Consider the following 55,686-nt stretch of genomic DNA (forward strand, 5'->3'; position numbering starts at 1 on the left):
GGTCAGGTGCTCCCGGACGAAGTAGGGCACCGCCACCTGCACGAGCACGATCGCCAGCAACGTCACCGCCATGGCCGCGACCGACCGCCGCAGCAGCATGCCGATCAGCACGCCGGCCATGAAGCCGAGCGTCGCGTAGCCGACCGGGACGACACCGCGCGCGGAGAACAGCTCCTGCCCGAGGGGCCCGACGTTGGCGTCGTCGAGCGGCGCCGTCCACCACGTCACGACCGCGCTGATCACGGCGGCCGTGACCGCGGCGGCTCCGCCGATCCCGATCAGTTTGGTGAGGATCCAGCGGCGCCGGGACACGGTCTGGTTCCAGACCAGCCGGTGGGTGCCCGTCTCGAGCTCGCGGGCCACCAGCGGGGCGCCCCAGAAGACGCCGACGAGCGCCGGCATCAGCAGCAGGGCACCGGTGCCCACGGCGTACAGGGTGGCGTTGAGGGTCGTCCCCGCCTGGACCGAGAAGTTCTCGGCGAGGTCCGCGCAGTCGGTGGTGCAGTCGGCCAGGCCGCTGCTCTGGTAGAGGTCGAACAGGTGGGGGCCGGTCACCGCGAGCGCCGCCGCGATGGCGAGGGCGAAGGCCGCCGCCACCCAGGCCTGGACGCGGAACTGCCGCCAGGTCAGCCAGATCATCGCTTCTCCAGCACACGGTCGCGGCCGTCGGCGCCGGCCTGGGACATGTAGGCGAGGACGATGTCCTCCAGATCGAGCCGGTCCGACGCCCAGGACGGGTCGTCGACCGGAGCGGTGCTCCGCACCACCAGAGTGGACTGCACGTCGGTGTGGCTGGCCAGCACGACGTCACGGCCGGGGCCGAGCGTGCCCGGGTCGCGGCGCGGCCCGGTCAGCCGGTGGTGGGTGCCGAGCAACTCGTCGACGTCGCCGTGGACGCGCACGCGGGAGGCCACGAGCACGATCAGGTAGTCACAGACACGTTCGAGGTCGGCGACCACGTGCGAGGACATGACGACGGTGGTGCCGTTCTCCGCGGCGTACGACATCAAGCCCTGCAGGAACTCACGGCGGGCGAGCGGATCGAGCGCGGCCACCGGCTCGTCCAGCAACAGCAGCTCCGGCCGTTTCGCGATGGCGAGCGTGAGGGCCAGTTGCGCCCGCTGGCCGCCGGAGAGTTTGCCGGCCCGCTGCGACGGGTCGAGCCCGAGCTCGGTCACGCGCCCCTGCGCGAGCGCGGCGTCCCAGCCGGGGTTGAGGTGGGCACCGAACCGCAGATGGTCGGCGACGCTCAGGTGGGCGTAGACCGGGGTGTCCTGCGCGACGAAGCCGAGGCGCCCCGAGCCGGTGTGCGGGGGCCGGCCGAGCACCTCGATGCGGCCCTCGGTCGGCGTGAGCAGACCGCAGGCGAGCTGCAGCAGTGTCGACTTGCCGGCCCCGTTCGGGCCGACCAGGCCGACCACGTGACCGGCCGGGATCTCCAGGGTGCAGTCGCTGAGCGCGGCCCGCCGCCCGTACCGCTTGGTCAGTCCGGTGGTGGTGACGGCGCTAGTCATCCCCGCCTCCCCGCTCGTTCTTCCGAAAACTCCCGAAAGGTGTTGATGAGCAGCGCCTCGACGTCTTCGTCGTCGAGGCCGGCGGCCCGGGCCCGGCCAAGCCAGGCGGTCAGCTCGCGGCGCAGCGGCTCGTGCGCGGCGATGGCCTCGTCGCCGCCGGCGAGGGTGCGGGTGACGAAGGTGCCCAGGCCGGGACGGGGCTGCACGAGACCTTCGTACTCCAGCTCGCGGTAGGCCTTGAGCACCGTGTTGGGGTTGATCGCCACGCGGGCCACCACGTCCTTGACGGTGGGCAGCCGGTCCCCTTCCTTGAGCATCCCGAGCCGCAATGCGTGCCGAACCTGCTGAATGAGCTGCAGGTAGGGCGCGACGCCCGAGCGCGCGTCCAAGTGAAACTCGATCATCCGTAATCCCTCTATTCAACTAGTTGACTAGCACAATAGCAGTGGGATGCGGGAAGGAGAAAGATGGAGGTCATGACATTGACGAGCCGGCTCGCCTCCACGGCCGACCTGGAAAAGCTGAAACCGCTGATCGCGGCCGCTATCGCCGAGCTTCAGAAGGGCTTCCTCACGCCGGAACAGATCGACAGCAGCACGGCGATCATGGGCCTGGACACTCAGCTCATCGAAGACAAGACGTACTTCGTCATCGAGGACGAGGGAGAGATCGCCGGCTGCGGCGGGTGGAGCCGGCGGGCCACGCTGTACGGCGGTGACCACTCCACGGGACGCGACGCCGGCCTGCTCGATCCGGCGAAGGACCCGGCCAAGGTACGGGCGATGTACACGCACCCGGCGCACACGCGGCGTGGGGTCGGCCGGCTGATCCTGTCGCTCTGCGAGCAGGCCGCGGCGGCGGAGGGCTTCACGGCGCTGGAACTGATGGGCACCCTGTCCGGGCGGCCGCTCTACGAGGCGTACGGCTTCGAAGCGGTCGAGCAGGTCGAGGACGCCCGTGGAGGCGCCCCCGTCCCGCTCGTCCGCATGCGGAAGAAGATCACCAGTTGACGGCGATGTACTTCGACTCGAGGTATTCGAGCAGGCCCTCGTGGCCGCCCTCACGGCCGATGCCGCTCTGCTTGACGCCGCCGAACGGCGCCGCCGGATCGCTGACCAGGCCCCGGTTGAGCCCGACCATGCCCGCCTCGATGGCCTCGCTGACCCGCAGGCCCCGGGCCAGGTCGGTCGTGTAGACGTACGCCACCAGGCCGAACTCGGTGTCGTTGGCCAGCCGGACGGCCTCGGCCTCGTCGGTGAAGGTCACGATCGGCGCCACCGGCCCGAAGATCTCCTCGCGCAGAATGGGCGCGTCCGGCGCCACCCCGGTCAGCACGGTCGGCGGGTAGTAGTAGCCGGGGCCCTCGGGCCGGCGGCCGCCGGTGGCCGCCGTCGCGCCGCCCTCGAGGGCCTGCTGGACCAGGCTGTCGACCTTGCCGACGGTGTCCTCGTTGACCAGCGGGCCGACCTGGGTGTTCTCGTCGGTGCCGGGGCCGACGCGCAGCGCCGACATGCGCTCGGCGAGCCTCTGGCTGAAGGCGTCCGCCACCGAGGACTCGACGTAGAAGCGGTTGGCGGCCGTGCACGCCTCGCCGCCGTTGCGCATCTTGGCGATCATCGCGCCGTCGATCGCCGCGTCGAGGTCGGCGTCGGCGAAGACCAGGAACGGCGCGTTGCCGCCCAGCTCCATCGACGTGTTGACGACGTTGTCGGCCGCCTGGGCGAGCAAAATGCGGCCGACCTCGGTCGAGCCGGTGAACGACAGCTTCCGCACCCGCGGGTCCTTGAGCATCGCGCCGACGACCTTGCCCGAGCTGCGCGAGGGCAGCACGTTCACCACGCCCGACGGCACGCCCGCCTCGGCCAGGATGGCGGCCATGGCGAGCGCGGTCAGCGGGGTGTCGCTGGCCGGCTTGAGGACGACCGTGCAGCCCGCGGCGAGCGCCGGTCCGATCTTGCGGGTGGCCATGGCGGCCGGGAAGTTCCACGGGGTGACCAGCACGCACACGCCGACCGGCTGCCGGGTGACCAGGATCCGGTTGGCACCCGAGGGCGCGGTGGCGAAGTCGCCGGCGCCCCGCACGGCCTCCTCGGCGAACCAGCGGAAGAACTCGGCCGCGTACGTCACCTCGCCCTTGGCGTCGACCAGGGCCTTACCGTTCTCGAGGCTGATCAGCTTGGCCAGCTCGCCGGCCCGCTCGGTCATCAGCTCCCAGGCTTTGCGCAGCGCCTCCCCCCGTACCCGCGGAGCCGTGGCCGCCCACGCCGGCCCGGCCTCGGCCGCCGCGTCCACCGCGGCGATCGCGTCCGCCTCCGACCCGTCCGCGACGGTGGCGATGACATCGCCGGTCGCCGGGTCCCGTACGTCGAAACGGTCCCCGGTCGAGGAGGGGACCCACTTACCGCCGATGAAGAGTTCAGTTTCCACGGTCCTAGTCTCGTCCTCCTGGGTAATCCAGGCCAATGCTAGAGACGACCGAGCGCACCTTCTTCGGCCAGCCGCGGCCGCTGGCCAATCTATTCGGGGTCGAGCTGTGGGAGCGGTTCTCCTTCTACGGCATGCAGGGCATCCTGCTGATCTACCTCTACTACGAGGCCGGCCGGGGCGGTCTCGGCATCGACCAGGCCACGGCCACGTCGATCGTCGGGGCGTACGGCGGGTCGGTCTACCTGGCCACGGTGATCGGCGCCTGGTCGGCGGACCGCCTGTTCGGCCCGGAGAAGGTGCTGTTCGGCAGCGCGATCCTCGTCATGTGCGGGCACATCGGGCTGGCCGTGGTCCCGGGCCTCGCGGGGGTGGCCGTGGGCCTGATCCTCATCGCCCTGGGCAGCGGCGGCGTGAAGGCCACGGCGACGTCGATCGTGGGCACCCTGTACGCGCCCGGCGACGAGCGGCGCGACGCCGGATTCTCGCTGTTCTACCTGGGCATCAACCTCGGCGCGCTGGTCGGGCCGCTGCTGACCGGGGTGCTCCAGCAGGAGGCGGGCTTCCATTGGGGCTTCGCGCTGGCGGCGGTCGGCATGGCGCTGGGCCTGACCCAGTACGCGCTCACCCGCAAGAACCTGCCGCCGGACGCGAGCCGGGTGGCCAATCCCCTCCCGGCCGGCCGGCGGCCGCTGGTGGCCGGCGTGGCCGTGGCCGTGGTCGCCGTCGTCGCCGTGCTCACCTTCACCGGCCTCATCCCGGCCGAGCATCTGTCGGACATCGTGGTGGTGCTGTCGATCCTGGCCGCCGTCGCCTACTTCGCGGTGATCCTCAGCAGCCGCAAGATCGACCAGGTCGAACGCCGCCGCGTCTACGCCTTCATCCCCATGTTCATCGCGTCGGCCGCTTTCTGGTCGCTCTACCAGCAGCAGTTCACCGTGGTCACGATCTACTCGGACCAACGGCTCGACCGGGACATCTTCGGCTGGACGATGCCGGTCAGCTGGGTGCAGTCGATCAACCCGGTCTTCATCATCATCCTGTCCGGCGTCTTCGCCGCCCTCTGGACCCGCCTCGGCGACCGCCAGCCGTCCACCCCGGTGAAGTTCGCCGCCGGCACCGCCATCATGGGCGTCGCGTTCCTGCTGTTCCTGCCCTTCGCCGGCAGCGCCAGCGTCCCGCTGCTCGGCCTCACCGGCATCCTGCTGGTCTTCACCATCGCCGAGCTGCTGCTCTCCCCCGTCGGCCTCTCCCTGTCGACCAAGCTGGCCCCGCGCGCTTTCCAGACCCAGATGGTCGCCCTGTTCTTCCTGTCGGTCGCCCTGGGCACGGCCCTGTCCGGCACGCTGGCCGGCTACTACAGCGAGGACCACGAGGTCGCGTACTTCGGCATCCTGGGCTTGATCGCCATCGCCCTGGGCGGCATCCTCTGGGCCCTGAGCCCCTGGATCCGCCGCCTGATGGGAGGGGTCCGCTAGCCTGCGACCTGGTTGCCCCGACGGGCCAGCACGGTCGGGACGATCACCGACATCAGGGCGATGACCAGCCCGACCGCGGTCAGCACATCGGCACGGGTCCAGGGCTAGCTAGCCGTGGCCTCGGTCCGCGTCGAGCCCGCGGGCGGTGTCACGCCGGCGGTTCGATGACCTTGGCGAGGGCGTTGATGGCGACGGCGGCGCGGATGAACTGGTTTTCGGCCAGGTCGCCGATCGTGTCGATGCCGAAGGCCAGGGAAAGGCCCTGCGCCTCCTCGTCGCTGACGCCGGACAGGGCGGAGACCGGGGCCGCCACCAGGTCTTTCAGGTCGAGGGAACGGTACGGCTCGTCGAGAAGGCCGTCGAGGTTCGCAGTCACTGCCACGCCCCGCAGCATCGCACGCGGGCCGGACCGGGCACCGTCCCGTTTCGGATGGCGCGAACCAATGCCGCCGGATTGGATCGGGTGCCGGCGCCGGCCGGCTCCTACCGTCGGGGGAATGACTGTGGGATTCCTCGGGCTGGGCGTGATGGGCGGGCCGATGGCGGCCAACCTCGCCGAGGCCGGCACCGATCTGATCGTCTGGAGCCGTACGCCCTCGCGGGAGACCCCGCCCGGCGCCGTCCGGGCCGCCACCCCGGCCGAGGTCTTCGAACGGGCCCAAATCGTGATCATGATGCTGTCGGGCGCCGAGGCGATCGACAGTGTCCTCGACCCCGCGCTGCTCGACGGCCACCTGATCGTCCACATGGGCACGACGGCGCCCGAATACTCGGCCGGGCTGCGGGATCGCGTCGAGAAGGCCGGCGCCCGCTACGTCGAGGCCCCCGTCTCCGGCTCGCGCGGGCCGGCCGAGGCGGGCACGCTCGTCGCCATGCTGGCGGGCCAGGCGGAGGAGCTTGATGTCGTACGGCCGTTGATCGCACCCATGTGCGGTGACACCTTCGACTGCGGCCCGGTGCCGGGCGCGCTGCTCATGAAGCTGGCCGTCAACACGTACCTCATCAGCATGGTCACCGGCCTGGCCGAGGCGTTCCACTTCGCCGAGGGCCACGGCCTCGACCCGGTCACCCTGCGCCGGGTGCTCGACGCCGGCCCGATGGCCAGCCCGGTGTCCCGGGTGAAGGCGGCCAAGCTGGTCGACGGCGACTTCACCGTGCAGGCGTCCATCCGCGACGTGCTCATGAACAACGAGCTGATCGTCGGCGCCGCCCGCACCGCGATGCCGCTGCTGACCCGATGCCGGGCCCTCTACACCGAGGCGAGAGACCAGGGGTACGGCGACGCGGACATGGCCGCCGTGGTGCACGCGATCGCTACCCGGACGCGAGCCGCCTGACCGCCTCGACGGCCGGCTCGTCCCCGGAGGTCACCTCGACGACGACCCGGTTGAGCGAAGGCTCCTGAAGAACGGCCGCGAGGAACGCGGCGACATCGTCACGCCGCGTGTCGCCGTACGGAATGGCCGGTCCGGCCGTGACCCTCCCCTCGCCGGCGTTGTCGACGAGGGTGCCCGGCCGCACGATCACCCAGTCGAGCCCGGTCCGGGTGAGGAAGACATCGGCGGCCTTCTTGACCCGCATGTAATGCTCGAACCCCTCGGTGGGCTGGCGGCCGCGCCCGGCATCAGGGAAGACGGAGACGAGAAGGAACCGCCGGACACCGGCCAGGCCGGCGGCTTCGGCGGCCTTCTCCAGCCCCTTGCCGTCGATCAGGGTGGTCTGATCGCTGCCGGTGCCGTGCGCTCCGGCGGTGAAGACGACGGCGTCGTGCCGCTGGAACCGCAGAGCAAGATCGTCGACGGGGTCGTGCACGAGGTCGCCGAGCAGGGGCGTCGCGCCAGAGGCTTCCACCGTCGCGGCCTGGCCGGGCGCGCGGTGCATGCCGGTCACGTCGTGGCCCTGTCCGGTCAGCAGCTTGGACAGGCGACGGCCGACGCCGCCGGCCGCCCCGATCACGAAGACGCGCACGCACTCACCGCCCCGAAGCCCTGTAGCTCGCACCCCACCAGCCAGAGCCCGCCCTCCCAGGGGGAGCCCCCGTCGGTCAGTATGGCCAAATTCCAACGATCTTGCGGCGGCCGCTGTGGATAACCCCGCAACCGAGCACGCCCACAACCCGTCCTGTGGACAACCGCTTCGGCCAAATACAGTCGGGGGCAGTTGGGCACCGCAAGCCGAGCCCAGCGGAACCGAGCGATTGAACGCGGCCGAACCGAGCCGAGCCGAGCGGGCGGCTGGACGCGGTCAAACCGAGCCGAGCACGGCGGCGCCGGCCCGCGACACGGGCTTCCGGGAGGCCTCGCGCCAAAGCCAAGCGAGGGAACGCGGTCAAACCGAGCCGAGCGGGACGACCCAGCGACTGGACGCGCCGAGCCGAGCCGAGCCGAGCGATCGGTCGGAACCGCGCGGTTGGGCGAGGTCGTGCAGTCGGGCAAGGCCGTGCGCTTGGCAAGGTTGTGCGGTCGGGCGAGGTTGTGCGGCAGGGCGAGGCCGCGCGGTTGAGGGAGGCCGCGCGGTTGAGGGAGGCCGCGCGGTTGAGGGAGGCCGCGCGGTTGAGGGAGGCCGCGCGGTTGAGGGAGGCCGCGCGGTTGAGGGAAGTCGCGCGGAGTGCGGCGGCCGTGTCGGCGAGCGCACGTGTGCCCGGGCGGATGCTGCGCCGTGCGGGGGCCGGCCGGTCGCGCGGGATCAGAGCTGTGAGCGTTCGGCGGGCGATGCTCGAGGTGCTTCGGGTCGTATCCTGCTGCGCGGTCGCTGGGGAATGGGGAGACGTTGATGAGTGGGGCGTTCTACTCGCACGCGAGGCTGTACGACCTGATGTTTCCGAGTGGTGGGCCCGCTGTGGACTTCTACCGGGACTACGCGGGGCGGCAGGGTGGGCGGGTGCTGGAACTGGGCTGCGGCACCGGGAACAAGCTGATCCCCATCGCCGCCGACGGGTGGCCGTGTGTGGGGCTGGACTTCTCGGCGGAGATGCTGGCTGAGGCTCGGCGTAAGGCGGGCCAGCGCGGCGTGACAGTGGATTGGACGCGGGGTGACATGCGGGACTTCGATCTGGGGCGCGCCTTCGACTTCGTGTTCATCGCGGCCAACTCGCTGCTGCACCTGCACGAGCCGGAGGATCTGGTCGGCTGCTTCCGGGCGGTTCGCAGGCATCTGGCGCCGGGCGGGCTGTTCGTCTTCGATGTGTTCAATCCGAACGTTCGTCTGCTCGCCGCGGCCGATGGGGTGCGGCGCGGGCGGGAGTCGTTGTCGTTCGTGGATGCCGGCCGGGGTGAGGTCCACGTCGAGGTGGTGGAGACCTACGACGCGGCCGCGCAGGTCACCCGGGGTACGTGGTTTCTCTCGTCCGGATCCGAGGCCGATTTCGTCGTGGCGCCGCTCGAGATCAGGAGCATCTTTCCGCAGGAGTTGCCGCTGCTGCTGTCGCTCGGTGGTCTTCGGCTCGTCGAGCGCTTCGGCGACTGGTCCGGCCGGGCGTTCACGGCGGGCGCGCCGCTTCAGCTCTGCGTCTGTGAGGCCGCTTGAGGCCCCTAAGATGGCCACTCATGACGGTGACGGACGAGTGGCGGGCGGCCCTCGTGGACGGCTTCTCGGTTCTGCTGGGGCGGCCGGTGGACGACGACGCGGCGGAGTACGCCGTGTACTACGTCTGTGACGATCTGGCCGATGACCTGTTCGCCAAGGGCTTCGACGCCGGGGTGCTGACCGAGGTCGTACGGCCGCCGTTCTCCTCCGTCCCGGTGTTGGGGAAGCTGTTGGCGGAGTGGGATCTGATCGCCCCGTTCTGGAGCCTCGACCTGGGCCGGTCGAGGTTCCGGGCCGCTGTCGAGGGGGACGGGGCCGACGCCGGTGTGCCCGAACTCGACGCTGGGGTGACCGGCGCCGAACTGGGGCGGATTCTGGGCGAGCGTGGGCTTGAGCCGCGCGACATTCGTGACGCGTATCCGGAAGTGGAGTTCCGGGTGGACACCGACGGGTCGCTGGCCGGTGCGCTCGCGGCCGCCACCGGGGCGATGCGCGGGCCGGAGCACCTCTTCACCCTCAGCCCGGACTGGGGTGTCGATCCGGTGTGGGACGGGCGGCTGGCCGCGGTGCGGCATCCGGGGCTGCGCGATCATCTGCGGCATCTGTGCCGTACGAAGGACAGCGCCCGCGCCCACGGTGCCCATTTCTCGAGTGCGGGGATCGCCGTCTGGCGGGTCGGCGAAGGGCAGTCGGTGACGCGGGTCGAGGCGGGAAGCGGTTAGGCGCGGCGCAGGGAGTCGATCAGGGTCGTGGCCAGCGGCCACTCGCCGTAGCCGGCGTCGGTGTTGATGTGGCCGACGTCGCCGAGATCGAGGAAGCGGCTGCCCCAGGCTTCGGCGAAACCGGCGGCGGCGCCGGCCGGGTCGTACGGGTCGTTGGTGCTGGCCACCACGATCGAGGGAAACGGCAGCGGGGTCAGCGGTGGCTCGCGGAACGAGCCGGCCGTCGCCGGGAAGGCCGGGCCGGCCGGGTCGGGGATGGCCACCAGCAGGGCGCCGGCCACCGGCGGGAGGTCGGGGCGGGCGGCCCAGTGGGCGACGGCGAGCGTGCCCAGGCTGTGCGCCACCAGCACCGGGCGGTCGGCGACGGCCACGGCGCGGTCGAGGGCGGCGATCCAGTCGTCCCGCTCGGGGTGGCTCCAGGAGGCGGGCTGGATGCGCAGGAACGCCGGGTCGGCGTCGAGCAGGGTCTGCCAGTGGCCGGGGCCGGAGCCGTCGATGCCGGGGACGGTGACGGCGGCGGCTGTCCGCGGGGAGTCGATCACGTCAGGCGACCTTACTCACTAGACTTCGCGGGTGGCGAAGTATTTCGACGTACATCCGGACAATCCTCAGGCTCGTGCCATCCGCCAGGTGGTGGACATCATCAAGGGTGACGGGCTGATCGCGTACCCGACGGACTCCTGTTTCGCGCTCGGCTGCCGGATGGGCAACAAGGACGGTCTCGACCGGATCCGGGAGATCCGGCACCTGGACGACCGCCATCATTTCACGCTGATGTGCCGCGACTTCGCTCAGCTGGGCCAGTTCGTACAGATCAACAACGCGTCGTTCCGCCTGGTGAAGGCGTCCACCCCGGGCCCGTACACGTTCATCCTGCCGGCCACCAAGGAGGTGCCGCGCCGCCTGCTGCACCCGAAGAAGAAGACGGTCGGGGCCCGCATCCCCGACCACGTGGTGGCGCAGGCGATCCTGGAGGAGCTCGGCGAGCCGCTGGTCTCGAGCACGCTGCTGCTGCCGGGCGAGGACGAGCCGATGACCATGGGCTGGGAGATCAAGGAGACGCTCGACCACCAGCTCGACGCGGTGGTCGACGCGGGTGAGGGCAGCACCGAGCCGACCACTGTGGTCGACCTGTCCGGCGGCGAGCCGGAGATCCTGCGCGTGGGCGCGGGCGACCCGGGACGCTTCGAGTGATGCGTACGGACCTGGACGATCTTCTCCGCGACGGCTCCTGGCGGCTCGACGAGCCCGCCGAGGCGGAATTCAGGCTGACGCCCGCCACGACGGCCGGGCGTGGCGCGCTGGTGGAGCGGATCCTCGGACGGCCCGAGCCCGATCCGGAGCTGTGGGAGTCCGTACTGATCGAGGCCCTGCTGGACCATCCGGTCGCGGACGGGCTGAGGACGCTGCGGCTACGGCTGACCGACTTCCACCATTCGGCGCGCCGGACCGCGATCGCCATCGCCGGCCGGCCCCGGCCGGCGCTGACGGAGTTGTCGTTCGGGCACGGCTTCAGGTTCCTGTTCGAGAACGCCACCACCTCCACCGGCCGGGCCCTCGATGCGCTGCAGTTCCACGACGTCGGACTGGTCGGGGACGCCGGGCACGCGATGTGGCGGGCGCTGCCGTCGCTGCGGACGCTCACCGTCGAGGGCGCCTTCGTCTTCCACGGGGTGGAGTCCGAGACGGTGACCGACGTCCGGTTGCGGGGTGTCGTCAGTTCGGACGGCTCGATCCTGCCCGGACCGCTGCCGGCGTTGACCACACTGACCCTGGAGATCGGGACGGACGTGTTCGGCACCGAGTGTGCGGTGGAGCAGTTGGAGGAGTTGACCCCCGTGGACTACCCGTCCCTGCGGATCCTCGACCTGCGCAAGGCCCAGTTCGACACCCCGGACGTGCTGGAGGCACTGTCCGGGATGCCGATCCGGGCTCAGCTCGAGCGGGTGCTCATCGAATGAGGTGCCGGGGCACGGCCTGGGCCAGGGCCGCATATCCGGCCGGGTTCAGGTGGAGATGATCCCCGGTGTCGTACGCCGGTAGCAGCGTCTCGGGCGCGGACGGGTCGCGGGCCGCGGCGTCGAAGTCGGCCACCCCGTCGAAGATGCGGTGGACGGCCTCGTTGACCGTGCGGCGGGAACGCCGGCGCAGACCGGCCGGATCGTCGTAGCCGGTGTTCCCGCCGAACGGCGTCAGGGTGGCGCCGTAGGCGGTGAGACCGGCGGCGTGCGCGCGCAGCACGATCTGGTCGTACGCCACGAGCAGGTCGTCGACCACCTGCTTCTGCGCCTGCTCGGTGGCCTCGGCCGTACCGATGTCGTTCACGCCCTCGAACAGCAGCATCCGGTCGACGCCGCCGACCGCGAGCACGTCGCGGTCCAGCCGGGCCAGGACGTTCGGGCCGAGGCCGTCGTTGAGCACCCGGTTGCCACCGGCGGCCTGGTTCAGCACGGCGACCTTCGACCCGCGCGCGAACAGCTGGTCGGGCCAGCGGTCGTTGCCGTTGGTGGTCGACCCGCGGCCGTCGGTCAGCGAGTCGCCGACGATGGCGAGCGCGGCCGTGGCCTCGGTCGCCTGCACCTCGACCGCGCTGATCAGATACCAGTGGTCGGCCGGGACGGCGCCGGGCAGGTCCGGTTCCGCGTTGTGCTCGCCCTTGAGCAGGTACGACGTCGTACGCGAACCCGGGTGTCCCGTGACGGCGTCACCGGTCAGCCCGGTGGCGAGGTACGCCGAGATCGTCAGGTTGGCCGCCGCCGGGACCGGGAGGGAGACCGGGTCGGAGACGATCTGCGCGCCCACCGGGACCACCACCGACGGCCGGCCGCCGAAGGTGAGCGGCCGAACGCTGCCGGGCTCGACCGCCGGGACGCCGGCCCGGCCGCCGAGCGGCAGCCCCACCGAGACGGCGGTGATCGGCAGCGGGCCGGTGCCGAACGCGTTCGAGAACCGCACCCGCAGCCGGCGGCCCCCGATCGTCACGTGGACGGTCTGCCGCAGGGTCGTGTCGGCCAGCGCCGCGAACGGCGCCGGCGGCAGGTTGTGCGGCTCGGTCAGCTGCGGCATCGCCGTCCACGTGTGCCGCCAGGACTCGCGCCGCGACGGGCGCCCCGCCTCGGCCCGGCCGGGCAGCGCGGCGGCCGCCGGCACCACCGCGCCCCCGAGGGCGAGAATCGTTCGCCTGCGCATCTTCAGAACCTCCGGCTCTCGGGCGGGCCCAGGTACGACTGCTGCAGCCCACCGGTGTCGATGACGACGCGCTGCAGGACGACCGTCGGGTCGACGGCGTGGAAGGTGACCGTGTGCTTGCCGGCCCGCAGTCCGTCGAAGACGGTCGTGGTGATGTTGATGTTGTCGGACGTGTTGCGGGCCCACTGGCGGTTCATCGTGGTGTCGTTGGCGCCGGTCGCCGTGGTGATGTTGACGATCTGCACCGGCCCGCCGTCGACCGACATGCCGTAGCGGACCCCGTCCGGGGTGTAGACGCTGTTGCGCGGCGACAGGTACGCCGAGATCCGCGCCGGGCGGTCACCGGTCAGGGTCACCGTGTACGAGAGGGTGGCGTTCTCCGACCGTGGCGTGAGGCCGTTGCCGGTGCGGCCGATGTCCGGCAGCAGCTGCCAGTCGCCGGTGCGGCGGGAGTAGTGGTCGGCCTCGATCGCCACGGCCCCGCCGGCCTCGAGGAACCCGGCCGGGGCGACCCGCGGCTTCTCCACCTTGACGTCGACCACGACGCTCGTACCGGCGCCGCTGACCGTGACCGGCACCGTCGTCACTCCGGCGGGCGCCCGTTTCCAGTCGACACGGACGGCGACGCGTACCTCGTCGCTCACCCGGCCCGTCGCGGGCGTGAGCTTCACCCACGGTGAGGCGGACCGGACCTCGTACGGGAAAGGCGCCGTGCCCTTGTTGTAGATCTCCAGATGTCCCGAGGCGCCGGAGGCCCAGGGGCTCAGCGACGACGGCAGCACCGGCAGGACGCCCAGCGACGCCTCGGCGGGAAGATCAATGCGCTTGAGGTACGGATAGATCTCGTCAGGCAGGGCCACATTGTTCAGTTCCGGCTGCTGCCACGGGGCGTTGGGGCCGTAGCGGGCCACGTTCCCGTACCCGATCTTGGGTTGGGTCTGCCAGCCCTTCCACTTCCCGCCGGCCAGGACCTCGTTGTAGTACCGGCTCATCGCCTGGTCCTCGGCGAACAGCGCCTCCGCGCGGTCGGCCAGCGCGTTCGTCGCCGCCCGGCCCTGCGCGGCGTACTCGATGTTGGTGAATTCGGCGCGGCGCAGGTCGTACACGATCGCCGTGTCTTTGATCTGGTAGTAGACCAGCTGGTAGAAGGCGTCCTGCCAGGCTTGCGGGACCCGGTTCCCGAGCCTTGTCGCCCGCGCGGCCAGGTCGAGCCATTCCTCGGTCACCCGGTCCATCTCGGCGTACGCCGTACGGCTGAACGGGCTGGCCTCGTCGTTGTAGGTCACCTCGCCGGTCGCCGGATTCGTCGAGATGCGGCGGTTGAGCAGCTCCGGCTTCCGGCGGGACTGCAAGTGCCCGTACTCCTCGAGCAGCCCGGCCACCGCCGGCGCGAGAGAAGGCCCGAAGTTCTGCGCCGCGAAGCGGCGATGCCACTGGCCCAGCGCGCCCACCGGCAGCGCGTCCGGATTCCAGGCGTAGTCCAGGAAGAACTGGGCCGGCAGCTCCTCGTTCTTGAGGTCACCGACGTTGACCATCCACAGGCGGTCGACCCCCGAGGTGTACGCCCGGTTCAGTTGCTCCCAGGTGTTCGTGATGTTGACGGTGTCCGCCCACTTGTAGTTGCGGCCGTCCCCCACGTAGTCGAAGTGGTAGTACAGCCCGTAGCCGCCGCTGCGCTTCTCGGTCGTCGGCAACCGGCGCATGTTGCCCCAGTTGTCGTCGCAGAACACCACGGTGACGTCGTCCGGCGGGCGGTAGCCGTTGTCCCAGTATCGCTGCACCTCCTTGTAGAGGGTCTGCACCTGCGGCCGGTCGATCAGTCCGGTCTCCCGCAGGATCTGCCGCTGACTGTCGATGATCGACGACATCAGGTCGATGCCGTCCCCGTCCGGCAACGAGACGTCACCGTTGCCGCGCATGCCGAGCGTGATGACACCCTCGATGTTCTGGTCCCGCATGCGCTCGGCGCCGTCCCGCCAGTACGCCTTGATCGCGTCCGGGTTGCGGCGGAAGCTCCACTCCCCCGTGCCGGCAGGATGCCGGTTCCACTCCTCGATACCGCGCATCATCGGCGCCTCGTGCGAGGTGCCCATGACGACGCCGTAGAAGCTGGCGGTGGCGTGGTTGGCCGGGTCGTCCTCGGCGAAGGCGCGGCCCCACACGGCCGGCCAGAGGTAGTTGGCCCGGGTCCGCAGCATGGTCTCGAAGACCTTTTCGTAGTACGCGGCGTTGAGGCCACCCGGATAGCCGGGAGCCTTACCGGGGCCGAAGAAGCCGGGCGCCCAGGTGCCGGTGGCCGGATTCTCGTCGTTGATGAAGAAGCCCCGGTACTTGACCTTGGGGGTGCCCTGGGAGTGGCGCCCGGGAAGGACATAGAGGGCGTCGGAGTGCGCGGCGGGGACGTCATCCCAGAAGTACCAGGGCGAGACGCCGATGTTGCGGGAGACGTCGTAGGCGCCGTAGATGGTGCCGCGCTGGTCACTGCCGGCGATCACGAAGGCGCGTCGGACACCGGGCAGCGGGTCGGTGACCACCTGCTCGATCGTGGTCTCCCACTTGCCGCGGATGGAGCTGACGTCGAGCTTGCCGCGGGCCACGATCTGATCGATCAGCGGGCTCTTGCCGATCGTGCCGACGATGACAGGATCGCCCGCGCGCCCCGCCCAGGCCGACCCCACCCTTCCCAAGGGGGAACCCCCGTCGGTCATTCTCCCGGTTTTGCCCTTGATCGTGTCGGCGCCCTGTGGACAACCGCTTTCTGTGGACAGCGCGCCACAAGCCCCACCAGCCGTGTCATCGTGCACGACGGCGGGCCGCACCCCGCTGACCTTCGCGATGTCGGATCGCAGGTCGTCGACGACCCGGATCACCCCGGCGTAGTCGGCGTTGCTCACCACGATCGGCGCCGCCGCACCCTTGGCGACCAGCGGGAAGCGCCCCGGCCCGGGCCGAGCGGCGATGTACCCGGCGGTATTGGGCAGCCCGGCGCTGGCGGCGGGAGAACCGGCGCCGGCGGCGGGAGAACCGGAGGCGGCGGCGGGAGAACCGGAGGCGGCGGCGGGCGAGCCAGAGGCGGCAGCAGAGGCGGCCGCGAAGGTCGAGGTGGCGCCGGAGGTCAGGGTGGAAGCGAGCCCCAGCCCGGAGGACGAGGTCGCGGAGGACGACACGGAGGCGCTGGCGGGGGTGGAGACGAGCGTCGCGCTCAGGGCGATCGCTACAACCGCGGCGGTTCTCATTTGAACAACCGGAGCGGTACGGCGTCGGCCATCGCGGCCATGCCCGCGTCGTTGGGATGCAGGCCGTCGCCGCTGTCGTAGGCCGGGTTCAGGTGCAGGCGGTCGGCCGGGTCGGCCATCGCCCGGTCGAAGTCGATGACGCCGTCGTATTCGGCGCCGGAGCGGATCCAGCGGTTCAGGACGTCGCGTTTGCGTTCGTTGGCCTCCGAGTAGAAGCCCAGCGTGTCGCCCTTGAACGGGAGGATGGTCGCTCCTATCGCGGTGATCCCGGCCGCGTGGGCGCGGGCGATCAGCTGCCGGTGGCCGGCGATCAGGTCGTCCGCCGTCACCACCTCCGACGCCGGGGCGACCGTGCCGGGGTGGCCCAGGTCGTTCACCCCGAGCAGCACGATCAGGTGGCGGGTGCCGGGCTGCGCCACCACGTCGCGGTCGAAGCGCCGCAGGCCGCTGTGGCCGAAGTAGTTGGCGAACGACTCGGCGTCGCTTCCGGCGGGCGGGTTCGGGTCGTGCAGCAGGCGGTTGCCGGAGATGCCGACGTTCGCCACGCCTCTCTCCAGGCCGGCCGCGCGCAGCCGGGCCGCCAGCAGGTCGGGCCAGCGGTGGTTCAGGTTGTTCTGGGTGTTGGCGCCGTTCGTGATGGAGTCGCCGAGGGTGACGATCGCCGAGCCGCGGTCGCGGACGGCCACGCCGGACAGGAAGAGATATTGACCGATGGTCTGTACGGGGTTGACCGTGCGCGCCGCGGTCACGTCCCCGTCGGCGATCACGTTGTCCTGGAAGGCGAACGCGGCCAGCGTGGTCACCGGGGTGCGGGCCGGCAGGAACAGGCTCACCGCCAGGTCGGCGCCGGGCGCCACGCGCAGGCGGACCGGGTCGCTGAGCAGCGGCGCGCCGGCCGGCACGATCGCCTCGGCCCGGTTGCCGAAGGTGACGCGCCGGTCGGTGCCGGGGACGATCGCCGTGCTGGCCCCGGTGCCGGCGCGCAGGGCGACCCGGACGGCGCCGACGCGCAGCGGGGTGGTGCCGAACTCGTTGGTGATCCGGATCCGGAGTTCGTCGCCGCCGGCGCTGAGGTGCACCACGTGGCGGACGGTCTGCGCGGCCAGCACGAGCGGCGGCGTGGGCGGGATGGTGGTGGGCGCGGCGGCCCACGAGGCGACCCAGTCGAGGTCGTCCTCACCGTGTGCGGGGGAAGCGGTGGCCGCGGTGGGTACGGCCAGGCCGGACGCGGCGGCGGTGACGGCCGCGCCGGAGGTCAGGGCGAGGAGTTCGCGTCGGGTGGGCATGGGACTCCTTCAAGGCTGTGGGGACGGCAGCGAAGGGTGACTCTGAAAGTTTCGGAAACAAGTCGGACTAACCCTCGTAACGTAAAGGCGTTCATCTATGTCGTCAAGAGATCCGAAGCCGATCATGGGCTGCTTGACGCGTCGAAGCGTTTCCGGGAACCGTCGGAACTTTCGGTGCGGGCAGACGCCGGCGGCGACGCGAGAGAAAGCTCGCGCCGCCGCCGGAGAGGGAAAGGTCAGGCCGTCGTACAGGCCAGGTTGTTCACGCTCGGTGGCGCGGTCCCCGAGCCGATCAGCCCGAACGTCGTGTGGCTGTTCGCCGCCACCGTGCCGTTCCAGTTGGCGTTCTTGACCGTCACCAGCGAGCCGCTGCTGGTGGCCGTGCCGCTCCAGGCCTGGGTCAGGCCCTGCGAGCCCGGCCAGGTCCAGGTGACCGTCCATTTGCCGATGGCCGCGGTGCCCGCGTGCACCATCACCTCGGCCTGGAAGCCGCCGTTCCACGTGCCCGTGACGTTGAACATCGCGGAGCAGGCGCCGTTGCCCGGGTTCGGCGACGTGTCGGGCGTGGTGGGCGTGACCGGCGGGGTCGTCGGCGGGGTCGGCGAGCCCGGGGTGGTGCCGCTGCCCCGGATGCCGGTGACCTCACCGTTGCCGCCGTCGAAGACCACGTCGGAGCAGCCGTAGAACGTCTCGTTGCTGTCCGAGCGCTGCCACACCGAGTAGATGATGTGGCGCCCGCTCTTGCCGGACGGCAGGTTGGCGTTCCAGTAGTAGTAGCCGTCGTCGCTGCCCGGCCCGCCGTTGTCCGGCGGGTTGGTCACCGTGTCGAACGGCGTGGACTCCAGGTCGCTCCAGGCCAGCGGCCGGGTCGGGCTCCAGCTGTCCTTGGTGATGTAGAGCCGGAACGTGCCCGGGTGCTTGGCCCAGTTGTTGTACTTGACGCCGAGGGTCCGCCCCGAGGTCAGGTGCGTCACCGGCCAGTCGTCACGGGCCAGGTTGAAACCGGTGAAGTTGTACGGTCCCCCGGTGCCACCGGAGCAGAGCTGGCCGTCGGGGATGAAGCCCGACATCCGGCCCGCCCCGTCCGAGCGGAGCACCGCGAACCAGTTGTACAGCGACGTCGTCCCGCTCTGGGCCACCGCCGCCGCGCAGGCCGCGTTCGTCGGCTCGATGGCGCCGGTGGTCGGGTTACGGCCGTCCTTGTAGCACAGCCACGTCCGGCTGCCCGGCACCATGATCGCACCGTGTGCCTCGGCCGCGCCCGGCAGTCCGATCAAGGCCGCGCCCGCGGCGAGGACGGCGCTCACGGCGTACACAAGAAAGCGTTTTTTCATCGCGAACCCCTCAGCCGTTGGGGAAGAGCCGGGCGAAGTCGGCGTAGCCGGTGGCGACGTCGACCTGAGCCCAGAACCGGTGGTAGTTGAACGTCGGCGCCGGGCCGCCGTTCAGGTACGCCTCGACCTTCGGGTAGTCGGGGTCGTTCTTGTAGAAGGAGCGGATGTCCAGGAAGGACACGCCCGGCTTGATGGCGTCGCCGTTGGGCATCTTGCCGCTCCAGCCCGGCGGGATGTAGATGCCCTGGCCGGTGGACGCGTTGTAGGTGTCGTCCATCCGCTCGTAGTCGGCGCGGGTCTCGGTGACCGACACGCCCTTGGCGTCCTTCTTGGTCCAGATCGCGTCGAGCAGGTTCTTGGCCGCGGTCTTGGCCGCCGCGTTGCCCGACTTCGCCGCGTAGTAGGTCAGCAGCTTGGCCAGCGAGCCGGCCACGCCGAGGTCCTGACCCTTGCTGGTCACCGTGACGTGCAGGTTGGTGTTGGCCGCGGGCGACGACGGGTTCCAGGTGGCCGGGGCGCCCGACCAGGCCATGTCGGACGGGATGGAGAATTCGGTGGCGCTGATGGTGCTGTTGGCCAGGGCCCACGGCACCCACTTGTCCAGCACCGACTTCGCCTTGGCGTCATTGGTCGTGTAGTAGTACTCGGCCAGCCGCTCCAGCGACCAGGTCTGCATGCCGAACCAGCGGTTCGACGGCGGGTCCTCGTAGACCGGGGCCTCGACGTAGGCGAGACCGTAGAAGGTCGGCGTGCCGGCCGGGCGGGCCTGGTAGCTGCCGTTCCAGCTGTTGGTCGCGCCGCCGGCGATCGCGCCCTCCGACGACTGGAGCCACTGGTAGAACTCGAGCTGCCGGTTGAGGCTGGCCTGCCAGTCCGCCTTGGCGGTCGGCGACTTCGGGGCGAGGGCGCTGACGTTGGACAGGACGTAGGCGGCCATCGGGTTCTGATATCCGAAGTGGCTGGTGCTCGAGCCGATCCGCCACGCCCAGCCGGCGTTGGTGTCGGTCGCGCCGCCCCAGGCGTAGTACCAGGACATCAGGTTGCTGGAGGCGTTCTTGCCGGTGCCCGCGGCGCACGAGGTCGACGCGCAGCCCGGCTGCTTGAAGTACTTGTCGTAGAAGGAGTAGCGCAGGTAGTCGCCCATCTTGGCCGCGTTGGTCACGGCGCTGGAGATCTGCGACTGCTTGCCCTGCTCGGTGGCCCAGGTGTACGCCCAGTACGCCGCCTGCACCGCGCGCGAGTCCGCGTCCGGCGCGTTGGTGTACTTCCACTGCTTGGCGTAGCTGGAGTCCTTGGTGAACAGGTCGAGGTACCCGTTCGGGCCGCCGTGCTTGAAGGTGTCGCAGGACGGCTGGGGCACGGTCTCGAACGTGGACTCCTGCGGGCCGCGCTGGAACGTGTTGATGAAGACGTTCTTCGTCGTGCCGTCGCCGCAGTGGCCGAAGCCGTAAACGTTGTCGACGTCCATCAGCCAGTGCATGCCGTAGATGTCGGAGGTGCCGTAGGCGCTCTTCAGCTCGGCCGCCAGCGGGTCGGAGCCGACCGAGACGCTCGAGTCGAGCTGCGACGGGTACTGCGACGGCAGCGGGTGCTCGGCCGCGTAGGTGGCCGGCTTGGACGGGTCGTACTTGTCGTTGGTCGGCTGGTCGGCGTGCGACGGGATGATGTACTTCTCCATCGTCGCCCAGGCGCTGTTGAACGGCGCCCAGTCGCCCGACGCGTGCCCGTGCTCGGCCTCGAGCCACAGCCAGTAGCTGAACGCCTCGGACGTCGTCTCGTGACCGTGGTCGGGCGCCTCGTCGATCAGCGTCTCGATCGAGTGGTACGGCAGCCCGTCCGGGCTGAAGTAGCCGTTGGCCGGGTTCTTGATGTCGTTGTAGAGCTGGGTGAAGCGGGCGTCGGCCGAGCCCTGCTGGGCCACTGTCGCGTTCACCGTGGCCGCGGTGTGCCCGCTCGCGGTGGCCGAGAAGGTGGCGGTCGCGCCGAGGGCGGCCGCGCTGGTCGCGGCGACCGTGACGGTCTGGCCGGTGTTCCAGTTGGCCGGGGTGAAGGTGAGCGAGGCCGGCGTGGCCGACACGGTGGTGGCCCCGGCGGTGCGGGCGACCGCGACGGTCACGTCCGCCGTGGGCGCCTTGGACAGGGCCAGCTTGAAGGTGGCGCTGTCACCGGGCGACACGGTCAGCGAAGTGGCGTCGGCCACGATCGCCGGGGTGGTGGCGGCGTCGACGAAGACGGGCACGTCGGCGGTGTTGCTCTTGACCCCGTTGGCGTCGTACGCGATGGCCTGCAGGTGGTACGCCGCGGTCTGGGCCGGGACGCCGGACCAGGTGTAGGTGTACGGAGCCGCCGTGTCGGTGTTGATGAGCAGCCCGTCGTGGTAGAACTCGACCTTGCTGACCGTCCCGCCGCCGGCCACGGTGGGCGTGGCCGTGATCGGGATCGACGCCGGCGCGGTGTACCGGGTGTTCGCGGCCGGGCTGGTGATCTCCACGGTCGGCGCGGCGACGGCGCCGTTGCAGGGCGCGCCGTTGAGGGTGAACGCGGTGGGCACCGGGTTGGCCGAGCCGAACGTGCCGTTGAAGCCCGTGCTGACCGTGGCGTTGGTGCCGAGGCCGCCGTTCCAGGCCGCGTTGGTGACGGTGACGTGCCGGCCGCTCTGCGCGTAGACGCCGCTCCAGCCCTGGACGGCCTTCTGAGCCGCGTCGGGGAAGTCGTACTCGAGCTTCCAGCTGGTCAGCGGGTCACCGGTGTTGGTGATGGCGATGTCGCCGGTGAACCCGCCGGGCCACTGGCTCTGCACCTTGTAGACGACGGTGCAGCCGGGTGCGGCGAGGGCGGGAGCGCCGGCTGTGAGGGCCACGCCGGCGCCGAGGACGGCGGCGCCGGTGAGGGCCAGCCCGCGGCGCAGGCGTCTTCTGACTCTTTGTCGAGCTCGCACGAGGGGGAGTTCCTTTCTGCTCAGGAGCAGGTGATGGGAGAGGGGACGGGGTTATTGGTTCCGGCGACGCTGCCGAGGAAGCCGAAGGTGGTGCCGGCGCCGGCGGCGAGGGCGCCGTTGTAGGTCGCGTTCCGGACGGTCACCGTCGTGCCGCTCTGGGTGGCGGTCGCGTTCCAGGCGTTGGTCAGGGTCTGGCCCGCGGTGAAGGTCCAGCCGACGTTCCAGCCGGTGAGGGCGGCGGTTCCGGTGTTCTTGACGGTGACCTCGGCCTGGAAGCCCCCTTGCCATTGACCGGTGATTTTGTACGTGGCCGAGCAGCCCCCCGGAGCAGGCGTGGACGGGAGCGGAGTAGTCGGGGGCGCAGTGGTCGGTGGCGGGCTCGTCGGGCTGGTGGTAGTCGGCGGCGGCGTTGTGGTCGTGCCCGTTTTATCGCCATAAAGGATGCCGCGGCCGTTGGTGCCGAGGTAGACGCGCCCGTACACGTTGGGGTCGGCCGCGAGGGCGTCACCGGCGTTGCCGTACTGATGGGCGTCGTCGTTGATCCGCGCCCAGCTCGCCCCGGTGTCGTCCGAGCGGAAGACCCCGGTCACCCCGTCGACCGTGCCGACCAGGTAGACCGCGGGCCGGGACTGTCCGGGCGCCGCCTTGCCGAACGCCACGTTGATGCCCGAGGTCACCGACGGGACCTTCGTGAACGTCGCCCCGGAGTCGGTGGAGCGCAGCAGCCCCGTACTGCCGGCGAACCAGACCTCGCCGCCCGCACCTGGTACCGCCTTGAAGTGCAGCCGTCCGTCGGCCGGGAGGGAGGCGGCCGACGCGGTGAAGGTCGCGCCGCCGTCCCTGCTCGTGTAGAACGTGCCGGCGGCGTACCCGTAGAAGATCTTGGGGTTGACCCGGTCGCTCTCGACGATCGCGCCCGCCGGCAGCCCGGCCGAGGCGGTCCACGAGCTGCCCCGGGTCGTGCTGACATGCACGCCGGCGCCCTGCGGGGACCAGACCATCGACGTCGCGTCGGCGCCGACCGCGATCGTGCCGCCGCCGGTGACGCCGGACGGTTCCTGGCCCTGGTACCAGTTCTTGCCGCCGTCGCTGGAGATGCCGATGTGCGGCGCCGCGTCCGCGTTGCCGACCCGGGCGAACACGGCCGGGGTGAGCTCGGCGAAGTCGAGGCTGGTGTTGCTGCTCAGGCTCGGCGTGTCGTGGAAGTTGGCCGGAACCGCGTCGAGCGACGCGTGGTGGAAGCCGCCGATGTCGCCGAGCGCGCTGACCAGCGGTGCCCCGGTCGGCGGGCTGGCCAGGTCGAGGACCGCGGTCTCCTCGAGGCCTTTGGCCATCGGCTTGATCGTGACGGTCGAGCCCGCGTCCCAGTTGGTGAGGTTGGTCGAGCCGTAGACCGTGGCGCCCGTGCCGTACAGAAAACGGCTGGAATTAAATGGATCGATGGCCAGGGTCTCGTTCATCCAGCCGAGCTTCGGTGTCGATTCGGGCGGCTGCGGATTGGTGTTGAAGTCGAGCCACGGATTGGCCGAGATGTCCATCGTGTAGCGCTTCGCGACCGACGGATATCCGGCGAAGTCCCAGATCCGGGTCCAGGTGGCGCCGTAGTCGGTGCTGCGGAAGAAGATCGTGTCGGGCCACCAGGAGATCTGGGTGGCCACCATCAGCGTGCCCGGCTTCTGCTTGTCGACGGTCAGCCCGGAGTAGCCGTAGTACGGCGACGCGGAGGCCGGCGTCGGCGAGATGTCGGTCCAGGCCCCGGTGGTGAGGTCGAGGCGCTGCACCTGGCCGGCGCCGCCGTCGTACGGGCCGCCGGTGTCGCTGGTCGCGATGAACAGATAGTTACCCTGTACGACGCCCTTGTGCGCCAGGTATCCGGTCGGCTGGCCGGGCACGCGCTGCCAGGTCACGCCGTTGTCGAGCGACCGGTAGACCGGGTTCTGCTTGTCGGCCACGCCTACGTAGATCTGGTTCGCGGCGCCGAAGGTGACCCAGGTCAGGCCCTGGTTCTGGCTGAGGTAGCCGTTGGTGTCGCTCGGGTCCTGCACGTAGTTGCCGGCGTTCGGGAACGCGGCGACCTTGGCCCAGGTGGCGCCGTAGTTCGTGCTCCGCCACAGGCCGTTGCCGCCCTCGGCGGCGTAGTAGACCGTGCTGTTGTGATGCGGGTCGACGGCGAGCCGCTCCCCCATGCCGCGCCCGGGCATGTTGCCGCCGTTCTTGAACGGCAATGTGGTGATCTGCCAGGTGTTTCCCTTGTCGGAGGATCGCAGGATCGCGCCGTTGTTCGGGTCCCAGCTGTTGGTATACATCCCGACAGCGGCGTAGACCCGGTTCGTCTCGACCGGGTCGGGCGCGATGCTGACGACGCCGTTGTAACCCCAGTTGTCCTGGCCCACCCAGTCGAGCAGAGGCGTCCAGCTCTGCCCCGATTCGTTCCATCGGTAGGCGCCGCCGATGTCGGTCCGCGCGTAGATCAGGTTCCGTTCGCCGGGGTTGAACACGACGGCCGGAACGAATCCGCCGCCGTCGATCCGGACGTTCTTCCAGCCGTACGGGTCGACGGCCGCCGCCGCGGCCGTCAGGGGCCGGGCGAGCACCATCGCCACGGCGCTGAGCAGGACCGCGGCGACTGCGGCCGAGAGGGTGGAGCGCCTCATTCGGAACCTTCCATCGATGGGCGTCATATTGGGAGCGCTCCCAGAAGCGTGGGTCGCGGACATCTGCGTGTCAAGACCTGGAAACCCGTAGTTGACAATCGTGCATATCTTGGGCACCGTGCGAGGCTTGAGATCTTCGGCGGCGGGTACACGCCAGACCTAGCGGGGCAAACCGCTCAAGCTATTGAGACCGGTGAATCGCGGCGACTCTTAGGAATGAACCGAATACCGTACGTCAAGGATTCGCCGGGCGTTTTTCTACGCTGTGTATCATCTGGCCTTGATTACGGGGACGGCGTGGCGTTCGCTGTGTCAGTGGAAGCGGCGGTCGCCGGACCACCGCGGTGGAGGAGCGTTTGATGAAGGTTTGCGTTGTCGGCACTGGCTATGTCGGACTCACCACCGGCGTCAGTCTTGCCTTCCTGGGCCACCAGGTCACCTGCGTCGACCTCGACCAGCACAAGGTCGACATGCTGCGCGGCGGGCACTGCCCGATCTACGAGCCCGGCATGGAGGACCTGCTCGCCGAGGCCTCGGGCAACCTGACCTTCACCACGTCCTACGCCGAGGCCGTGCCCGGCGCCGACGTGGTCTTCGTGGCCGTGCAGACCCCCTCGGCCGCCGACGGCTCGCCCGACCTGCGCTACCTGCGCTCGGCCGCCGAGAGCGTCGCGCAGAACCTCGACAACGACTTCACCGTCGTGGTCAACAAGTCGACGGTCCCGATCGGCAGCGGAAACTGGGTCGACGCCATTCTGCGCGACTCGTTCGCGGTGCGTGACGACGCTCCCGAGAACTGCGAATTCTCGGTCGCGTCGAATCCGGAGTTCCTGCGTGAGGGCAATGCCATCCACGACACGCTCTTTCCGGATCGAATCGTCATCGGCTCGGACAATCCGCGCAGCCTCGAGGTGCTCAACCAGCTTTACCGCCCGATCATCAACCAGACCTTCACCGCGCCGAGTTTCGCGCCGCGGCCGGACGACACCACTGCCGTTCCGCTGGTCTCCACCGACCTCGCCTCGGCCGAGCTGATCAAGTACGCGGCCAACGCCTTCCTGGCCCTGAAGATCAGCTTCGTGAACGAGATCGGCCAGCTGGCCGGCAAGGTCGGCGCCGACATCACCGAGGTGGCCCGGGGCATCGGCCTCGACCAGCGCATCGGCTCGCGCTTCCTGGAGCCCGGCGTCGGCTGGGGCGGCTCCTGCTTCGGCAAGGACACCAAGGCCCTGATCGCCACCGGCGCCGAGTACAACTACGAGATGCCGATCGTGCGGGCCGCGCGCGACATCAACCAGCGCCAGCGCGCGATCGCCGTCGAGCGCCTCCAGGACGAGCTGCGCATCCTCAAGGGCCGCAAGATCGGCCTGCTCGGCATCGCCTTCAAGCCCAACACGGACGACCTGCGCGACTCGCCGGCGCTGGACATCGCCAACCTGCTCATCGCCCGCGGCGCTCGGGTCCGGCTGCACGACCCGATCGCGGCCGAGCGATTCCGCAAGGAATACCCCGAAATGGCGCCCTATCTGGCCGAGACCCTCGACGGCGCCTTCGACGACTGCGACGCCGTCGTGCTGGTGACCAAGTGGGCCCAGTACCTCGAACTCGACTGGGGCAAGATGGTCGGCCTCATGCGCCAGCCGATCGTCCTGGACGGCCGCAACGTGCTCGACCGCGAGCGGATGACGCGCCTCGGCTTCAAGTACCTGTCGATGGCCGGCTGACCCCGACCAGCAGGGCCTCCACCGAACAGGCCACCCCGCTCTCGTCTATTCGACGATAACTCAGCGGGGTGGCCTCTTTGCGACTAGGGTCTCCCGTAGGCCCTTTATGGGCCATGACCTGCGGTTCTTTCTTAACCGGTTAAGCTGCACCACGCATCGCGGCCGTATCGTTATCGAGTCGATCGAGCGGAAATCATTGCGCAACGTGCCGGTTACCTCTTGACTGTTGTCCAAGTAGCGCTTCGGACGGCGGCGTCTTTGGACGCCGGAGGCGTGATTTGACATAGGGAGCGGTATGTTCGGTCAACCAACGAGCCCGCGTTTTCGCCGGGCTGCGCTCGCCAGCGCGCTGAGCGCCGGGCTGGTCTTCAGCCTCGCCGCGTGCGGCGGAGACGATTCTGACAGCGGGGGCGGTACGGACGCGACCGCGTCGGCCATCGACTGCGCGCCATACACCAAGTTCGGCGACATCAAGGGCAAGACGGTCACGATCTACACGGGCATCGTGACCCCCGAGGACACCCCGCACAAGGAGTCCTACAAGCCCTTCGAGACCTGCACGGGCGCCACCATCAAGTACGAGGGTGACAAGTCCTTCGAGACGCAGATCCTCGTGCGGGCCAAGGCCGGCAACCCGCCGGACCTCGCGATCGTGCCCCAGCCGGGTCTGGTCAAGCAGCTGGTCGCGACCGGCAAGGCCAAGGAGGCCCCGGCCGAGACGGCGGCCAACGTCGACAAGTTCTGGGACAAGGCCTGGAAGGGCTACACCACGATCGACGGCAAGTTCTACGGCGCGCCGCTCGGCGCGAGCGTGAAGTCGCTGGTCTGGTACTCCCCCTCGGAGTTCAAGGACTCGGGCTACACAGTGCCGAAGACGCTCGACGAGCTCAAGGCGCTGTCGGACAAGATCGTGGCCGACAAGAAGAAGCCGTGGTGCGCCGGTATCAGCAGTGGCGACGCCACCGGCTGGCCGATCACCGACTGGATGGAAGACTTCATGCTCCGGACCGCCGGTCCGGACACGTACGACAAGTGGGTCAACCACACCATCCCGTTCAACGGCCCCGAGGCCACCACGGCCCTCGACGCGGTCGGCGCGTACCTGAAGAACGACCAGTACGTCAACGGCGGTCTCGGCGACGTCAAGAGCATCGCGACCACCACGTTCCAGGACGCGGGCCTGCCGATCACCCAGGGCACCTGCTCGCTGCACCGCCAGGCCAGCTTCTACGCGGCCAACTTCGACAAGGGCACCAAGGTGGCGGAGGACGGCGACGTGTTCGCCTTCTACCTGCCGGGCAAGGACGCCGACACCAAGCCGGTTCTCGGCGCCGGTGAGTTCGTCGTCGCGTTCGCCGACCGTCCCGAGGTCAAGGCCTTCCAGACCTACCTCTCCTCGGACACCTGGGCGAACATCAAGGCCAAGCTGTCCTCGGGCTGGGTCACGGCCAACAAGGGCCTGGACCCGAACAACCTGACCAACCCGATCGACAAGCTGGCCGGCACCATCCTGCTCGACCCGAAGGCGGAGTTCCGCTTCGACGGCTCGGACCAGATGCCGGCGGCCGTGGGCTCGGACGCGTTCTGGAAGCAGGCGACCAACTGGGTCACCGGCCAGGACACGAAGACCACGCTGGACAACATCGAAAAGGCATGGCCTAAGTAGTCACACAGCGTCATCGGGGCCGGTCGGGATATCCGACCGGCCCCACCCCTCTTCTTCATCGTCCAGCGCACAAGGAGGTCCGGGTCGCGTGTTCAACACCGCCTCCACCACCCCCGAGAAAATCTTGCAGATGCTCGCGGCGCTGCTTCTGTTCGCCGCGATCCTCGGTGTCATCCTCTTCATCGCCGCCAAGTTCGGCGGCCGGCGCGGCGACAAGGTCGTCGCGTGGCTCTACCTGCTGCCGACCGTGTTCCTGCTCGCGTTCGGCCTCGTCTATCCCGGGCTTCGCACGATCTACGAGTCGTTCTTCGACGCGGCCGGCAAGGCGTTCGTCGGGTTCGACAACTACAGCACGATCTTCTCCGACAACGACCAGCTCACCGTTCTGCGCAACACCGTGATCTGGGTCGTGATCGTGCCGTTCCTGGCCACGGCGATCGGGCTCGTCTACGCGATCCTGGTCGACCGCTCGCGCTTCGAGTCGTTCGCCAAGGCACTGATCTTCCTGCCGATGTCGATCTCGTTCGTCGCGGCCAGCGTCATCTGGAAGTTCATGTACGAGTACCGCCCCGACCAGGGCAACGTGAAGCAGATCGGCCTGATCAACCAGATCATCGTCTGGCTCGGCGGTAAGCCGCAGCAGCTGCTCATCGAGTCGCCGCTGAACACGTTCCTGCTCATCGTGGTGATGATCTGGATCCAGGCCGGCTTCGCCATGACGATCCTGTCGGCGGCGATCAAGGCCATCCCGGACGACATCATCGAGGCGGCCCGCCTCGACGGCGTGAACGCGTGGACGATGTTCCGCAACATCACGCTGCCGAGCGTGCAGCCGACCGTGGTCGTGGTGCTGACCACGATCGGTATCGCCACGCTGAAGGTCTTCGACATCGTCCGGACCATGACCGGCGGCCAGTTCAAGACCAGCGTCGTGGCGAACGAGTTCTACAGCCAGACGTTCCGGGCCGACAACCAGGGCCTCGGCGCCGCCCTCGCGGTGCTGCTGTTCATCCTGGTCATCCCGATCGTCGCCTACAACATTCGCACGCTCCGTCGTTCGGAGGCATCATGACCGCGACTCCGGTGACGACGACGCCCCCGCTGACCCCGCAGAAGGAGACCGCGGCGGGCATCGCGCGCAAGAAGCTCAGCTCGCCGTGGGCGTCGATCGCGGCGATCGTGCTGGCGGTGCTGTGGACCATCCCGACCTTCGGCCTGCTCGTCTCGTCGTTCCGCCCGGAACGCGCGATCAAGACGACGGGCTGGTGGACGTTCTTCAGCGACCCGACGGTCACGATGGAGAACTACAAGGCGGTCTTCGGTGAGGAAGGCGGCGTCAACCTGGCGGCGTACTTCGTCAACTCACTGATGATCTGCATCCCGGCCGTGCTGATCCCGATGGCGCTGGCCACGCTGGCCGCGTACGCGTTCACCTGGATCCACTTCCCGGGCCGCAACTTCCTGTTCATCGTGGTCTTCGCCCTGCAGATCGTCCCGTTGCAGGTCACCCTGATCCCGTTGCTCGAGATCTTCGTGAAGATCGACCTGACCGGCACGTTCTGGACGCTGTGGATCTCCCACTCGACGTTCGCCCTGCCGCTGGCGATCTACCTGCTGAGCAACTTCATGCGGGAGATCCCGAGCGGCCTGATCGAGGCGGCGCGCATCGACGGCGCCGGCCACGTGTCGATCTTCTTCAAGGTGATGCTGCCGCTGCTCACGCCCGCGCTGGCGGCGTTCGGCATCTTCCAGTTCCTCTGGGTCTGGAACGACCTGCTGGTCGCTCTCGTCTTCGCCGGCGGCGGCGACGAGGTCGCACCGATCACCCTGCAGCTCGCCAACCTGAGCGGCACCCGAGGCACGGCCTGGCAGCTGCTCTCCGCCGGCGCCTTCGTCTCGATCGTCGTCCCGGTGGTCGTGTTCCTGCTGCTCCAGCGCTACTTCGTACGAGGCCTGCTGGCCGGCAGCGTCAAGGGCTGAAACCCGCTCCGCACAACGGAGAGGCCGCGCCCCCGGGGGGACGCGGCCTTTCCTGTGCTCACCGCCATGACCGACGCCCGCTCGAGGACGATCCGTACGTGCGCGTACGGGCTCGATCGGATGCTGATCCGGCCGCTCATCCCGCTGCCCGGTTGAGGATCGCCGCGGGGACGCCCGGCGGATCGGGCATCCCCGCGGATCGACGGTTCCGGCTACGGCTGGCTGCGGGGGCCGCCGGGGGCCAGGGTGTCGACGAACTCGTGCGGGCCGTGCACGTCGGTGTGCCGGCGCGGGGCGCCGGCCTTCAAGGTGGAGACGGCGTTCTTGTCGGCTACCGCGGCCACCTGGTTGTAGGCGGCCTCGCTCAGCGCGTACGCCACGCGGTAGTCGTGCCGGGCGAAGGCCGTCCTGGCCACGCCGAGCAGCGCGTCCGCCTGGTGCAGGCGGGTGCCGGCCGGAACCGCCGCCGCCAGGCGGTTGGCGGCCTCCCAGTAGGCGGCGGTCAGGAAGCGGTCGCTGTTGTCCCGGTCGAACTGGCTGAAGTCCCAGTTCACGTCGATGTAGCTCATCATCGAGTTGTTCTCGTCGCCGGCCCAGGCGTAGAAGAATCCGCCCTCGGGACCGTAGTCGACCCCCGTCTCGCTGTCGTAGCCGTCGTGCGGATGCGGCATGCCCAGGTGGTGGCCCACCTCGTGGATCTCCGTCGTGGTCAGGCCGTAGCCGGACTCGACGACCTCGGGCGAGATGAAATTGAAGACGTACGACTGGTCGCCGGTCACGTAGTCGTCGTCGGCGAAGCCCAGCGCGGGCGTGCCCACGCCGGCCGCCACCGCGTAGTTGAAGACCGGGAGCTCATAGTCGACCTTGCCCTGGTCGTCCTGGGTACGGGCCAGGTTCTCCCGGTTGTAGAGGTAGAGGTTGGCCCACGCCGGGTAGCCCGTCTCGGGGTAACAGCTCTCGTCGGCGAGCAGGCCCACGTAGCAGGCCTCGGCCTCGGCGTCGTACGGAAGGTCCTGGCTGTCGAAGCTGAATTTGTTGCGCCACCGCAGCTCACCGAGTTCCCGCAGAAGCAGCCCCGGCTTCTGGTATCGCGCGGAGGCGTCGACCCCCGGCCAGCCCTCGTACGTGTTGCTGTCGATGTTGATGGTCTTCGGCGACTCGGCCGTGGGCAACTCGACCGGGTAGAGCGGCGAGTTCGTCATGAGCAGGTTCAGCGCCACATACCGCGTGATCTTGCCGAGGTCGCTCGCGAGCGCGCTCGGCGCGCGGTAGCCGCCCGCCGCGTACTCCCAGACCGGCGGCATGCGGTAGTCGGCGACGCCGTCGCCGTCCACGTCGGCGTTCGTCACGTCGTAGTTGGCCGTCCACGACTCCGGCCCGGCCGACAGGTCGTGGAACCAGACGCGGCGGGTGCGCCCGAGCCCGGTCTCCTCGTCGTCGGCGGTGGTGCCACCCCAGGCGATCATCTTGCGGCTGTCGCGGTTGGCGCCGAAGTCGTAGCCGGTGTCCGGATCGGGTTCCCCCGTCTTGGTGTAGACGTGGAATTTGAAGTCGGGCCGCCCGTACCAGTTGACGAAGAAGATGGTGTTACGCCGGGTGTCCACCCCCGGCGGCGGGTTCAGCGCCAGCCACTTCTCCACACTCGGCGCGTCGATCGCGTGGTTCTTCGTGATGGTCTTCGTCCGCTTCGGCTGCGCGTTGTAGGCCGTCTGGTATTCGGTCAGCGGCGCCGGTTTCGCCATTGTGGTCAACTGCGCGAAGAACCGGTTCTCGTACGATTTATCGGCGTACCGGAGCTTGTAGTCGTACGTGTAGGTGATGCCCAGTTTCTCGGTGACCCCGTACGGAAGCCGCGACCGCACCACCGGCTCGTACTTCCGGGCCAGCTGCTGGGTGAACTGCCCCCGATCCGGCTCATAGCCGACGAACACGACGTTCACCGGCACCTTCTCGGTCAGCCGAGGCTGCCCACCAGGATTCAGGAATTGGTATTTGTACGCGGGCGAGGCCGCCCCCGCCGGTGTCGCGGACGCCCCCACGAGCACAGCGGTCAGCACCACGATGAACGCGCTTCTCCGTCTCATCCCGCAACCAGACCATCAACGAAGATCGATGGCAAGTGTCACTCTTTCGGTGATGTTTTCCCCCACCCCTCATCACCACCGACGGCTTTTCCCAGGTAGGCGCCACCCAGCCCGGTCCCGGCGCCTGGACGGGGCCGCTATAACGGTCGAATGGAGGCCATCGATCAGCTCGGCGACGACAATCCGGCCGCCGCCCAGCTCCTGTGCGTGTGCGCCGTCCTGCACCCGGCACCGCTCCCCGTGGACGTGCTCACCCCCGGCCTGCCCACACTCCCCCGCCCCTTGGGCGAGGTGACCCCGTCGGCTCTGCCCGCGGTGGTGGAAACCCTGACCACTCAGGGCCTGGCCGCCACCGATGCCGGCGGCCTCACCATTCCCGACCAGATCCGAGACGCGGTGCGGGACAACCTGGGCCCGGAAGCGGTACGGGTATGCCGCGCCTACGCGGGCACGCTGATCGCGGCCGCCGCACCCACCGAAGTGGAGAACCCGTCGACGTGGCCGCGGTGGGCGGCCCTGGCCCCCCACCTGATAGCGGCCGACGCCGCCCACAGCCCCGATCCGGCCCTGCGGACGGCCGCCCACCGCCTGGTGGCTTCCCTCCTCCATCGGGGAAAGCCCCGCCCGGCCCGAACCATCGCCGCCGAACTGCACGCCGCGTGGAGCGCCGAGCTGGGTCCCGACCACCCCGACACCCTGACGGCCGCCCATGAGCTGGCCCGGTCCATGTTGGCCGCCGGCGCCCTGCTCCCGGCCCGGGCCCTCCTGGAGGACACCCTCAACCGCATGATCCAGGCCCTCGGCCCCACCCATCCACAGACCCTGTCCACCGCGGCCACCCGCCGCGGCGCCCTCCTCCGCCTGGGAGGCGCCCCCGGCAAGACGGCCCAGCGCCGCCCCCGCCGCCGCTAGCAACACAGCCCCCGGCAAGACGGCCCAGCGCCGCCCCCGCCGCCGCTAGCAACACGGCTTCCGGACCCGGCCGCGGCCGGGCGACCGGTGCTGATCAGCGCAGCGTCGCCGCCGGGCCCCAGCGCTTCTGAGCGGCCTGCTTCGTCACCCCGAGGCATCCGCCTATCTCGCCCCACGTGGCGCCCGCTCGACGGCAGGCTCGCACCTCGTCGGCGAGCTCGCGGTTGAGCCGGTCCAGCGCGATCTCGTAGCGGGCCGACGCGGCGGTGAGCCGGGCGAGCGGGGTGGTGGCCGTCGATGCCCTTCGGCGCGGGGACGGGACGGTCGCGCCGGGCCCGGTCATTCGCGGCGACCGTAGGCCGCCACCGCGAGCGGGCAGAAGAGCAGGAAGATCGCCGCGCACCAGAGCAGCGTGGTGGTTACCCGGTCGCCGGCCGGCGTTCCGTTGAGCAGGGCTCGGCAAGCGTCCATGGCCGCGCTGACCGGGTTGACGCCGACCCACGAGGCGAGCCAGCCGGGAAGGCTGGTGGCCGGCGTGGCGAGGCTCGTGCCGAGCTGGAGCGGCAGGAAGGTGAGGAAGCTGAAGGCCAGGACGGCTTCGGCGCTCTTGACCGTCACGCCGATGAGCACGGTGATCCAGCTGAGGCAGAAGCCGAACAGGACCGCGATACCGACGGCGGCCAGGGCGGCCGCGAACCCGCCCTGGGCACGGAACCCGAGGAGCGTGCCGATCAGGTACAGGACGCCGGCGGCGGCCAGGTACCGGACGACGTCGGCGAGCACGGAGCCGAGCAGAGGCGCCAGGCGGCTGATCGGCAGGCTGCGGAAGCGGTCGGTGATGCCGTTCTTGAGATCAATGTTGATGTTGGTGCCGGTCGAGACCAGGCCGGTGAGCCCGGCGCCCATGACCAGAATGCCGGGAAACAGGTATTGCAGGTAGTCGCTGGTGGCGCCGGCTATCGCGGTGCCGAACAGATAGAGGAAGAGCACGAGGAACAGCGCCGGCGTCACGACGCCGTTGACGATGGCGCCGGGATTGCGGGAGGTCTTCGCGAGGCTGCGGCGCGCGAGGATCAGGCTGTGCCGCACCTGCCGCGACGGCCGGTGCGGCGGCGGGGCGATGGTCGATGTCGTCACGGTCATGACCTCCGCGACGCGGGGGCGACGGCCGTGTTCGTCAGCGCGAAGAAGACCTCGTCGAGACTGGGCAGCCGGAGGGAGAGCTCGCTGACGTCGACGGCCTGCCGGTGGAGCTGAGCGGTGATCTGGAAGAAGTCGTCGTCCCGGGTGACGGGCACGGCGACCTGCCGGGCCGATCGTTCGGGATGGTGGCCGGTGACGGCGGCCAGGATGGTGGCGGCGCGGTCGGCGTCGGCCGGGTCGTTCACCCGTACGGTCACGGTGTGCCCGCCGACGCGACGTTTGAGTTCGGCGGGGGTGCCGGCGGCGACGACCCGTCCCTGATCGATGACGGTGACGGTGTCGGCCAGGGTGTCCGCCTCCTCGAGGTACTGGGTGGTCAGCAGGACGGTGACGCCGTCGGCGCCCAGGTCGCGGATCATCTGCCACAGTTCCTCGCGTCGTGCGGGATCCAGCCCGGCGGAGGGCTCGTCGAGGAACACGACGCGGGGCCGGCCGACGAGGCTCACCGCGAGGTCCAGCCGGCGACGCATGCCTCCGGAGTACGTGGCGACGCGGCGGGCACCGGCCTCCGTCAGCCCGAACCGGGCGAGCAGCTCGTCGGCCCGGTGGGCGGCGTCGCGCCCGGACAGGTCGAGCAGCCGGCCGATCATGACGAGGTTCGCTCGTCCGTCGATCTCCTCGTCGACGCTGGCGTGCTGACCGGACAGTGCGATATGGCGGCGCACGTGAGCCGGCTGGCGTGCCACGTCGTATCCGGCGACGCGGGCCACCCCGGCGTCGGGTCTCAGCAGGGTGGCCAGAATGCGGACGAGAGTGGTCTTACCGGCGCCGTTGGGGCCGAGGAGCCCTAGCACCCGGCCCTGGGGCAGCGCGATGTCGACGCCGTCGAGGGCGGTCGTGCGGCCGAAACGCTTGGCGAGCCCGTGTGTTTCCAAACCGAGGTCAGCCACGAGGGTCCCTTCGTCGGTTCCAGATTCTCTTGGATTTCGGATGTTCACAACATCTGGATGGTCACAGTATGCTGGCGCCGTGCTTTCCGTAAAGAGGATCCGATGGTTCGGCTGACCCGAGCCCAACAGCAGGAGCGCACCCGCGCCGCGGTGCTGGCCGCGGCCGCCGCGGAATTCGCCGAGCACGGCTATGCCGAGGCTCGGGTCGACCGCATCGCCGCCCGTGCTGAGCTCACCCGCGGCGCCGTGTACTCCAACTTCCCCAGCAAGCGGTCGCTCTACCTGGCGGTCCTGCTCGACTCCCTGCCGGGACCGACGGCCGGTGACACCACCGCGGTCGAGCCGGTCGACGTGGCCGGCGGCGCGGAGTCGTTCGCGCGGGTCTGGCTGGAGCGGCTGCCCCTGTCCGGGGAGGCGCCGCCGGCCGGCCGCCTTCGTGCCCTGTCGGTGACCGGCGTCTTCGAGGACGGTCCCGGGCGTACCGCGCTGGCCGAGGTCACCAGGCTGGAAAGCCTGCTGCTGGCGCTCGCCCTGGAGTCGTGCCGAGCCCGGCCGCCGGGCCGGCGGGTGCGCCTCGCCGAAATGATCCTGACCTTGTTGCACGGCGCGAACCACCTGGCCCAGACGGCGCCCGGCTTCGGCGACCCGTTCGACGTGGCACGCGCCTGCCGGCACCTCGCCACCCTCGCGGCCGACGACGTCTGGGCTCCGGCCCATCTGCCCTACGTCGCCGCCGCGCGACAGTGCCACGACGCCTGGACACCGCCGCCGACGATGACCGATGAGATCACCGGCGCACCGGCCGGCCCGGCCGGCCCGGGCGTGGTCGTCCTTCTGGGCACCGGCCGGCTCAGCGCGGCCGAGGAAGCGATTCGGGCCGCCCGCCCCGGCGAGCACGTCACGGTCGCGGTCGTGACGGCGGATCCGGCCGAGAGCGGGGCGCTCACCCGGTTGCGGATCGCCGACCTCGCCGCCTGCCTGCGACGAGTGTTCGGACCGGCGTTCCGGCCGTCCCTGAGCCTCGTCCTCGACGACCGGGCCGCGCTCGCGTCCGCTCTCGGCGTCGAGGCCACCGACGACACCGAAGCGGCGGTACGCGTGACCGCCGGGCACATCGTGGCCCGCGCCCATGGTCGCGGAGCGGCCTACGCGGCGGCCACCGCCCCGATCCCGGCCGATTCCGAGGAGGAGAGACGATGACCGACTCGACCCGGCCCGCCGTGCTGCATGTGCTGCGGTGCATCGGCGTGGCTGAACTGCCGCGGGTGGCCGACGCCGCCGGCCTGGCCACGTCTCAGGCCGAATCCGACCTGATCGATCTCGCCGTCTCCGGGCTGGTGACGCGAACCGCCGGGGAGTTCGGCGGATGGGGCCTCACCGAGGCCGGCCGGGCCGAGGACGCCCGCGCGACCGCCGGCGAAGTCGCCGCCGCCGGCGCCCGGCGCGCGATCGCCACGGCGTACGAGAAATTCTTGGTTCTGAACCCGGAACTGCTGGATCTCTGCTCCGCGTGGCATGTGCGCGCCGCGAACGGCACCATGGTGCCGAACGACCACAGCGACAGCGGGTACGACGCCCGGGTCCGGGACCGGTTCGTCGACCTCGACCGGCGGGCCGGTGCCGTCTGCGCGGAGCTGTCCGCGGCACTGCCCCGGTTCCGGCGGTACCGGGCCCGGCTCACCGCGGCGCTCGACCGCGCTCGTTCCGGCCGGCTCGAATACCTGACGGACAGCGTCGACTCGTACCACACTGTCTGGTTCCAGCTGCACGAAGACCTCCTCGCCACCCTCGGCATCCCTCGCCAGTGAGCCCGAACCCGATGCGATACCTGCATCCCCTCGAGGGCGAGACCGGCGGATCCGCGGATCTGCTCGGCGCCAAGGCATGCGGCCTGCTCACGTTGCGGCGTCTCGGCTTGCCGGTCCCACCCGGATTCGTCGTCGACACGCGCGCCTGCCGCGCCTTTCTCCGCGACGGCCACCTCCCGGACCGTTTCGACGCGGAGCTGGCCACCGCCGTGCGGCACCTCGAAGCGGCCACCGGGCGGCGTTTCGGCGGCCGCGAACTGCCGCTGGCGGTTTCGGTGCGCTCCGGAGCCGCGGTGTCGATGCCCGGCATGATGAACACCGTCCTCAATCTGGGGCTCACCACCGACGCCACGGCCGGGTTGGCCGCCGAGACCGGCGATCCGGCCTTCGCGCGAGAGGCACGGCAGCGGTTCCTGGCCGGCTTCGCGGCCGCTGCGGGCGGCGCCGCCGACGACGACGCCATGAGCCACCTGCGGGCGACGGTACGGGCGGTCATGTCGTCGTGGAACACCCCACGGGCGGTCACCTACCGGGAACTGCACGGCATCCCGCATGATCTGGGCACCGCGGTGGTCGTGCAGACCATGGTGTTCGGCAACCGGGACCGGCGAAGCGGCTCCGGGGTCGCCTTCAGCCGCGATCCGAACACCGGGGAGCGCGGGCCGTACGGGGATGTCCTGTTCGGCCGGCAGGGTGAAGACGTGGTGTCGGGCGAGTCCGCCACCGAACCGCTGACCGAGCTCACCCATCGAGCGCCGGCCGTCTGGGATGACCTCGGGGCGGCCCTGCGCCGGATCGAACAGCACTACAGCGACGCCGGCCACGTCGAGTTCACCTTCGAGGCCGGTCACCTGTGGCTCCTGCAGGTGCGTCCCGGCGGCCTCACCGGGCGCGCCGCGATCCGCGTGGCCGTGGACCTCGCCGACGAGCGGGTCATCGACCGGCGAACGGCGGTCCGCCGCGTGACACAGCGCCATCTCCGCCACGCCGGCACGCCTCGCCTGCGCGCGGGCGAAGGGGTGCAGGTGCTCGCCCGGGGCCGGGGCGCCGGCCCCGGCGTCGCCACGGGCCGGATCGCGGTCACCGCCGAGCGCGCCGCCCGCATGGCCTCGGACGGCCCGGTGATCCTCGTACGTCCCACCACCTCCCCGCTGGACATGCACGGCCTGGCCGCCGCGGCCGGGATCCTGACCAGCCGGGGCGGCCCCACAAGTCACGCGGCCGTCGTCGCCCGAGCCATGAACAAACCGGCGGTGGTCGGCGCGGCCACGCTGACCATCGACGCCCTGGCGCGGTCCGTCCGGATCGGCGCGCGAACCCTCACCGAAGGCACGGTCATCAGTCTCGACGGCGGCAGCGGAGAAATCGTCCTCGGCGATCCCGGCACCGTCACCGCCACCACCGACGAGCACGTGGACCGACTGCTCAGCTGGGCCGACGAGATCAGTGGTGACCACTCACCGCGCCCAGCCCCGCAGCGCCTCGACGACGCCCACGCCCATCTCTGAGCCCGCGGCGAAAAGATCGCTACCGGCCGGTGAAAACGATGCTGTTGCCATCCGGATCGGTCACCACGAGGACGCGCGAGGTGGTGGCGTTCTGGATGCCGGCGTGGTCGATTCCGGCACGTCGCAACCGGTCGGCCAGACCGTCGAGGTCGGACTCGTCGATGACCATCGTCGAGCGGCCCGCGCGTTCGGCGTCCGCCCACACCTGCACGCCGAAAGCCGGCGCGAGGTGCCATTCGGCCAGGCCCTCCATCGGGCGGGCGTCCACGCTGCCGCCGAAGAGCTTCGTGTACCACCGAACGCCGGCCTCGAAGTCGGCGACGGTCATCTGCGCGAGCAGTCGAGTGGCGGCCATGCGGAAAGACATACCCGGCCGCGGGCCGTCACCGCCGGCAATCGCCAAGAAGATTGTTATTGACTCAAGCCCGTAACGGTCGTAATTTTCATCGCAGGACTCAATCGATGAAAAGAATGACCGACGTGACCGGTGAGAGCGGCGGACTGCTCGGGCGCCTCCGGATGGAGAGCGCCCAGATGCCGGAGGCGCTGGGGCGGATCGCCGAGACCATTCTCGCTGATCCGGAGACGGCGGCTCACGCCAGCATCGTGGATCTGGCTGAGCGGTCCGGCACCTCGACGGCGACCGTGACGCGGTTCAGCCGCACGCTCGGGTTCAAGGGGTACGCGAACCTGCGAGTGGCCGTCGCCACCGAGACCGGGCGGGCCGAGCAAGCCCGCTGGGAGACCGACATCTCCTCCGACATCGCGCCCGGCGATCCGCTCACCGACGTGCTCGGCGTGGTCACCGCGGCCGACACCCGGGCCATTCAGAGCACCGCCGCCGGGCTCGACGTGGGTGCCGTCGAGCGGGTCGCCGCGACCATCGCCGGGGCGCAGCGGGTGGAGATCTTCGGGCTGGGCAGCAGTGGCACGGCGGCTCGGGAGATGGCTTTCCGGCTCGAGCGGATCCGGGTTCCCGTGTGGCACCGCACCGACTCGCACACCGCTCTCACCAACGCCGCCCTGCTGCTGCCCGGGGACGTGGCCATCGGGTTGTCGCACTCCGGCCGTACCCGGGAAGTCATCGAGACGATGGCCGAGGCGGCCGACCATGGGGCGCTCACCGTCGCCGTGACCAGTTTCGGGCGGTCGCCGCTGGCCGAGGTGGCCGATGTCGTCTTCACCACCGCGGTGCAGGAGACCACGTTCCGCCTGGCCGCGCTCTCCGCGCTGCATTCGCAGCTGCTCGTGCTCGACCTCATCTACGTGGCCGTCGCCCAGCGCACGTACGAGCGTACGGCCGAAGCCCTCGAGGTGACGGTCCGCGCGGTGGACGCCCATCGGCTCCCCGAGAAGAACCCGACCCGCAAGCGCGGGCGTGCGAAAGGACAGCCGTGAGCCTGACCAGCACTGATTACCTCGAGAAGATCCAGGCCGCGATCGCGCGGGTCGGCACCGGCCAGCCGGAACTCATCCGGCGGGCGGCGGAGATCCTGGCCGATTCGGTACGGGCCGGCGGTGTGATCCAGGCGTTCGGCTGCGGCCACTCCGAGGCGCTGGCCATGGAGATCGCCGGGCGGGCCGGCGGGCTCGTGCCCAGCAACCGGATCGCTTTGCGGGACGTCGTCCTGTACGGCGGTGAGCCCCTCGCCGTCCTGCAGGACCCCACCGTCGAGCGGCGCACCGACATCGCCCACCGGCTCTACGAGCTGGCCCCGGTCAAACCGGACGACGTCTTCGTCATCGCCTCCAACTCCGGCATCAACGGCGCCGTGGTCGAGATGGCGCTGCTGGTCAAGGAGCGCGGCCACCCGCTGATCGCGATCACCTCGGCCGAGCACGCGGCCGGCGTCGACTCGCGGCATCCCAGCGGCCGCAAGCTCGGCGAGATCGCCGACGTGGTCCTGGACAACGGCGCCCCCAAGGGTGACGCCACCCTGCCGCTGCCGGGCGGCGGGGCGGTCGGCGCCGTCTCGTCGATCACCGGGGCGCTGCTGGCCCAGCAGATCGTCACCGAGGTGGTGGCCCGCCTGATCGACGCGGGCGAGACACCGCCGGTCTACCTGTCGGACAACGTGCCCGGCGGCAAGGAGCACAACGCGGCGCTGGAAGCCCGGTATGCCGGGCGCATCCGCCGTACGGCCTGAGCCCGGTATGTCCCCCGGCATACCGCGTGATCCCCCGTTTATCAGGAGGTCCCTCCCCATGCTCAAACGAAGACTGGCGGCAATGCTGACCGCGGCCCTGGCCGGAGCGGGCGCCGTCGCCCTCTCCTCCGGGCCCGCCGAGGCCGCGGACTGCGGCTACCTGTTCGACGACTTCCACTACAGCACCTCGGCCGACCCGGCGCTGACCGCCAACGGCTGGACACCCCGCAGCTACCAGGGCGGACCGGGCGTGCCCGGGGCGAACTGGTCACCCAGCAACATCACGTTCCCGACGTCCGGCGGGCAGAAGGTGCTCCAGCTGACCGCCTCGACCGACGGCACCGGGGCCGGCACCAACCACGCCGAGCTCTACTCGACGCAGAAGCGCTACCTCGACGGCACCTACGCCACCCGCATCCGGTTCACCGACGCCCCGGTCAGCGGCAACGACGGCGACCACATCAACCAGACGTTCTTCACGATCAGCCCGCTCAACGGCGACCTCGACCCGACCTACAGCGAGCTGGACATCTCCGAGTACCTGCCGAACGGCGGCTGGGGCGAGACCGGGCCGATCAACTACCAGACGAGCTGGTACACGTACCGCAACGAGCCCTGGTTCGCCGACAACGTGCACTCCGAGCAGCGGTCGAGCCTGGACGGGTGGCACGAGCTGGTGGCGCAGGTGGCCAACGGGCACATCGTCTACTTCATCGACGGGGTGCAGGTGGGCGACCACTCCGGCAAGTTCTACCCCCGCCAGACGATGACCATCAACTGGAACCTGTGGTTCATCGACACGGCGGCGCACACGGGCGGCCTGAGCACGTACATCGAGCAGGTCGACTGGGTCCTGTTCGCCAAGAACCAGGTCCTCTCGCCGTCGCAGGCCACCTCGCGGGCGTCGGGCTACCGCACGGCCGGCACCCCGTTCGTCGACACGGTCGCCGGGACCGGGACCTGCTCGAACCCGCCCCCGACGACCACCTCGCCCCCGCCCCCCACCACCACCACCCCTCCCCCGGCGACCAACTGTGCCGACGCCCCGGCCTGGGCGATCGGCTCGATCTACACCGGCGGCAACCTCGTGAAGCACGAGCGCAGCCGCTACGGCGACCCCAACGGCCCGAAGTCCGGCGACGGCGTCCATCTGTGGCGCGCCAAGTACTGGACGCAGGGCTCGGAGCCCGGCTGGACCGACCAGTGGCAGGACCTCGGCCGCTGCTGACGCCGGAGTGGGAGCGGGGCTTCCCGGCCCCGCTCCCGTGATCTACAGTTCCGGCCCGTGGGCGCATCCGGGTGGGAGTACTACACCGACTACCAACCTGACCTTTCTGCGGCTTTTGCCGCCCTGCAGCGGACAGTTCTCGACCAGGGCCGCTACTGGTGGGCGGTACCGGGCACATCCGCCGCGGGCCGTCCCGACCGCCCGCGCACCATGGACGAGCTCTGGAACGACGAGGCGGTCCGGGAGTCCGGCACCCACTCGATCCTCGACATGGACCGGGTGCTGGACGACGGCGAGGAGCCCCGGTACGGCTACCTCCCCTACGCCGACGACCCGGCCATCCCCTTCCAGCGGTACGGCGAACCCGAGTACGGCGTGATCGTCCCCGTGACACCCGCCGAGGCGCAGGCCACGGCCGGCACCGAGAAGCTGACCCGGGCTCACGTCGAGGCGATCGCCGACCTGGCCGAGTATCGGTGGATCGGCCGGGTGGCCGTGCTGCACGGCGCCGACGGCACGCCCGACGAGCTGTATTTCTTCGGTTTCTCCGGCGACTAGATCACAGCGGGTGGCCGTGGGTTGATTGCGTTTGCCAGGATCGGCCCGTGTCTCCTACCCGGTCTGAGCTGCGGCCCGACCCCGCGGCCCCGGCCGTGGGTGTCCGGCAGCGCTGGTGGTCGCGCCTGCGGCTGCCGCTCGTCCTCGTCGTCGCGGTCGCCTTGGCCGCCTACGGCCTGCGCGGGCGCTTCCCCGACCCGCGCGACTTCCTGGGCGCGCTGACCGGCGCCGACTACTGGTGGGTGGCGCTGGCCGTGGCCCTTCAGGCGGTCTCGCTGGGCGCGTTCGCCTGGCAGCAACGGCAACTGCTGAGAGCTTTCGGCGTACGGGCCCGGGCCCGTTTCGCGCTGGCGGTCACCCTCGCCCGTACGGCCATCTCGATCTCGATGCCGGCCGGCGCCGCCGTGTCGGCGGGTTACGCGGGCCGCCAGTACGTCCGCACGGGCGCGACGAAGGAGATCGCCGCCGCCTCGATGATCGTCTCGGGCCTGACCTCCATCGGCGGCCTGGCCCTGCTGTACGTGGTCCTGGGCGCGGCCCTGCTCACCACGGACCCCGACCTGCTGGCCACCCCTCAGCCTCTGATCGTGGTGGCCGGCCTGACCGCCGTGACCGCCACGGCCGTCGTGGTCGGCCGCCGCGCGATGCACCGCCCGCCGCGCCCCGGCACCGACCGCGTTCATTCGACGAACAAGCTTCTGGTGTACGCCCGTAAGCTGCTCACCTCGGCCGCCGAGGCCTGGCGCGCGGGCGCGGCGCTGCGCTCCCGCGAGTGGATAACCGGCGTCCTCTACTACACGGTTAACTGGCTGACCGACCTCCTCTGCCTGGCCGCCACCTGCCGCGCGGTCGGCCTCCCGGTAGGCGTCATGACCCTGGCCGGCATCTACCTGGGCGTCCAGATCGTCCGCCAGGTCCCCCTGACCCCCGGCGGCGTGGGCGTGGTCGACACCGCCCTGGTAGCCGGCTTGACCGCCGCCGGCGCCACCGCCGCCACCGCCGTCGCCGCGGTGGTCATCTACCGCCTGATCTCCTGCTGGCTCCTCATCCCCGCCGGCGGCATAGCCGCCCTGTACCTACGCCGCGAGGCCGTCCACCCCTGACCGTCACCCGCGGCGTAGGCGCTGATTCCCTCTGGAGGAGATGAAGCGAAACGTCGTAGGCGCCATAGGCCTCGGGAATGCGGGTCACCACCACGGCACCCATCTCCCGTGCTTCATGAACCACCTGACCCACCGTGACCGGCCCGATGAGCGCGGGTGGAGGCGCCGAGTATGCGCGGCGACCGAGCGGCATTCACGCTGTTTCCTCTGCGGCGCGACGGGCGATGATCTCGGCGAGACGGGCGTCCGCCGCATCCTGCTTGGCCTGGAAGGCGTTCCACTCCTCCCGGGTCCACGGACCGGGCTCGGGGATGCCGATCGCGGCGGCGAAGTCTTTAACGGCCTGGGACGGGTGAACGAAATCGGGGCGCGGCGTCTGCGCCTGCTACGCGACGGCTACGGCCCCGTCGTCCCCGAGGTGCTGCTCGACGCGATGACCGCCCGCCGGAGGGGGATCGCCGACCTGGAGAGCGCCAACGCCGCCGATTCCCGGCTGGATCCGGGCCGCCGCCGGCACGCCGCCGTCGCTGCCGAGTGGGCCCTGGGCGATCGGCGGCTCCTCGACGGGCACCGGGCCGCCTTCCTCGAGGCTCTGCGCCTCTGACGGGGGCGGCCGGAGCTCAGCCACCGCGGCCCGGGTCCACGCTGACGGCTCTCTACTCGAGGCCCTCCCGGGAGAGGGGCGGGCCGACCCGGAAGTCGCGGAAGGTGGCCTCCAAGCCGGCTCGCTCGGGGGAACAGCACATGACGCCCACGTCGACGGTGCCCGGCAGCGGCAGATGGCCCAGGCGCAGCAGCTGCCAAGGGCCGGCGCCGTTGCGGTAGTGGACGGCCAGCGCCGAGTCGAAGCGGGTGACACGCAGGGCTATCTCGCCGGTGAATCCGGGGACGGGGGTCATCGAGACGTCGGAGAAGTCGTCGGTGAGGACCGTACTCACCTGTATGGCGCCCGAGGTGACCTCCAGGCCGGTCTTGAGCCAGGTGCGCTCGCCGGCTCGTACCATCAGGCCCGCCTGGTCGAACCGGGTGGTGTGCGCGGCGGAGACCAGGGCCTCGGCGGTGAAGTCGCCGGTCGCCGGCCGGTGGTAGAAGTGGCCGTTGTCGGTGGTCCAGCCGTAGAAGGTCGCCCGCCAGAAATCGGTCTTCAGCTCGGTGACCGCCCGGATCAGGCCGTTCTCGTCCGACCAGTCGCGCGGCTCGTTCAACCACTCCATGGCGGTGAGCATAAATGGGATGCGGGCGATCGGCGGGTCCGGCAGCATGCGGGGGACGCAACGCCGACAGGAAGGAGGATGCCGTGAATTCCGCACGCATACCGATGCCTGGGAGGCTTCGTTGTTGTTCCGCACCCTGGCCGAGGGGGATCTCGGCCGCGTTCTGACCTGTCTCGACGATCCGGGCCGCTTCGAGCGGTTCCTCGAGACCGGAAACTACCGTCCGTCGTGGACCTGGATGGCCGTCGACGGTGACGAGATCAAGGGTTTCGCCGTGTGGTGGGGCTTCCCCACCGGTGAGCGGCCGCTGGCCCTCGACACGCTGTGGGCGGCGCCCGAGGTGGACGATCCGGTGGGGCTCTGGGCCGCGCTCATCCGGCAGGTGCCGCCGCCCTTCGAGTACCACATCTTCACCTCGCCCGGGCGGGAGAAAACGCCCGAGGTGACGCTGCGGCTGGCCGCCGCCGAGCTGGCCGGCCTGGGCGAGGTCAACGAGCGGCTGCGGTACGAGTGGACGGCCGACCACCCGCTCCCCCCGCGCTCGACCCGGCTGACGTTCCGGCCGGAGCCCGACGACGAGGCGTTCGCGGCCGTGTTCGCCGCCATCTCGGAGGGCAGCCTGGACGTCGCCACCCGGGAGGGCGTCGCCCGGCTCGGCGCGCTCGCGCACGCCCGCGAGGATGTCGCCTTCTACCAGCAGATGCGCGGCCGGCGTGACTGGTGGCGCCTCGCCTTCGACTCGGCGGGCCGGATCGTCGGGGTGGCCCTGCCCAGCGCCAACGACGGCGGCCCGGTGGTCGGCTACCTCGGCGTCGTCCCGGAGCAGCGGGGACACGGCTACGCCGACGACCTGCTGGCCGAGATCACCCACCTGCTGGCCGGCGACGGCGCGACGACGATCCGCGCCGACACCGACCGGGTCAACAAACCGATGGCCGCGTCGTTCGACCGCGTCGGCTACCGGGTCTTCGCCACGCGCATCGTCGCGTCCTGAGCGCCGGTCGCCCGCGTCCGTGAAACCTGATCTCGCTCAGTGGGGTCACAGGGTCGCGGGGGCAGACTCGGCGGCATGACGGATGGGGTGCGGGTGCCACCTCGCTGGGTCGTCACGACCGCGTGGCGGGTGCATCGGGGGCTGTATCGCGCGAGCGGTGGCCGGTTCGGGTTGCGGCGCCCGCGCCCCGGCCGTTACGGGATGTTCCGGCTCACCACGGTCGGGCGGCGCAGCGGGCGGGAACGCGGTGTCATCCTGGCCTACCTCGAGGACGGTTCGTCGCTCGTCACGCTGGCTATGAACGGCTGGGGCGACGGCGAACCGGCCTGGTGGCTCAATCTGCTGGCGCACGAGACCGCGTACGCCCGGACGCCCGACGGCACCCGGACCGTGATCGGACGCGCGGCGGTCGGCGCGGAACGCGACCGCCTGTGGCGTCGCTGGCGGGAGGTCGACCCGAAGCTGGACGACTATGCGGCGCTGCGCACGACCGAGACCGCGGTCGTCATTCTAGAAACGACAGCAGGCTGACCACGCGGGGATCGTTGCGGGCCGACGGCTGGTGCACCACGTGATAGGTGACCGGGGGCAGATCTCGCACCGGGATGCCGGACAGGCCGCGCGGCACCGGCACGCAGCCGTTGACGATGGCCGCGCCCGCTCCCAGCGCGACGAAATGCGTGATCAGGGGCCAGCCCTCGGCTTCCACCGCGACCGTCCACGGTGCGCCGGCGGTGCGCAGGGCCTGTTCGAGCATGACCCGCTGGGGCCGGTGCTGGGGCGGCACCACCAGCGATTCGCCGGCCAGGTCGCGCAGGCGGACCGACCGGCGCCGGGCCAGTCGGTGGGCGGACGGTACGAAGAGCATCTGAGGAAACGACGCCAGTTCCCGTACGGACAGGTCGGGTGGCAGAACGTCGAGCACGCTCACGCCGACGTGGGCCTGCCCGCCCCGGACGGCGGCCAGCATCTGGCGGTGGTCGCAGTTGATCAGGCGCAGTGGGGTGGCCGCGAGCGCGGCCTGGATCGCGTCGCCGAGCAGGTAGAGGTAGGCGCCCTGGCCGGCGGCGAGCACCACCGGGCGCTGGGCCGGGGCGCCGGCGAACTCGGCCAGGAAGTCGGCCAGCCGCTCGTTCTGGCCGCGGGCGAAACGGGCGACCGCCTCCCCGTCCGCGGTGAGCACGAGCCGGCGGCCCTCGCGGCGGTATAGCGGGCGGCCCAGCGACTCCGCCAGCTTACGGATCTTCACGTGCAGCGCCGGCTGGGAAATGTGCAGCTCCTCGGCCGCGCGCGTGAAGTTCAGATGGGTGGCGAACACGGCGAACGCCGTCAGATCCATAGTGCTGGACTATAGCCGTACCCCAATGAATAGTTCCTCTTTATTCTCACGGCCCGCACGCTGGAGGGCATGAGAAACCTAGGTGTGGACATCGGGCGCGTCATCATCAACGGCGACACCGAATTCTTCAGCGGCGACACCGCCACGATGCTGGCGACGCCGGCCGTACCCGGAGCGCTCGAGACCCTGCGACATCTCGTGCCGCTCTTCGACGAGGTGTGGCTGATCTCGAAGTGCGGCGAGCGGGTCCAGCGGCGCACCCGGCAATGGCTCGACCACCACGACTTCGCCGCGCGGACCGGCATCCCCCGCGACCATCTGCGCTTCTGCCTGAAACGGCCGGAGAAGGCGATCCACTGCGCCGAACTGGGCGTCACGCATTTCATCGACGACAAGCTCGACGTTCACCAGGCGCTGCGCGGCATCGTGGCGTACCGCTACCTCTTCGGGCCGCAACGGCTGACGCCACCGCCCTGGGTGACGCCCGTCCGGGACTGGACCGAGCTAAGCGCCCGGATGCACGACGACCTTCACGCCCGTCCGGGAAGCCGCCGTTGACATGGCGTTCTCGACATCGCCGAGCGGGAAGGTGTGGGAGACCAGCGGCGCCAGCTCGACCAGGCGCCGCGCGGCGAGGTCGATCGCCCGCGGGTAGACCTCGCCCATCCGCCGCACCATCACCAGCGTCAGCCCTTTGCGCCGGGCGAGCGCCGCGCTGAACGTCGTCCGGTCACCGTCCGGAATGCCGACCAGCACGACCCGCGCGCCCGGCCGGGCCAGCCGCAACGACGCCTCGACGGCACCATCCGAACCGGACACCTCGAAAACGACGTCGGCCACGGCCTCCCCGGTCGCGGGTTCCGCTCCGAGCCCTTCGGCCGCTCGCTGCCGATGAGGCAGAGGATCGCTGGCGAGTACGCGGGTGGCGCCACCCAGAAGCGCGAGCCGGACGAGCAGAAGGCCGATGGGGCCGCAGCCGACCACCGCCACCGTCGCCGCCATCCGCAGGTGGCTGAGATCCATCGCGTGCAGGGCGACCCCGAGCGGTTCCAGCAGCGCGCCCTCGTCGTCGGAGAGCCCGTCCGGCAGCCGGTGCAGCCGATGCGCGGGCCAGGTCAGGAACTGCCGAAGCCCGCCGTCGCAGTCACCGTGCCCGGCGAAGACGATCCGCGTGCACAGGTTCGGACGGCCGGCGCGACACTCCTCGCAGGTCTCGCACGGAATGGCGGGATCGATGGCGACCCGTACGCCGTCGTCCACCCCACCGCGGATCACGCCGGCCATCTCGTGGCCGAGCACGAGCGGGCGCGGCAGCACGGCGTCGCCGATGCCACCCTCGGTGAACCAGTGCAGATCGGAGCCGCAGATCCCGACCGAGGTCACCTCGACAAGCCGCTCACCGTCGCCCGGGACGGGACGCTCTTCCTCGTGCAGCCGGATGTCACCGGCCCGGTGCAGACGCGACACGATCACGACCCGACGCTAACACCGCAACGGTGTATCGCGAACCGGCGATGAACCCGGGATGATCGACGGCATGTCTTCCACCGACCTCCTGGCACCGGGCGGCGTCACGCACGTCCCCGGCGTCTACGACCCGGCCAGCGCCGCGCTCGCCGTGCGGGCCGGCATCCGCGCCGCCTACCTTTCGGGCGAGGCGATCGCGGCCACCATGCTCGAACCGTCCACCGTCTCGGCGACCCAGATCGCCGACCGGGCCGCGGTTCTCGGGTCGTTCCTCTCCGGCGTGCCACTCCTGGCCGACGCCCAGGTCGGCTTCGAGGATCCGGACGCGGCGGTGTGGGCGGCCCTGTCCTACCAGCGAGCGGGCATCAGCGGCATCGTCCTGGGCGACGGCTCGCCGCTACGGGTGACGGCGGTGAAGGAGCGAGCCCCCGGCATCCTGGTGATCGCCTCGGCCCCCGGCGGCACCCTGGACGAGATCATCGCCGCCTGCCGCACGCTCGCCTCGGCCGGCGCGGACGCCGTCCTCCCGCTGGGCGCCCGGGAGACGGACTTACGCTCGCTGCACGAGGCCCTCCCCGCCGTACGCCTGGTCCTGAACCGCACCGAAGGCGCAAGCGGCGGCGGCCGCCACTTGAGCGACCCCGACCTGGCCGCCGCGGGCGTGACCCTGGTGCTGCACCCCATGACGGCGGTGCTGGCCGCCCTGCGGGCCGCTTCGGTCGCCTACCACGCCTTGGCTGTCCCCCCGGCAGCACCCGGCGCCGGCCCCGCTTTCCCTGGGTCCGAAAGTCCTAGGTCTGACCGTCCAGGTTCCGGCGTCCCAGGTTCCGGCATTTCAGGCTCCGGCATCCCCGGTTCCGGCAGTCCTAGGTTCCACCGGCCCGAGTCCGGCGTGCCCGAGTCCGGCGTAGCCGAGTCCGGCGGAGCCGAGTCCGGCGGAGCCGAGTCCGGCGGAGCCGCGTCCGGCGGAGCCGCGTCCGGCGGAGCCGAGTCCGGCGTAGCCGCGTCCGGCGGAGCCGCGTCCGGCGGAGCCGCGTCCGGCGGAGCCGCGTCCGGCGTAGCCGCGTCCGGCGGAGCCGCGTCCGGCGTGGCCGGGTCTGCCCGTCCTGGGTCCGGCGAACCTAGGATAGGCCCGCACGCGGCGGCCGCCTCCGACGGCGCGTCTGCCGGAACAGGCGATCATGTCGATCTGATGCCGCCGGCTGTCCTGGCCACCCTGACTCAACGCGGCCCGGCGAGCTTCCTTCCGGACTACGATGCCCCGCGCCCGGCCCCGGTACCGGCCGTGCCACCGACTCCCTTCGGCGCCCCGGCCTTCGGCTCGCGCGAGGACCGCCCTTGGGCCGCCGCCGAGCCCGCCGAACGCCCCTGGACCACCGTCAGCCAGCCGGACGAACCACCGGCGTCCGCTTTCGATCAGCCCCATCCCGGCGCCGCCCCGCCCCACCGCCCCGGCGCCGCCCCGCCCCACCGCCCCGGCGCCGCCCCGATCCAGCGCCCCGGCGTCGCCGAGGCTCAGCGCCTGGGCACCGCGGCGGCCGGCCGCACTTGGACGAGCATCGCCCGGCAGGTCAGCCGCCTCGACACCTGAGCCACCTCCGCAGCTGAGCCACCTCCGCTGCCGAGCCACCTCCGCAGCCGGGCGCCTTGGCAGCCGAGCCACCTCCGCAGCCGGGCGCCTTGGCAGCCGAGCCACCTCCGCAATCGAGCGGCTCGGCAGCTGAGCCATCTCCACGCCCGCGCGAGCGCCTTCACTCGCGCGGGCACAGAGACCCACCGGGCTTTCGGTGGCGGTCCTCACTCGGATGTTCGGATCGGGCGCGAGCCGTCCCGCGACAGCTACCCGCCGGGACGCGGTGAGCGCACGATAGCCACCCACGCAAGCGCGAACACACCCCGGCGGGCACGTCGTACACCGATCACGCCTGGGGTCCTCACTCCAGCGCGGGCCCGACCGCCGCTGTCAGCTGCGGGAGCGGGGCAGGCAGCACTTCTTGTACTTCAGGCCGGAACCGCACCAGCAGGCGCCGTTGCGCTCCGGAGGCCACGGGATGTGGTTCGTACCGCCGGCCAGGCGGGTCGCGTAGCCGGCGCGGACCTGCGGGTCGGCCGGGTCGCCGTCGGGGCCGGCGAAACCGGTCAGGCCCGACACCGTGCCCGGCAGCACCGTCAGGCCGGCGCGGCCGGTGCCGGCCAGGCGGACCAGCTCCTTCTCCAGGTGGGCCCGGTGCTCGTCCCAGTTCGACCCGTACGGCTCGGACAGCGCCGGCCACTGCTCCAGCAGCTTCTCCAGCTCCGCCTTGGGCCAGAACAGCAGGTCGTCGGCGGGCGCACCGGCCGTACGCCCGGCCGCGTTGGCCAGCCGGGTCTCGAGCCGGTCGGCCAGGTTGTCGTGGTGGTCGTGTTGCAGGCCGAGCGCGTGACGCGTCCGGTGCCGCTGCTGGAGCAGGAAGAACAGCTGCCCGGCGTCCTCGGCGCTGGACGGCTCGGCGGCGTCGCCCCGCCCGGCCAGCACCTCGTTCAGCGCCTCGGTCAGCCATTCCTCGGCGACTCTGTCACGGCGCCCGGCGGCGAGGGCGGCACTGATGTACGCCGGCGCGTCCCCGTACTGTGTGAGCAGCGGCCGCAGCGGCTCGAGGGCGGCGATCGCCTCGTCGTCGCGCCCGGTGCGGAACAGGACGCGGGCCAGCAACGCCTTGGCCCCGGCGGCCTGGTTGTCGTCCCGCGACCCGAACGATTCGACGGCCCGCTGCGCGTACCGCAGGGCGGCGTCGAGCTTCCCGCGGCTCTCCGCGATCTCGGCCGCGAGGGCGAGGGCGTACCCCGCGTCGTCCTTGTCGGCCAGCTTCCCGGCCTCGGCGGCGTCGGCGAGCTCGGCCGCAACACCCAGCGGGTCGGCCGCCCCGAGGGCGCTCTGCCGGATCTCAGTAAGGTCTGCGCTGGTCAGATCGGCTTTAATTGGCACGCCGTCACGGTACAGCGCCGCGTGGACTCACGACTGTTGATCTGGGTCTCACTCCGCCCCGGCGGTACCTGACCTCGGTCAACGGAAACCCCCGCGAGTCGCCGGTCTTCACCCGGTGGCCTCACAGAAGCGGCGGGCCCGGTGGTTCCCGGCCAGCACCCACAGCACGCTCTGCCGGTAGCCGTCCGCCTCGAGCCGCCGCACCCAGGCGTCCATCAGCGCCCGCCCGACACCCTTCTTCCACTTGTCCGGGCGTACATAAAGCGCCTGAGCCCCGCCAACCGCTCCCGGATCCGCGTCCTCGTCGCGGCCGGCCACGAAGATCACCATCTCCGCTTCCCGGACCATCCGCTCCCAGCCGGGCAGCCGGTCGGCCGTCCTCATGCAGTCCATGAACTCTGCGGAACCATCCCGCGATACCCCGCCCGCCACGCCCGCACATTCACCTCGGCCAGCGCTCCCGTGTCGTCCGGTTTCGCCTCGCGCACGATCACCGGCAGACCATACGCCCGACGGCGGTCCACTGTGGTGGCGCCTCGAGGGCCTGTGCCGGCTGGCCGCCCGCACCGGTCAGAACAGAGCGGCTGGTGCTCGGCGCTTCCGAGGCGCGGATCCGCTCGACCGCGTCTGCGCGGCCTCCGGCGAGGTAACCTCGGCTACCTCTCTCTGCCGCACGCCTGGGGCCATGCTTCGCCGCCGAGGCGTGCGCGGCCCTCGACTGGTTCGGTGCCCGCGTCAGCCGCGCTCCTCGAAGAGGGTGACGTGCAGGTCGCCCGGAACGTTGAGCCGGGCGTTCAGGGAACGCCAGGGGGTTTCGGTGGGCGGCGCGACGACGTCGGCGCCGGCTTCAACCGATTGCGCCGTACGGGCGGTGACGTCCCCGACCTCAAAGGCGATCCGAAAACGCGGGGCGACCGGTCGCCCCACCTCGACGTCGTCGACATAGCGGTGGTGGGCCGGATTGGCCAGTTCGAGGGTGGCCCGCCCGGCGTCGAGGATCATCACCCGCTCGTCGCCGTCGCCGCTGAAGGCCGCCTCCTCGCCCAGCCCGAGCGTGTCACGAAAATACGCCACGGCGGCGTCGAAGTCCTCGACCTCCACGATCAGCCGCATCTGCCGGGCCCCACCCTCGAAATTCGTCATGCCGTCACCCTCACCCACGGCCCCCGCACGAGCAACGCCCGGCTAATCGCGGTGCTGGTGCTGCCTGGCTGGTGTGGGCGTCCACCACGACGGCCGAAAGGACGGGCGTTCTGAACCGGAGCGAGGGCGCGGCCGTATCCCCAGGCGACGCCGTTGCCCGCAGCAAGGAGACGACGATGGACGGTCCGACCGACACCTACCCTTTGTTGTCCGGGGCGGCCGGATACGCCTACCGGGATGAGCCGTCCGCGACGGCCGACGACGAGGAGCCGCCGACCGAGGAGTTCACCGTCGTCCCGGCGGCGGATCCCGCACCGAGCTGGACGGCGGAGCCCTCACCGGCTCCGCGCCGCGGGCTCCGGCCTAAGGCGGCGATCGCCGTGATCGGCGCCGTCCTTCTCCTCGGCGTCGGCGGTGTCGTGGTCTCCACATCGTCCGGCTCCTCACCGCGGGGCACCGCGTCGCCCGACAGCGGCCCGGCTGACCGCGGCCAAGCTGACGGTCAAGCTGAGAGCGGCCAGGCTGAGAACGGCCAACCGGACGGCGACGAAGCTCAAAGCGGCCAGAGCGAGGGCGACCCGGCGGCCGGGAGTGGGCCCGCATTCGCCGCCGGCACCTTCAACCTCGCGAGCAGCGTCGGCGAGCTCAGCCTCACGCTGGGCCGCCCGGAAAACGGCCCGATCCAGATCACCACCCACGGCAACGGTCAAGGCGATCCCGACAACGACCAAGACCCCGACCGCAACCGCGGTTCCGCGGGCGACAGCGTCCCCAACGGCAACAACGGCAGACCGGACGGCAGCGGCCCGGACGGCAACGGCAGCGGCCCAGACGGCAGCGGCCCAGACGGCAGCGGCCCGGACGGCAGCGGCCCGGACGGCAGCGGCCCGGACGGCAGCGGTGCCGCCGTCGCGGTGAACGGCACCGAGGTTCGAGTCACGACCGGCGGGCCGGAGGTGGGCCGCGTCGATGTGGTGCTCGACCAGCGGATCGACTGGACCATCAGGATGAGCGGCGGCGTGCGGGCGGCGACCTTCGCGCTGGCCGGCGGCTCCGTGAGCGGGGTCGATCTGGCCGGCGGCGCCGACACGGTTCGGCTGACGCTACCCGGCCGGGACCGGGCGCTGCCGGTTCGGATGTCCGGCGGGGTGCGGGACTGGAGCATCACCACCGACGGCGAGGTGCCGGTACGGGTGCTGGCCCGTTCCGGGGCCGGCGAGGTCACCCTCTACGGGCAGCGCCAGAGCGGCATCGCCCGGGACACGACGCTGACCGCCGGGAACGGCACCGGCCTCGACGTGACCGCGGCGGCCGGCTTCGGGTCGCTGACCGTGACCGCGGACAATCGACCATCCGGCCGCTGACCCGCCGCGCGGCCGAGTTCGGGCTATCGTCAGTCGACAGCTGACCGCGGCGGGGTTCGGGCCGATGCCCGTGAGCGCAGTCAGCCAACCGTGGCAGGGTTCGGGCCGATGCTCGTGAGCGCGGTCAGCCGACCGCGGCGAAGGCCGGGGCGAAGGCCGGGGCGAAGGCCGGGGCGAAGGCCGGGGCGAAGGCCGTGAGCGTGGTGAGCCCAGCATGGCGGGGTTCGGGCCGCTGAGCGTGAGCGGGGTCAGTCGATCAGCCAGCCGGTGACCTGCTGGGCGGCGGGTGTCAGCGAGACCACGATCGTCAGCAGGGCGGCCACGGCGCCGGCGATCAGGGCGATGAACAGGGAGCGGCGGCCGCGCGCGTAGCCGGTCACGAACATCACCGCCGACACGATCAGGCTGAGGCCGGCCACCACCGGGGCCATCGGCGCGGTCAGCGAGATCCACGTCGCCCACGGCCAGCCGGCCCAGATGTCGGCGTTCGCGGTGTACGCGTCGTCGCGTGACGGCAGATACCAGTGGCCGGCGAACGCGGCGGCGTGCCGCAGGGTCTGGTAGGCGCACAGCGCGTACCAGGCGGCGTAGCCGAGCTGCGCACCGGCCAGGGTCCAGCCGAGGTTCCGTTCCCGGATCGGGGTGCGCGCCGCCATGGTCATCGCCGCATCGTACCGGGATCGACCGACCTGTAACATGCCGGAAAACTCTTCCAAAATCTGCAAGCGCTTGCTAGCGTCCGTTCCAATGTGAACACCGGATTACGGCTCTGTCACCACTTCCCCCGCAGGTGGAGGGCTGAAAAAGAGTCACGTCCCTCAATCGAAAGATCGGAACCATGCCCGATGGTCGGCCACGATCCCACTCCCCCGCTGCTGGTGGCCCCGGTGAAGGCGACCACGGTCGATTGCAAGCTGTTCGCGGACCGGAGCACCGGTGGCGCCTGGACGACCGCCCCCGGCGTGGCGATGGGCGCGGCCGAGCGTGCCGGCTGGTACGGCAACGACCTCGACGTCCGCAGCACCGGCGGCGTAGTGAGCGGTGTGACGCCCTGCACGGAAGTACTCACTGAACCGCGCAAGGACAGCATCTACGCGGCCGACAACCGCGGCGGCAGCCAGCACGTGACCTCGGGCAACGCCGCGACAACGACCCGATGTTCCCGGGCGGCTTGCAGGGTCTGATCGACAAGCTCGACCACATCAATTGTCTGAAGATCTACCACGACGTCGCCTACAACCACACCTCCCGGTGGGGCGCCAAGAACCTTTTCGTACCGAGGGTCTGGGGTGCGAAGGACGGCCAATGGCATGGGCTCTACAGCACCCACCTGAATTGAAAGGAGAACCGGTGAGAAGAAACGTCTCCGTCCTCGCCCTGCTCGCGGTCCTCGTGACTGTGCTGGTCGCGGGGCGGCCGGAACACGCCGACGCGAAAGCCGATGCGAATCCGGGCCCGCGCGATGTCATCGTGCACCTCTTCGAGTGGCCGTGGGCGTCGATCGCGTCCGAGTGCACCAATGTGCTCGGGCCGAAGGGCTTCGGCGGCGTGCAGGTGTCGCCGCCGCAGGAACACGTGGTGTTGCCCGGCTCGGGTTACCCCTGGTGGCAGGACTATCAGCCGGTCAGCTACCAGCTGGTGTCGCGGCGCGGCGATCGGGCCGCGTTCGCGAACATGGTCAGCACGTGCCACGCGGCCGGCGTGAAGATCTACGTCGACGCGATCCTCAACCACATGGCCGGCGGCGCCTCGACCGGCACCGGGACGGCCGGCTCCACGTACAGTCACTACGCCTACCCGGCGGTGCCCTACGGTAACGACGACTTCCATCACTGCGGGCGTAACGGCACCGACGACATCGCCAACTGGGGTGACCGGTGGGAGATCCAGAACTGTGAGCTGGTGGATCTCTCCGACCTCAAGACGGAGTCCGGCTACGTGCGGGGCAAGCTGGTCGCGTACCTCAATGACCTGATCTCGCTCGGGGTCGACGGTTTCCGCGTCGACGCCGCCAAGCACGTGCCGGTGGCCGACCTCCAGGCGATCTACGGGCAGCTCAACGGCAACCCGTACATCTTCCAGGAGACGA

At 70.6% G+C, this 55,686-nt stretch carries 53 protein-coding genes and 2 pseudogenes (2 of these 55 only partly in view); 29 read left to right on the forward strand and 26 right to left on the reverse strand.

All coding sequences use genetic code 11. The features are described 5' to 3' along the window. The 3 genes in view from AB0C26_RS33470 to AB0C26_RS33480 are tightly spaced (each overlapping or abutting the next) and all read right to left on the reverse strand, a layout consistent with a single transcriptional unit that may run on beyond the window. Positions 1-639, reverse strand: the 5' portion of a protein-coding gene (locus tag AB0C26_RS33470; protein WP_360255732.1) for an ABC transporter permease subunit. The gene continues 369 nt to the left of window position 1, outside the view; only the first 639 of its 1,008 coding nucleotides appear in the window; the start codon lies at positions 637-639; the stop codon falls past the left edge of the window. Then, positions 636-1,514 carry an ABC transporter ATP-binding protein gene (locus AB0C26_RS33475; protein ID WP_360255735.1) on the reverse strand — a complete coding sequence of 293 codons (879 nt, stop codon included), beginning with the start codon at positions 1,512-1,514 and terminating at the stop codon, positions 636-638. Before AB0C26_RS33475 ends, AB0C26_RS33470 begins: the two co-directional genes overlap by 4 nt. Then, positions 1,511-1,918, reverse strand: a complete 408-nt coding sequence (locus AB0C26_RS33480) for a GntR family transcriptional regulator (protein WP_360255737.1) — start codon at positions 1,916-1,918, stop codon at positions 1,511-1,513. Before AB0C26_RS33480 ends, AB0C26_RS33475 begins: the two co-directional genes overlap by 4 nt. Positions 1,919-1,990: 72 nt before the next feature. Between AB0C26_RS33480 and AB0C26_RS33485 the strand changes: the two genes are divergently transcribed. Next, on the forward strand, positions 1,991-2,524 hold the full coding sequence (locus AB0C26_RS33485; protein WP_360255740.1) for a GNAT family N-acetyltransferase: 534 nt from the start codon (positions 1,991-1,993) through the stop codon (positions 2,522-2,524). Here the strand turns inward: AB0C26_RS33485 and AB0C26_RS33490 are convergent. Continuing rightward, entirely contained in the window at positions 2,514-3,941 is a 1,428-nt protein-coding gene (locus tag AB0C26_RS33490; RefSeq protein ID WP_360255742.1) for an NAD-dependent succinate-semialdehyde dehydrogenase, read from the reverse strand. The two genes, AB0C26_RS33485 and AB0C26_RS33490, sit on opposite strands and share 11 nt — an antisense overlap. A 35-nt stretch (positions 3,942-3,976) precedes the next feature. On the opposite strand from AB0C26_RS33490, the gene AB0C26_RS33495 reads away from it, so the two are divergent. After that, a complete protein-coding gene (locus AB0C26_RS33495) occupies positions 3,977-5,416 on the forward strand; it encodes a peptide MFS transporter (RefSeq protein ID WP_360255744.1) in 1,440 nt (479 codons plus the stop codon). A 148-nt stretch (positions 5,417-5,564) separates the two neighbouring features. Here the strand turns inward: AB0C26_RS33495 and AB0C26_RS33500 are convergent, their stop codons facing one another. Further along, entirely contained in the window at positions 5,565-5,798 is a 234-nt protein-coding gene (locus AB0C26_RS33500) for a hypothetical protein (RefSeq protein WP_360255746.1), read from the reverse strand. A 61-nt stretch (positions 5,799-5,859) separates the two neighbouring features. Here AB0C26_RS33500 and AB0C26_RS33505 point away from each other — a divergent pair, with 61 nt between their 5' ends. Continuing rightward, positions 5,860-6,753: an NAD(P)-dependent oxidoreductase gene (locus AB0C26_RS33505; RefSeq protein ID WP_360255748.1), complete on the forward strand. Its 894-nt coding sequence runs from the start codon at positions 5,860-5,862 to the stop codon at positions 6,751-6,753. Here AB0C26_RS33505 and AB0C26_RS33510 read toward each other — a convergent pair. Continuing rightward, positions 6,731-7,384, reverse strand: a complete 654-nt coding sequence (locus tag AB0C26_RS33510; RefSeq protein ID WP_360255750.1) for an SDR family oxidoreductase — start codon at positions 7,382-7,384, stop codon at positions 6,731-6,733. The two genes, AB0C26_RS33505 and AB0C26_RS33510, sit on opposite strands and share 23 nt — an antisense overlap. 804 nt (positions 7,385-8,188) lie before the next feature. On the opposite strand from AB0C26_RS33510, the gene AB0C26_RS33515 reads away from it, so the two are divergent. Together AB0C26_RS33515 and AB0C26_RS33520 are read left to right on the forward strand one after the other, a co-directional pair. Further along, on the forward strand, positions 8,189-8,941 hold the full coding sequence (locus AB0C26_RS33515; protein WP_360255752.1) for a class I SAM-dependent methyltransferase: 753 nt from the start codon (positions 8,189-8,191) through the stop codon (positions 8,939-8,941). A gap of 20 nt (positions 8,942-8,961) precedes the next feature. Further along, positions 8,962-9,663, forward strand: a complete 702-nt coding sequence (locus tag AB0C26_RS33520; protein WP_360255755.1) for a hypothetical protein — start codon at positions 8,962-8,964, stop codon at positions 9,661-9,663. Here AB0C26_RS33520 and AB0C26_RS33525 read toward each other — a convergent pair. Next, positions 9,660-10,205 (reverse strand): alpha/beta hydrolase, encoded by a 546-nt coding sequence (locus tag AB0C26_RS33525; RefSeq protein WP_360255758.1) that lies wholly within the window; start codon positions 10,203-10,205, stop codon positions 9,660-9,662. The genes AB0C26_RS33520 and AB0C26_RS33525 overlap by 4 nt on opposite strands. A 31-nt stretch (positions 10,206-10,236) precedes the next feature. Between AB0C26_RS33525 and AB0C26_RS33530 the strand changes: the two genes are divergently transcribed. Together AB0C26_RS33530 and AB0C26_RS33535 are read left to right on the forward strand one after the other, a co-directional pair. Continuing rightward, positions 10,237-10,857: an L-threonylcarbamoyladenylate synthase gene (locus tag AB0C26_RS33530; protein WP_360255760.1), complete on the forward strand. Its 621-nt coding sequence runs from the start codon at positions 10,237-10,239 to the stop codon at positions 10,855-10,857. Further along, on the forward strand, positions 10,857-11,624 hold the full coding sequence (locus AB0C26_RS33535; protein WP_360255762.1) for a hypothetical protein: 768 nt from the start codon (positions 10,857-10,859) through the stop codon (positions 11,622-11,624). Before AB0C26_RS33530 ends, AB0C26_RS33535 begins: the two co-directional genes overlap by 1 nt. Here the strand turns inward: AB0C26_RS33535 and AB0C26_RS33540 are convergent. The 6 genes from AB0C26_RS33540 to AB0C26_RS33565 form a co-directional block, all read right to left on the reverse strand. Beyond that, positions 11,614-12,852, reverse strand: a complete 1,239-nt coding sequence (locus AB0C26_RS33540; protein WP_360255764.1) for an SGNH/GDSL hydrolase family protein — start codon at positions 12,850-12,852, stop codon at positions 11,614-11,616. The genes AB0C26_RS33535 and AB0C26_RS33540 overlap by 11 nt on opposite strands. Before the next feature lie 2 nt (positions 12,853-12,854). Next, the gene (locus tag AB0C26_RS33545) at positions 12,855-16,088 is read right to left on the reverse strand and encodes a glycosyl hydrolase 115 family protein (RefSeq protein ID WP_360255766.1); all 3,234 of its coding nucleotides are present in this window, start codon (positions 16,086-16,088) and stop codon (positions 12,855-12,857) included. Further along, a complete protein-coding gene (locus AB0C26_RS33550) occupies positions 16,085-17,374 on the reverse strand; it encodes an SGNH/GDSL hydrolase family protein (RefSeq protein ID WP_360255768.1) in 1,290 nt (429 codons plus the stop codon). The genes AB0C26_RS33545 and AB0C26_RS33550 overlap by 4 nt, the downstream gene beginning before the upstream one ends. Positions 17,375-17,610: 236 nt before the next feature. Beyond that, entirely contained in the window at positions 17,611-18,708 is a 1,098-nt protein-coding gene (locus tag AB0C26_RS33555; RefSeq protein ID WP_360255770.1) for a lytic polysaccharide monooxygenase, read from the reverse strand. 10 nt (positions 18,709-18,718) lie between these two features. After that, positions 18,719-21,646: a glycoside hydrolase family 48 protein gene (locus AB0C26_RS33560; protein WP_360255773.1), complete on the reverse strand. Its 2,928-nt coding sequence runs from the start codon at positions 21,644-21,646 to the stop codon at positions 18,719-18,721. 20 nt (positions 21,647-21,666) lie between these two features. Next, the gene (locus AB0C26_RS33565) at positions 21,667-24,300 is read right to left on the reverse strand and encodes a cellulose binding domain-containing protein (RefSeq protein WP_360255775.1); all 2,634 of its coding nucleotides are present in this window, start codon (positions 24,298-24,300) and stop codon (positions 21,667-21,669) included. 359 nt (positions 24,301-24,659) lie between these two features. Here AB0C26_RS33565 and AB0C26_RS33570 point away from each other — a divergent pair, with 359 nt between their 5' ends. The 4 genes from AB0C26_RS33570 to AB0C26_RS33585 all read left to right on the forward strand — a co-directional run bounded on the left by AB0C26_RS33570 (position 24,660) and on the right by AB0C26_RS33585 (position 29,670). After that, on the forward strand, positions 24,660-26,024 hold the full coding sequence (locus AB0C26_RS33570; protein WP_360255777.1) for a UDP-glucose/GDP-mannose dehydrogenase family protein: 1,365 nt from the start codon (positions 24,660-24,662) through the stop codon (positions 26,022-26,024). A gap of 295 nt (positions 26,025-26,319) precedes the next feature. Continuing rightward, complete coding sequence (locus tag AB0C26_RS33575) at positions 26,320-27,690, forward strand: ABC transporter substrate-binding protein (protein WP_360255779.1); 1,371 nt, start codon at positions 26,320-26,322, stop codon at positions 27,688-27,690. An 88-nt stretch (positions 27,691-27,778) separates the two neighbouring features. Beyond that, positions 27,779-28,762, forward strand: coding sequence for a sugar ABC transporter permease (locus AB0C26_RS33580; RefSeq protein WP_360255782.1), 984 nt, complete (start codon positions 27,779-27,781; stop codon positions 28,760-28,762). Next, entirely contained in the window at positions 28,759-29,670 is a 912-nt protein-coding gene (locus tag AB0C26_RS33585) for a carbohydrate ABC transporter permease (RefSeq protein WP_360255784.1), read from the forward strand. The genes AB0C26_RS33580 and AB0C26_RS33585 overlap by 4 nt, the downstream gene beginning before the upstream one ends. Positions 29,671-29,882: 212 nt before the next feature. Here the strand turns inward: AB0C26_RS33585 and AB0C26_RS33590 are convergent, their stop codons facing one another. Next, positions 29,883-31,754, reverse strand: coding sequence for a hypothetical protein (locus tag AB0C26_RS33590; protein ID WP_360255786.1), 1,872 nt, complete (start codon positions 31,752-31,754; stop codon positions 29,883-29,885). Between the two features lie 150 nt (positions 31,755-31,904). Here AB0C26_RS33590 and AB0C26_RS33595 point away from each other — a divergent pair, with 150 nt between their 5' ends. After that, the gene (locus tag AB0C26_RS33595; RefSeq protein WP_360255788.1) at positions 31,905-32,666 is read left to right on the forward strand and encodes a tetratricopeptide repeat protein; all 762 of its coding nucleotides are present in this window, start codon (positions 31,905-31,907) and stop codon (positions 32,664-32,666) included. A gap of 94 nt (positions 32,667-32,760) precedes the next feature. Here the strand turns inward: AB0C26_RS33595 and AB0C26_RS33600 are convergent, their stop codons facing one another. The 3 genes from AB0C26_RS33600 to AB0C26_RS33610 are packed head-to-tail and all read right to left on the reverse strand — an operon-like array spanning position 32,761 to position 34,759. After that, complete coding sequence (locus AB0C26_RS33600) at positions 32,761-33,009, reverse strand: hypothetical protein (RefSeq protein WP_360255790.1); 249 nt, start codon at positions 33,007-33,009, stop codon at positions 32,761-32,763. Further along, the gene (locus tag AB0C26_RS33605; protein ID WP_360255792.1) at positions 33,006-33,803 is read right to left on the reverse strand and encodes an ABC transporter permease; all 798 of its coding nucleotides are present in this window, start codon (positions 33,801-33,803) and stop codon (positions 33,006-33,008) included. Before AB0C26_RS33605 ends, AB0C26_RS33600 begins: the two co-directional genes overlap by 4 nt. A 2-nt stretch (positions 33,804-33,805) precedes the next feature. Continuing rightward, positions 33,806-34,759, reverse strand: coding sequence for an ATP-binding cassette domain-containing protein (locus AB0C26_RS33610; protein WP_360255794.1), 954 nt, complete (start codon positions 34,757-34,759; stop codon positions 33,806-33,808). A 102-nt stretch (positions 34,760-34,861) separates the two neighbouring features. On the opposite strand from AB0C26_RS33610, the gene AB0C26_RS33615 reads away from it, so the two are divergent. Genes AB0C26_RS33615 through AB0C26_RS33625 form a run of 3 tightly spaced genes read left to right on the forward strand, consistent with a single transcriptional unit; the run spans position 34,862 to position 38,075 of the window. Beyond that, positions 34,862-35,959, forward strand: coding sequence for a helix-turn-helix domain-containing protein (locus AB0C26_RS33615; RefSeq protein ID WP_360255796.1), 1,098 nt, complete (start codon positions 34,862-34,864; stop codon positions 35,957-35,959). Continuing rightward, a complete protein-coding gene (locus tag AB0C26_RS33620) occupies positions 35,956-36,567 on the forward strand; it encodes a transcriptional regulator (RefSeq protein ID WP_360255798.1) in 612 nt (203 codons plus the stop codon). Before AB0C26_RS33615 ends, AB0C26_RS33620 begins: the two co-directional genes overlap by 4 nt. A gap of 11 nt (positions 36,568-36,578) precedes the next feature. Continuing rightward, positions 36,579-38,075 (forward strand): pyruvate, phosphate dikinase, encoded by a 1,497-nt coding sequence (locus AB0C26_RS33625; protein ID WP_360255800.1) that lies wholly within the window; start codon positions 36,579-36,581, stop codon positions 38,073-38,075. Between the two features lie 19 nt (positions 38,076-38,094). On the opposite strand, the gene AB0C26_RS33630 is transcribed toward AB0C26_RS33625, so the two are convergent. Beyond that, positions 38,095-38,430, reverse strand: coding sequence for a VOC family protein (locus tag AB0C26_RS33630; protein ID WP_360255803.1), 336 nt, complete (start codon positions 38,428-38,430; stop codon positions 38,095-38,097). 116 nt (positions 38,431-38,546) lie between these two features. Between AB0C26_RS33630 and AB0C26_RS33635 the strand changes: the two genes are divergently transcribed. The 6 genes from AB0C26_RS33635 (at position 38,547) to AB0C26_RS33660 (ending at position 43,715) form a co-directional block, all read left to right on the forward strand. Beyond that, a complete protein-coding gene (locus tag AB0C26_RS33635) occupies positions 38,547-39,473 on the forward strand; it encodes a MurR/RpiR family transcriptional regulator (RefSeq protein ID WP_360255805.1) in 927 nt (308 codons plus the stop codon). After that, positions 39,470-40,222, forward strand: a complete 753-nt coding sequence (locus AB0C26_RS33640; protein ID WP_360255808.1) for an SIS domain-containing protein — start codon at positions 39,470-39,472, stop codon at positions 40,220-40,222. Before AB0C26_RS33635 ends, AB0C26_RS33640 begins: the two co-directional genes overlap by 4 nt. 58 nt (positions 40,223-40,280) lie before the next feature. Beyond that, complete coding sequence (locus AB0C26_RS33645) at positions 40,281-41,450, forward strand: glycosyl hydrolase (protein WP_360255811.1); 1,170 nt, start codon at positions 40,281-40,283, stop codon at positions 41,448-41,450. A gap of 57 nt (positions 41,451-41,507) precedes the next feature. After that, complete coding sequence (locus AB0C26_RS33650; RefSeq protein WP_360255814.1) at positions 41,508-42,008, forward strand: hypothetical protein; 501 nt, start codon at positions 41,508-41,510, stop codon at positions 42,006-42,008. Positions 42,009-42,055: 47 nt separating this feature from the next. Continuing rightward, complete coding sequence (locus AB0C26_RS33655; RefSeq protein WP_360255816.1) at positions 42,056-43,111, forward strand: lysylphosphatidylglycerol synthase transmembrane domain-containing protein; 1,056 nt, start codon at positions 42,056-42,058, stop codon at positions 43,109-43,111. Between the two features lie 352 nt (positions 43,112-43,463). Continuing rightward, the gene (locus tag AB0C26_RS33660) at positions 43,464-43,715 is read left to right on the forward strand and encodes a hypothetical protein (RefSeq protein WP_360255818.1); all 252 of its coding nucleotides are present in this window, start codon (positions 43,464-43,466) and stop codon (positions 43,713-43,715) included. Between the two features lie 52 nt (positions 43,716-43,767). Here AB0C26_RS33660 and AB0C26_RS33665 read toward each other — a convergent pair whose 3' ends face one another. Beyond that, positions 43,768-44,325 carry a DUF1349 domain-containing protein gene (locus tag AB0C26_RS33665; protein ID WP_360255820.1) on the reverse strand — a complete coding sequence of 186 codons (558 nt, stop codon included), beginning with the start codon at positions 44,323-44,325 and terminating at the stop codon, positions 43,768-43,770. Positions 44,326-44,446: 121 nt separating this feature from the next. Here AB0C26_RS33665 and AB0C26_RS33670 point away from each other — a divergent pair, with 121 nt between their 5' ends. Together AB0C26_RS33670 and AB0C26_RS33675 are read left to right on the forward strand one after the other, a co-directional pair. Next, positions 44,447-45,319: a GNAT family N-acetyltransferase gene (locus AB0C26_RS33670; protein ID WP_360255822.1), complete on the forward strand. Its 873-nt coding sequence runs from the start codon at positions 44,447-44,449 to the stop codon at positions 45,317-45,319. Between the two features lie 75 nt (positions 45,320-45,394). Further along, on the forward strand, positions 45,395-45,850 hold the full coding sequence (locus AB0C26_RS33675) for a nitroreductase/quinone reductase family protein (protein ID WP_360255825.1): 456 nt from the start codon (positions 45,395-45,397) through the stop codon (positions 45,848-45,850). Here the strand turns inward: AB0C26_RS33675 and AB0C26_RS33680 are convergent. Continuing rightward, positions 45,825-46,658 carry a LysR family transcriptional regulator gene (locus AB0C26_RS33680; RefSeq protein WP_360255827.1) on the reverse strand — a complete coding sequence of 278 codons (834 nt, stop codon included), beginning with the start codon at positions 46,656-46,658 and terminating at the stop codon, positions 45,825-45,827. The two genes, AB0C26_RS33675 and AB0C26_RS33680, sit on opposite strands and share 26 nt — an antisense overlap. Positions 46,659-46,727: 69 nt before the next feature. On the opposite strand from AB0C26_RS33680, the gene AB0C26_RS33685 reads away from it, so the two are divergent. Beyond that, entirely contained in the window at positions 46,728-47,216 is a 489-nt protein-coding gene (locus AB0C26_RS33685) for a hypothetical protein (RefSeq protein WP_360255830.1), read from the forward strand. Here the strand turns inward: AB0C26_RS33685 and AB0C26_RS33690 are convergent. Next, complete coding sequence (locus tag AB0C26_RS33690) at positions 47,163-48,131, reverse strand: alcohol dehydrogenase catalytic domain-containing protein (RefSeq protein ID WP_360255833.1); 969 nt, start codon at positions 48,129-48,131, stop codon at positions 47,163-47,165. The genes AB0C26_RS33685 and AB0C26_RS33690 overlap by 54 nt on opposite strands. Positions 48,132-48,195: 64 nt before the next feature. Here AB0C26_RS33690 and AB0C26_RS33695 point away from each other — a divergent pair. After that, positions 48,196-48,789, forward strand: a pseudogene (locus AB0C26_RS33695) (isocitrate lyase/phosphoenolpyruvate mutase family protein); the annotation flags it as partial. A gap of 202 nt (positions 48,790-48,991) precedes the next feature. Here AB0C26_RS33695 and AB0C26_RS33700 read toward each other — a convergent pair. The 4 genes and pseudogenes from AB0C26_RS33700 to AB0C26_RS33715 form a co-directional block, all read right to left on the reverse strand. Then, positions 48,992-49,162, reverse strand: a pseudogene (locus AB0C26_RS33700) (pentapeptide repeat-containing protein); the annotation flags it as partial. A 926-nt stretch (positions 49,163-50,088) separates the two neighbouring features. Beyond that, positions 50,089-51,090: an SEC-C domain-containing protein gene (locus tag AB0C26_RS33705; protein ID WP_360255836.1), complete on the reverse strand. Its 1,002-nt coding sequence runs from the start codon at positions 51,088-51,090 to the stop codon at positions 50,089-50,091. 108 nt (positions 51,091-51,198) lie between these two features. Then, complete coding sequence (locus AB0C26_RS33710; RefSeq protein ID WP_360255838.1) at positions 51,199-51,474, reverse strand: GNAT family N-acetyltransferase; 276 nt, start codon at positions 51,472-51,474, stop codon at positions 51,199-51,201. A gap of 351 nt (positions 51,475-51,825) precedes the next feature. Further along, entirely contained in the window at positions 51,826-52,233 is a 408-nt protein-coding gene (locus AB0C26_RS33715) for a VOC family protein (RefSeq protein WP_360255841.1), read from the reverse strand. A gap of 176 nt (positions 52,234-52,409) precedes the next feature. On the opposite strand from AB0C26_RS33715, the gene AB0C26_RS33720 reads away from it, so the two are divergent. Beyond that, on the forward strand, positions 52,410-53,597 hold the full coding sequence (locus AB0C26_RS33720) for a hypothetical protein (RefSeq protein ID WP_360255843.1): 1,188 nt from the start codon (positions 52,410-52,412) through the stop codon (positions 53,595-53,597). Positions 53,598-53,845: 248 nt separating this feature from the next. On the opposite strand, the gene AB0C26_RS33725 is transcribed toward AB0C26_RS33720, so the two are convergent. Beyond that, positions 53,846-54,259, reverse strand: coding sequence for a hypothetical protein (locus AB0C26_RS33725; RefSeq protein ID WP_360255845.1), 414 nt, complete (start codon positions 54,257-54,259; stop codon positions 53,846-53,848). A gap of 183 nt (positions 54,260-54,442) precedes the next feature. Between AB0C26_RS33725 and AB0C26_RS33730 the strand changes: the two genes are divergently transcribed. The 3 genes in view from AB0C26_RS33730 to AB0C26_RS33740 are tightly spaced (at most 11 nt apart) and all read left to right on the forward strand, a layout consistent with a single transcriptional unit that may run on beyond the window. Beyond that, complete coding sequence (locus AB0C26_RS33730; RefSeq protein ID WP_360255847.1) at positions 54,443-54,781, forward strand: carbohydrate binding domain-containing protein; 339 nt, start codon at positions 54,443-54,445, stop codon at positions 54,779-54,781. Next, on the forward strand, positions 54,769-54,936 hold the full coding sequence (locus tag AB0C26_RS33735) for a hypothetical protein (RefSeq protein WP_360255849.1): 168 nt from the start codon (positions 54,769-54,771) through the stop codon (positions 54,934-54,936). The genes AB0C26_RS33730 and AB0C26_RS33735 overlap by 13 nt, the downstream gene beginning before the upstream one ends. Before the next feature lie 11 nt (positions 54,937-54,947). Continuing rightward, positions 54,948-55,686, forward strand: the beginning of a protein-coding gene (locus AB0C26_RS33740; RefSeq protein WP_360255851.1) for a carbohydrate-binding module family 20 domain-containing protein. Its footprint extends 1,022 nt past the window's final position; only the first 739 of its 1,761 coding nucleotides appear in the window; its start codon is at positions 54,948-54,950; its stop codon lies beyond the right edge, outside the window.

Origin of the sequence: Actinoplanes sp. NPDC048796 (assembly GCF_040650035.1) — a bacterium.
Classification (GTDB): Bacteria; Actinomycetota; Actinomycetes; order Mycobacteriales; family Micromonosporaceae; genus Actinoplanes.

Excerpts from the sequence above, each read along its gene's own strand:
- AB0C26_RS33475 (WP_360255735.1), bottom strand. The coding sequence starts at position 1,514 with ATGACTAGCGCCGTCACCACCACCGGACTGACCAAGCGGTACGGGCGG.
- AB0C26_RS33480 (WP_360255737.1), bottom strand. The coding sequence starts at position 1,918 with ATGATCGAGTTTCACTTGGACGCGCGCTCGGGCGTCGCGCCCTACCTG.
- AB0C26_RS33485 (WP_360255740.1), top strand. The coding sequence starts at position 1,991 with ATGACATTGACGAGCCGGCTCGCCTCCACGGCCGACCTGGAAAAGCTG.
- AB0C26_RS33495 (WP_360255744.1), top strand. The coding sequence starts at position 3,977 with ATGCTAGAGACGACCGAGCGCACCTTCTTCGGCCAGCCGCGGCCGCTG.
- AB0C26_RS33505 (WP_360255748.1), top strand. The coding sequence starts at position 5,860 with ATGCCGCCGGATTGGATCGGGTGCCGGCGCCGGCCGGCTCCTACCGTC.
- AB0C26_RS33515 (WP_360255752.1), top strand. The coding sequence starts at position 8,189 with ATGAGTGGGGCGTTCTACTCGCACGCGAGGCTGTACGACCTGATGTTT.
- AB0C26_RS33520 (WP_360255755.1), top strand. The coding sequence starts at position 8,962 with ATGACGGTGACGGACGAGTGGCGGGCGGCCCTCGTGGACGGCTTCTCG.
- AB0C26_RS33535 (WP_360255762.1), top strand. The coding sequence starts at position 10,857 with ATGCGTACGGACCTGGACGATCTTCTCCGCGACGGCTCCTGGCGGCTC.
- AB0C26_RS33540 (WP_360255764.1), bottom strand. The coding sequence starts at position 12,852 with ATGCGCAGGCGAACGATTCTCGCCCTCGGGGGCGCGGTGGTGCCGGCG.
- AB0C26_RS33545 (WP_360255766.1), bottom strand. The coding sequence starts at position 16,088 with ATGAGAACCGCCGCGGTTGTAGCGATCGCCCTGAGCGCGACGCTCGTC.
- AB0C26_RS33550 (WP_360255768.1), bottom strand. The coding sequence starts at position 17,374 with ATGCCCACCCGACGCGAACTCCTCGCCCTGACCTCCGGCGCGGCCGTC.
- AB0C26_RS33555 (WP_360255770.1), bottom strand. The coding sequence starts at position 18,708 with ATGAAAAAACGCTTTCTTGTGTACGCCGTGAGCGCCGTCCTCGCCGCG.
- AB0C26_RS33565 (WP_360255775.1), bottom strand. The coding sequence starts at position 24,300 with ATGAGGCGCTCCACCCTCTCGGCCGCAGTCGCCGCGGTCCTGCTCAGC.
- AB0C26_RS33570 (WP_360255777.1), top strand. The coding sequence starts at position 24,660 with ATGAAGGTTTGCGTTGTCGGCACTGGCTATGTCGGACTCACCACCGGC.
- AB0C26_RS33575 (WP_360255779.1), top strand. The coding sequence starts at position 26,320 with ATGTTCGGTCAACCAACGAGCCCGCGTTTTCGCCGGGCTGCGCTCGCC.
- AB0C26_RS33585 (WP_360255784.1), top strand. The coding sequence starts at position 28,759 with ATGACCGCGACTCCGGTGACGACGACGCCCCCGCTGACCCCGCAGAAG.
- AB0C26_RS33590 (WP_360255786.1), bottom strand. The coding sequence starts at position 31,754 with ATGAGACGGAGAAGCGCGTTCATCGTGGTGCTGACCGCTGTGCTCGTG.
- AB0C26_RS33595 (WP_360255788.1), top strand. The coding sequence starts at position 31,905 with ATGGAGGCCATCGATCAGCTCGGCGACGACAATCCGGCCGCCGCCCAG.
- AB0C26_RS33600 (WP_360255790.1), bottom strand. The coding sequence starts at position 33,009 with ATGACCGGGCCCGGCGCGACCGTCCCGTCCCCGCGCCGAAGGGCATCG.
- AB0C26_RS33615 (WP_360255796.1), top strand. The coding sequence starts at position 34,862 with ATGGTTCGGCTGACCCGAGCCCAACAGCAGGAGCGCACCCGCGCCGCG.
- AB0C26_RS33620 (WP_360255798.1), top strand. The coding sequence starts at position 35,956 with ATGACCGACTCGACCCGGCCCGCCGTGCTGCATGTGCTGCGGTGCATC.
- AB0C26_RS33625 (WP_360255800.1), top strand. The coding sequence starts at position 36,579 with ATGCGATACCTGCATCCCCTCGAGGGCGAGACCGGCGGATCCGCGGAT.
- AB0C26_RS33630 (WP_360255803.1), bottom strand. The coding sequence starts at position 38,430 with ATGGCCGCCACTCGACTGCTCGCGCAGATGACCGTCGCCGACTTCGAG.
- AB0C26_RS33635 (WP_360255805.1), top strand. The coding sequence starts at position 38,547 with ATGACCGACGTGACCGGTGAGAGCGGCGGACTGCTCGGGCGCCTCCGG.
- AB0C26_RS33645 (WP_360255811.1), top strand. The coding sequence starts at position 40,281 with ATGCTCAAACGAAGACTGGCGGCAATGCTGACCGCGGCCCTGGCCGGA.
- AB0C26_RS33665 (WP_360255820.1), bottom strand. The coding sequence starts at position 44,325 with ATGGAGTGGTTGAACGAGCCGCGCGACTGGTCGGACGAGAACGGCCTG.
- AB0C26_RS33675 (WP_360255825.1), top strand. The coding sequence starts at position 45,395 with ATGACGGATGGGGTGCGGGTGCCACCTCGCTGGGTCGTCACGACCGCG.
- AB0C26_RS33680 (WP_360255827.1), bottom strand. The coding sequence starts at position 46,658 with ATGGATCTGACGGCGTTCGCCGTGTTCGCCACCCATCTGAACTTCACG.
- AB0C26_RS33685 (WP_360255830.1), top strand. The coding sequence starts at position 46,728 with ATGAGAAACCTAGGTGTGGACATCGGGCGCGTCATCATCAACGGCGAC.
- AB0C26_RS33710 (WP_360255838.1), bottom strand. The coding sequence starts at position 51,474 with ATGAGGACGGCCGACCGGCTGCCCGGCTGGGAGCGGATGGTCCGGGAA.
- AB0C26_RS33715 (WP_360255841.1), bottom strand. The coding sequence starts at position 52,233 with ATGACGAATTTCGAGGGTGGGGCCCGGCAGATGCGGCTGATCGTGGAG.
- AB0C26_RS33720 (WP_360255843.1), top strand. The coding sequence starts at position 52,410 with ATGGACGGTCCGACCGACACCTACCCTTTGTTGTCCGGGGCGGCCGGA.
- AB0C26_RS33725 (WP_360255845.1), bottom strand. The coding sequence starts at position 54,259 with ATGACCATGGCGGCGCGCACCCCGATCCGGGAACGGAACCTCGGCTGG.
- AB0C26_RS33730 (WP_360255847.1), top strand. The coding sequence starts at position 54,443 with ATGGTCGGCCACGATCCCACTCCCCCGCTGCTGGTGGCCCCGGTGAAG.